Origin of the sequence: Bacillus pinisoli (assembly GCF_023036475.1) — a bacterium.
GTDB lineage: Bacteria > Bacillota > Bacilli > Bacillales > SA4 > Bacillus_BS > Bacillus_BS pinisoli.
The window spans coordinates 1-57,671 of sequence record NZ_JAJQKI010000011.1 but is presented as its reverse complement, the minus strand read 5'-3'; the positions used below and the strand labels follow the sequence as shown (position 1 = coordinate 57,671).

Below are 57,671 nucleotides of genomic sequence, written 5' to 3'. Positions count from 1 at the left end.
ATTGGTAATATCAGAATAAAGGTCAAGCATGTCGTTCGGATAAGCCCCTTTAAAAACGGGATCAGCAAACCAACGATTTAAAAAACCATCCCAAGATTGTGCAGCTATCATACTTGCTGCAGTTTCATCAGCAGGATATGCTGTTGCCATATTTAAGGTAATTCCAATCTTACCATCTGTTGGGCCTACTTCTCTAAAAAGAGAAACAGTTTCTCCATGAGAAAGTAAAATGTGATGGGATGCTGAAAGAAACGATTGTAAATCTTGGTGTCCAGGAGCATGTACTCCATTACCATAACCCAAATAAGAAACAACCCATGGTTCGTTGTGAGTAATCCAATATTTAACGGTATCACCTAGCTCTCGAAACATTGTTTCGGCAAATTGTTTAAAATATTGAACTATCTCTCGGTTTGTCCAACCACCTTTGTCTTGTAACCACTGAGGTAGGTCCCAGTGATATAAAGTGGCCATTGGTGTAATTCCTTGTTCTAAGAGAGTGTTGACTAACTTTTTGTAAAAATTAAGTCCTTGTTGGTTAGGTGTCATTGTCTCTGTTGGGAAGATCCTTGGCCAGCTAATAGAGAAACGGTAAGAGTCAACGTTTAAATCCTTTAACAGTTGAACATCTTCTTGATAGAGGTGATAGTGATTACATGCAACATCACCAGTGTCTCCATTTGCTACTTTGCCAGGGGTTCTGCAGAAACGGTCCCAGATTGACTCGCCTCTACCGTCTTCTTTGGCAGCACCTTCAATTTGAAAAGCAGCAGTAGCTGCTCCCCAAACAAAATCTTTAGGGAAAGTACGCATCATCTACCTCCTATATTTATTTACCTTTACTACTTATAAAAACCGGTTTCGTAATTTTAATATAATAGATTGCGAAATATTCGTCAATATATAGAAATTACAAGCTCGACCCTTAATTTTAATGGTTTTAATATAAATATAATTAGAAAGTACTAATTATGAATAAAAATTCATGTCAACCTTTTATTATTTTTACTAAAACGGTTTCGTTATGTTTAATGGGGGTTGTTATTAGAAGAAACGCATCATAAGTCATGGCACTAATATGATATCTATACCCCCTATAGAAAAGACTTTTTCTTTCGCATAGTTTAATTTCCTCCAGCTAACTGTTACTATTATGTCACTTTTTATCTCGATGAATACATTAATAGTACTGTATGTTTTAGCTTTGGAGGGATAAAGTATGAACAGCCAGAAAAGAACGGATCAAGAAAAATACAGAGGATTATGTGCGAGTGAGTCGACGATACCTATCTTTGCAAAGGATTGGTGGCTAGACGCATTAGTTGGAGAAGATAATTGGAATGTTGCTTTAGTCGAAAAAGGTGAAGAGATACTTGCAAGTTTACCGTACGTTAAGAAAAACCGTGGTATATATACCATACTAACGATGCCTAAACTCACACCATTTCTAGGTATTTGGGCTAGACCAGCAGAAGGAAAATATGTAACAAGGTTATCTCATGAGATGGAGTTATATGAAAAATTAATAGAAAGGCTTCCGACATACGATCATTTTCAAACTTCTTTACATCATACGATTACAAATTGGTTACCTTTTTATTGGAAGGAATTCAGACAAAAAACGAACTATACGTATGTAATTGAGGATCTACATGATCTGGATGAAGTATTTGATAATTTTAAATCGCGTTGCAGAAGAAATATTAAGAAGGCAGAGCAAATTGTCCATGTATATAGTGAGGATGATATAGAAAAGTTCTTCCATGTAAATAAAAAAACCTTTGATAGACAAGGTTTAGAGATGAGTTATGACTTATCGTATCTTAAGAAGTTAGATGCTGCTTGTGAACAACATCATTGCAGAAAGATATTCTTTGCTGAAGATGACCAACGGAGAATTCATTCGGTTTTATATCTTGTCTGGGACCAGCAAAGTGCCTATTATCTCATGTCAGGAAGCGATCCGGAACTCAGAAATAGTCAAGCTAATAGTTTATTAGCTTGGGAGGCAATTAAGTATTCTTCTAATGTGACAAAAAGCTTTGATTTTGAAGGCAGTATGATCCCTGGAGTGGAAAATTTCTTTCGTGGTTTTGGTGCTATTCAGAAACCCTATTTAACAATATCTAAAACTAATTCATTCCTTATCAAAGTACGAAATTTCATAGTAGATGAGCTGAAACGATGAAACGGTTACCTATGTTTTTTCAGAAATGGAAAGGGGATGGGTTTCTAAGTAAAGTATTAGTGTTGGCCGGTGGTACTGTAGTAGCACAAGGGCTACATGTTCTTCTATCCCCGTTGTTAACCCGGTTGTACACTCCAAGTGATTTTGGCGTACTTATGGTTTTTATCTCAATCGTCGGAATCTGTTCTAAAGTGGTGGATCTTCGATATCCTCTAGCTATACCTCTTCCAAGTGAAAGAGATAAGGCATTACACCTTCTTGTTTTGTCTTTACTATTAACCCTCATAACGACAACCATTATGACTAGTACATTGTTTCTAATAGGGGAAGACTTATTATCTCTATTTAGTGCTGGAGAGTTGCAACGTTACTATTGGCTGGTCGGGCTAAGCATGATGGGAATTGGTTTTTATCAGTCGTTGAACCATTGGGCTATCCGCAACAGAGATTATGTGTTAATAACCATAACAAAAATGAATCAAAGTATTGTGCAATTATCCGTACAATTAATTTTTGGTTTTTTGAAGTTGGGTAATATTGGATTATTGATTGGGGACAGCTTGGGCCGTATGGGAGGTAGTGGATTGCTTGCCTCATTAGTATGGAAAAAGCACAAAAAGGATCTTCAAGTTATATCCGTTAGGAAAATGTTAGAAGTGGCTAAATTATACCGACGTTTTCCGCTTTACTCCTCTTGGTCATCACTCCTAAATGGTATAGCATTACACATTACTCCATTATTAATCGCAATGAATTATGGTACAGGAGTGGCTGGATTATGGGCACTTAGTGAACGGGTAGTAGGGGCACCGATGGGGTTAATAGGAACAGCGGTAGCGCAAGTTTACTTTGGTGAAGGTGCTAAATATGCTAGAGAAGAACCCAAAAAGTTTCAGGAAATGTTTGATACAACAGCTAAGCATTTATTCATGTGGGGGCTCATTCCTACCATACTTTTCATGGTCATTAGTCCATGGCTATTTCCGTTTATATTTGGAGAAGAGTGGAAGGATGCTGGGGTGTTTGTACAAATCTTAGCCATTATGTATCTTGCTCAGTTTACTATGTCCCCTTTATCAACCACACTCGACATTTTGCAAAAACAAAACTGGGAGTTAGTTTGGGATTTGTCACGTGTCTTACTAGTCGTTGTCGGTATAAGTCTTGCCTCTTATTTTCATTTATCAGCGAGTTTAGCGGTTTTTATTTATTCAACCGTGATGTGTAGTTCTTATATAGCACTATACATTTTATGCAAAGTTGCAATCCGCCAACTTGTAAAGAGTTCCTCACTTTCCTCAAACACATGACCTTTATTATTACCGACATAGGCTCCCGCCGTTACAAAGACAAGCTGAGTAAGAATAGGTTGGTTGTAACGAATTGCAAGTGTAAGCTCGCTGGAATCCTAATAACGAGGGAGCTTGGTACTAATGAAAATTTTACTTCCTGGGAAATTTTTAGATGAACGGACTTATATTGTCAATGTACTGTTAAAAGATTTTTTAGGATTACAATTTGAAATAGAGGTTCATAACATACTAGATTATGTCATTTTGTTACCGAATGGAAAAGAGTTATGGATAAAGGATCACTTCTTTTCGCATGTACCTCCTACTGAGGGATATCTTCATCATTCATTCCTACCAACTAAGGTGAGTTTTGCAAAGAATAGGTTTATTCCTGAGCAAGATATACCTATTATTTATGGAACAGAAGATGTAGACGTCATCAGGGACGAAAGGATCATTTGCAACATAGATCTATTCGCTTCTTCGTTCTTTATGTTAACAAGATGGGAAGAATACGTGAACAAGAATCGCGATTCATTTGATCGTTTCCCAGCTAAAGAAAGTCTTGCTAATAAACATCTGTTTTTAGATCGACCAGTTGTGAATGAATACACGGAGATGTTATGGAGTATGCTTTTGTTTCTTGGGATTGAGCAAGATAGGCTAGAGCGAAGATTTTCTATTATACCTACCCATGACGTGGATCATATTCGTTTATGGGATTCTCCAATAGATGTACTCAGAACAATGGTAGGGGACCTAACCATTAGGAGAAATGTAAATCTTGCTCTTAGCCGGCCTAAGCAGTATTTAAATATAAAAAACAACCATGAGAAAGATCCTTTTGATACGTTTGATGACATTATGGACCAATCTGAAGCCCTTGGTATTCAATCGAGATTCTTCTTTATGAACGGAGGCGTGACAAAGTTTGACCGAAAATACAAACTAAAAGATCGACACGTGCAAAATGTAATCCAACGAATTAAAAGGCGCAATCATATCATTGGGTTTCACCCAAGTTTTAATACCTATACAAACCCAGAACTGTGGAAACAGGAGAAGGAAGGATTAGAGGAAGTATTAGGTCTTCCAGTCAAGGAAGGTCGTCAACATTATTTACGATTTCAAGTTCCGTTGACATGGGAGATATGGGAGAAAAACAATATGACCGTGGATATGACAATGGGTTATGCCGAAAAAGAAGGCTTTCGAGCGGGAACATGCTACGAATACCGAGTGTTTGACATCCTAAAAAGAAGAACATTGGATGTAACAGAGTTTCCGTTAATAGTTATGGAATCTACTTTCTTCTACCAGGATGATGTAAGACCAGAAGAGATGATAAAACGTATAAATTACCTCAAACAAAAGGTGAAGAAATATAATGGCAACTTTGTCATACTGTGGCATAACTCAAATTTTAATCACGGTATTTGGAAGGACATCAAACATGTATATAAAGAGGTTCTAAGGAGGGATGATGATGAACAATAATCCGAATTTCAAACAAATTGATTTCACTTTTCTATTTTACATGTTAAGTAAGTGGAAGTGGACAATTGCGTCAGTCCTTCTAGGCAGTATATTAATTACTGTGATGACTTGTTATGTATTTATTAAACCGATGTACGAAGCAAATGCCAAAATCTTAATTACAGTTGCAGAAGAACAGAGAACGCAAAATATAAACCTAGACACTCAAACCATGAATACCTACAGGGAAATGATTAATACGTCTGTTATCCTTAAGAGTGTACAAACAGATTTACAGGAGTACAAACTTAGTATAAAAGAATTAAAGGAAAATATTGATGTTACGTTTATACAAGAAACTCCACTAATGAAGATCACTGTAAAAGGAGACTCCATTGAAAAATCAGAAGCCATTATGAAGAGTCTGATTGAGGTTGTAAAGGTTGAAATAACGAAACTGTCAGGGTACAGGTATGAACTAGTGGAATTAGAAGTCCCAAATGGGATAGACATGGACCAGAAACCGGTTTCACCTAATTATTCTTTTATCATCATGATTACAGTGATATTAACCTTTGGCCTAACGTTCACCATCATATTGTTTAAAGAGGTGTACGAAGAGAGAGTTGGAGAAGAAGAGGATTTTCGTAAAATGGGGGTACAAACATTTACGCCCATTCCACATATTTGGAAATCAGATCTTGTAAGGTATATATCAAGCCTATTAAAAAGAAATCAGTATCCACTAATTAATCAAACTGATATACCGGTAAAAATCACACAATCTTTCAATGTCTTATATAATCAATTAAAAAATCAGAAGTTTATCATTGTTACATCTTCAAAGGCCGGAGAAGGGAAGACATTTGTTGCATCAAACTTAGCGATTTCATATGCTCTTCAGCAAAAAAAGGTATTACTTGTTGATGCAAATATTGTGTCTCCTAAGCTTCATACGATCTTTCAAACAACTAATGATTCAGATTCACAGAGGCTATACAAAAATATCATCTTATTAACTGCAGATTCTATTAAATCCCATGCACAAAATAACATACTATCTACGAGTACTCTTTTACAGCTATTCAATGTGTTTACAGAAAAAAATGTTGTCGATGTCATTATTATTGACGCACCCTCAGCTGAACATGCTTTTCAATTACAATCAATCTGTTTTCCTGATAGTAAAGTGCTAATGGTAGTGGGACAAAGAAGTGTTACGAAGAAGGAACTAAGGAATTCAATATTACAGATAAAGGGATATAATGTTTCAGTTATTGGGACTGTGTTAAATAAAACAAGGAATCTAGATAAAAAGTTTTTCAGAAGAAAATAGATCTTACAAGGCAAATAGGAGAGAAGGCAAAGAGAAACAAATACTAAAGAAGAGAGGTTTTTACAGAAATTAAACAAAGTAAAAAGGAGAAACTTTATGAAGACTTTAAACTATTCCTTGATGATCCTGATAGATTTAGTCCTTGTTCTATTAAGTGTATTTGTAGGTTACTATTTATTCTTAGAAGGAAACCTACAACGAGAACTGTTTCAATCGTATCTTCCTTATAGTCTAGGGCTATCCACTATCATTATGATATTTATGATCTTTTCAAAGCAATACATCCGCCTTTGGAAGTATGCAGGCATTCGAGAATTCTTATCTCTCATTTTCTATATTTCGGTTAGTGTCGGGATTACATCCCTCCTAATTTACTTATTTAAATGGGATATACCGTTATCCATCCAATTTAGTTCCCTGCAAACAATTATCTTGTTCTTAGGTGGTGTAAGAGTCTTACAAATGCTCTCCCTAGCAGAAATTTTTCAACCTAAAAGATTGAAGAATCGGACACTCATCATAGGCGCTGGTGATTGTGGGACCTTAGTTGTAAAAAAACTTAAAGAAAATCATGATACAAGATTACAGCCATTGGGCTTTGTAGATGATGACTTACAAAAGATTGGTCGAAATATATACGGCTTACCTGTGTTAGGAAATCGTGACAATATACAAAACCTTGTACAGAAGTACCATATAAACCATATTATTGTGGCTTTACCGTCTGTTCAAAAGCAAGAGTTAAAGAAGATCGTAGAACTCTGTAAGAAAACAGATGCTAATATTATTGTAATACCAAGAATTGATGAACTAATCCATGGAAAGTTATCAATAAATTCAATAAAGAATGTTGAAGTAGAAGACCTATTAAAAAGAGAAATCATTAAACTAGATCTTAAAGAAATTAAGAGCTATTTATCTGACCAAATTGTACTCGTCACTGGTGCTGGTGGTTCAATTGGTTCAGAGTTATGTAGACAAATATTAGAATTTAATCCCCACACATTACTCTTGCTAGGACATGGTGAAAACAGCATCTATTCTATAGAACAAGAATTAAGACAAACATTCCCAAATAAACAAATCCTTCCTATTATTGCAGATATCCAAGATCAAAAACGGATGGAGTCTATTTTTATAAGATATCGACCACATGTTGTGTTCCACGCAGCTGCTCATAAGCATGTTCCATTAATGGAAGAAAACCCAAGTGAAGCCATTAAGAATAATGGGATCGGTACGAAGATTGTAGCAGATTGTGCTCATAAATATAAGGCGAACAGGTTTATCTTAGTTTCTACTGACAAATCTGTTAACCCAACGAGTGTAATGGGAGCTTCAAAACGAATTGCTGAAATGTACTTATATGGAATAAGTAAAGAGAGTAGTACAATCTTTTCCTCAGTTCGTTTTGGTAATGTGCTGGGAAGCAGGGGGAGCGTCATCCCGCTCTTCAAAAAACAGATCGCTTCAGGTGGTCCTGTGACAGTTACACATCCAGAAATGACACGGTATTTTATGACGATTCCAGAAGCGGTTCTCCTCGTTATTCAAGCAGGTGCACTTGCTAAAGGAGGAGAAATATTTATTCTCGATATGGGAGAGCCGGTGAAAATAGTAAATTTAGCGGAAGATATGATCAAACTCTCAGGCTTTGAGCCATATAAGGAAATTGACATTCAATTCATAGGGATGAGGCCTGGTGAGAAGCTTTTTGAAGAGTTGATGCTAGATGAAGAGAAAAATGGAAGAACCATTCATGATCGTATTTTTATTGCCAACATGCTTGAAACAAACCGCTCGCAGCTAGAGCGACAACTAAAGCAGTTAAGAGAGGCAATAGAAGAGGATGATCCGGTGTTAATTAGACGAGAAATAAAGAACATAATACCTTCATTCAGAATAGAGTAAATGAAGAGAGGTGGTGATAGATTTGGTATTAAAGTTTGCCATTGTGGGCTGTGGTCATATTGCTAGAAAGCATGCACTTGCAATCTTGGAAAATAGTGATGCACGTTTACTTGGGATATGTGATAAAGACACAAGTAAACTAGAAGAGTTTTATTCTGATTTTCATGCCGAGAAGTATACAAGTTTTCAAGAGATGCTAAATAATAAGGAGATTGACGTCATAAATATTTGTACACCTAGTGGAACTCATGCAGCTTTGGCTATACAGGCAGCTGAAGCGAAAAAGCATATCATATTAGAAAAGCCGATGGCACTAACCTTGGAAGACGCAGATGCTATAATTCATGCATGTAAAAAGCATGATGTAAAACTCTCTGTTGTGCATCCAAACCGATTTCGACCAGCTATCCTTGAGTTGAAAAAAGCAATCGATGAAAACAAATTTGGACTTATTAACCTAGTGAATGCAACGGTTTTATGGAATCGTAGTGAAGAATACTACTCACAAGCTAATTGGCGTGGCACGAAAGATCAAGATGGTGGAGTATTGATGAATCAGGCCATCCATAATCTTGATCTTTTACTATGGTTGGTTGGAGAGGTAGTGGAGGTTCAAGCTTATCTAGATACGAGGCTAAGAAATATCGAGGCCGAGGATCTTGCCACAGCTATCATCAAATTTCGGAATGGGGCACTAGGAGTAATTGAAGCAACCTCAACGATTTTCCCTACCAATTATAAAGAGTCAATTAGTATATTCGGTGAATTTGGTAGTGCGGTTATTAGTGGTCCAACAGCTAATTGGATTGACCATTGGGAATTTAAGGGTGAAACGAAGGAACAGAGTCAGTCTATTATTGAGAAGATAAGTCAAGACCCATACGGTTTATCAGGCCATCATCTTCTTGTTCAAGATATGATTGATTCTATCAAACTAAACAAAACTCCTGCTGTTACAGGAGAGGATGGAAGAAAAGCACTCGAGCTTGTTCTTGCCCTTTATAAAGCGGCAGACCAGAGAAAAACTTATAAACTATAAGGAAATAAGTTAGGAATGATAGGATGAAAAAACCAAAGAATGAAATCCCTTTAGTAGATACGGCTGAGCAATATCTTTCATTAGAGAAAGAGATTAATAAAGAGATAGTTAATGTATTAGCGAGTGGCCAATATATAATGGGTCCAAAAGTAGAGGAGTTTGAGAGGGCAATAGCAGCGTATTGTGAGGTAAAGTATGCTATTGGAGTAGCAAATGGAACAGATGCATTACTGTTAACGTTAGAGGCACTTGGTATCGGTGCAGGGGATGAGGTCATAACGACTCCGTTTACTTTTTTTGCGACGACAGAGGTCATCTCAAGATTAAATGCGATCCCAGTATTTGTGGATATTGATCCCGATACGTACAATATAGACACCTCAAAAATTGAAGCAGCAATTACGCCTAAAACAAAAGCCATTATACCTGTACATTTATTTGGACAACCCGCTAACATGGATGAAATAGTAGACATTGCTGAGCAACGGAGTCTTTATGTTATAGAGGATGCCTGTCAGGCAATTGGTTCCTTATACAAAGGAAGGAAAGTCGGAAGTATGGGAATTGCGGGTTGCTTTTCTTTCTTTCCAACCAAGAATTTAGGTGGGTTTGGTGATGGAGGGATGATTGTAACTAATGATGCTGATTTGACAAGTAAAGTAAAACGACTACGGATCCATGGCAGCAGTCAAAAGTATTATCATACTCATATTGGCTATAATAGTCGATTAGATCCAATACAAGCAGCAGCATTACATGTGAAATTACCTCACTTAGATTCCTATAATCAAATGAGAAGAAAAAAAGCAGCGATCTATAACGACTCCTTTAAAAACCTACCACTTAAACTCCCTACAGAACAAGAGTGTAGTGACTCTGTTTATCATCTATATATTATTCAAACCCCTCTAAGAGAGCAGCTAATGACCTACTTGCAAGAACATGGAATACAAACAGGCATCTATTATCCAGTCCCACTGCATTTGCAAGAAGTGTACCAGCATTTAGGGTATAAAAAGGGTGATTTGCCTGAATCGGAAAAGGCATCCACATGTACACTTGCATTGCCACTGTACCCTGAATTAACAAAAGACAATCAGAGCTATATTATCTCTATAGTAAGGCAGTTTTTTAAATCAATAAGTAAAAAATAGGTCCGACAATCGGATCTATTTTTTTAGGTAATCAAAGGCTCTGTTTACTATCGACAGATTATTACTAAAGACTTATGTCTGTATGTAAATAAATGCAGGGTATACGCCGTTACAACGGGACTATAGGTGGAATAATCTGTTAGAAAGAGGATAAAGAAAATTTCCTAAGGATTGTGTAGAGTGTAAGGGGAAAATCATCTAAAAAGGGAGGGGAAAAATAATGGATCTACCAGCAGATAACGACTCAACTATTGCTCAACAGTTAATAGACAAGTTTACATCTAAAAAAGCAGTTATTGGAGTAGTAGGACTTGGTTATGTAGGACTTCCACTAGCTGTTGAAAAGGCAAAAGCTGGTTTTCAGGTTATTGGTTTTGATATCCAGCAGCAGAAGGTGGATATGGTTAATAGAGGTGAAAACTATATATTAGACGTGGCAGATGAAGAATTAAAACAGGTGGTTGATCAGGGTAAAATAATGGCAACTTCAGAGTATTCATTTATTCAAAAGGTTGACGCAGTAGCCATATGTGTACCGACTCCCTTAGATATTTATAAGCAACCTGATTTAAGTTATGTGAGAAGTTCTACTGAACAAATTGCCAAACATCTAAAACCCGGAATGTTAATTGTGTTAGAGAGTACAACATACCCAGGCACCACAGAGGAAGTGCTAAAGCCAATTTTAGAAGCATCTGGATTGAAATGTGGTACTGACTTCTTTCTAGCGTACTCACCAGAACGTATAGATCCCGGTAATGCACATTTTAAAACGAAGAATACACCGAAAGTAGTAGGAGGAGCAACACTCCTATGTACAAAAATGGCGGCAACGATGTATCGGTCGGTGTTAGAGGGTGATGTACATGAAGTTTCCAGTGCAGCAGTGGCAGAAATGGAAAAAGTCTATGAAAACACATTCAGAAATATAAATATTGCCCTGGCCAATGAAATGGCCATTCTCTGTGACAAGATGGGATTGAATATTTGGGAGGTCATTCAAGCAGCTGCCACAAAGCCTTATGGGTTTATGCCCTTTTATCCTGGTCCTGGAATTGGCGGACATTGTATTCCAATTGACCCGTTTTATTTAACATGGAAGGCTCGGGAGTATAATTATCACACTAGACTCATAGAACTTGCCGGAGAAATTAATACTAGTATGCCAGAATTTGTAGTAGAAAAGATTAGCAAGATTCTAAATGAGGAAGGAAAGCCAATTAAGGGTTCCATTATTTACTTGTTAGGCATTACCTATAAGAAAGATATCAGCGATGTGAGAGAATCACCTGTTTTATTAATTGCGCAAATTCTACAAAATAGAGGCGCAACCATTATAAGCAGTGATCCCTATATTGATACATGGAGTGATGGGAAACAGCTATATCAAACGGTTCCTGTTACGAAAGATCAACTACAGAAAGCTGATATCGTTGTGATTACGACAGATCATAGCAAGTTTGACTATAAAGAAATTGCCACTACCTCACAAGTTATCTTAGATACTAGAAATGCGCTAAACAACCAGGACACAGTGAGTAAGTATTATCGATTATAAGAGGTATTGTGTGCTTAATCAATGATTAGGTCAAAGGGTGGAGAGAAAATGAAACAAACCAGCTTATTAGGGTATTTAACTCGTCTCTTTTCGTTTGAAGCCGTGTTTATTCTGTTTTTATTTGCCGGTTTGTATAAAGGAGACCCTATAATCAGTTCCATCATTCCTCTTGACCTGACTTTGTTCTTTTTCGGACTAAGTAGCATTTACTGTTTATATATACTCGGCCTAGAAAGAAGATGGTTAATAGATGTTCACGCAGCGGGTACTAATGGTATCTACATTCTCTTTGTAGGCTATATATTAACTAGCTTACTGTGGTCACCTAGTCAATGGTATGCCTCCGAGAAGGTACTTTATATGTCTAGTACTGTATTACTTTCACTATTTGCTACAAGCGTCATCATTTCTTCTTCTCAAGTAAGAGTTAAACAATTTCTTCAGCTAACTTTTTTACTGTCACTATGGTTCTCCGTTCAAGTAGTTATTCAGTACCTTCAATCAGATCGAGAAGGTTTCGTAAACGTTATGGGAAGTAGCTATTTGGGTACAGGGCAATTAATTGGTTTAGGGGCGGTCATTTGCTCAGGGTATATGCTCTTTTATACACGAAGTATCGTTTCAAAATTTCTAAGCTTTTTCATGTATATCTATATGCTCTCTTCCTTATTAGTTCTTGGCGGACGTGGACCATTAATTGGAACCATTTTAACTTTACTCGTCCCACTGTTTTATTCAATATCCATTAAAAGACACCATATTAAATTAAGAGTCTATGCTCTTACGTCCCTGGTTATTATTACAGTTATTATTAGTACAATTGTTTTTCTTTTGATGACCAACCAAAATTTGCTTACGCTTACTAGATTAATGTCTTTTTTTGAAGGAGAAGATGTAACGTCAGCGGGTGTAAGGTCTAGTTATTATTGGAATTCAATCACCTATTGGATGCAACAACCAATCTTTGGACATGGCATTGGTTCATGGCCCATCCTTCATGATGGAGCTGATATTCGCAATTACCCACATAATATTTTTTTAGAAACAGCGGCTGAATTAGGTCTTATTGGATTAATCCTCCTATTATCGCTACTTATTCACTCGATGAAAAACCTATTTAACATCCGTGTAGTGAATAATAGTAAATTAAATCTCATCATCGTTATGATGTTTATCAGTTCATTTTTTAATGTACTTGTTAGTGGTGATCTTCCGGATAATAGGTTGTTTTTCGCTATATTGGGACTGTTGTGCTTTTTAAATAGAAAGGCTGTGTAACATATGAAAGTTTGTATCTTAACATCCGTTCATTCGATTGATGATACAAGAATTTTTTATAAGGAAGCATTAAGTTTAAAGAAGCATGGGCATGATGTTTACTTTATTGTTCAGCATGAGAAAGATACAGTCATAGACGGTGTAAACATTATTCATATAAAAACACCGTCACATCGAAGAGACCGTTTTTTTAAAACAATTTTTGAGGTATATCAAAGGGCTATTGAAGTTCAAGCAGACATCTATCACTTCCACGATCCTGAGCTGATTTTAGTAGGGTTACTATTAAAATCAAAAGGAAAAAAGGTCATATATGATGTTCATGAGGATGTCCCTCGTCAAATCCTTTCTAAGTACTGGATTAAGCCGGCACTTAGAACAATCATATCAAAAGGTTTTGAAGCGTTCGAGAATATAAGTGTAAGGTATTTTGATGCCATCATCACAGCAACTCCTTATATTTCTAAAAGATTTAAAAAACGTTCGAGTAATGTTGTGACGGTTTGTAATTATCCAATTAAAGAGGAATTTGAGGATGGAGATTTTAGTAAAGAACTAAAAGAAAATGCGGTTTGCTATGTAGGTGGATTGTCAAAAGAACGAGGCATTAAAGAAATGGTTGATTCTATGAAAGAAACAGAAGCTTGTCTTTTGCTTGCTGGGTCATTTGCGGAACAAAAACTTCAAGAACAGATGAAAAAGCTCCCTGGCTGGTCAAAGGTAGAAGAGCTTGGTTACTTAGACCGGGAAGGCGTAAAACAGACACTTAGAAGATCTGTTGCAGGATTATATGTAGGTCATCCAACACCAGCATATGTACATTCACTACCTATTAAGGTATTTGAATATATGGCCTCAGGTATACCCGTTATTACATCTAATTTTCCTATCTTAATGGATATCGTAACAAAAGAAAATTGTGGTTTATGTGTAGATCCACTTGATTCAAATGCATTGGCTAACGCCATACAATGGATGGTTAACCATCCTGAAAAGGCTAGTGAAATGGGGAGGAACGGACGAGAAGCCGTTCTATCGAGATATAACTGGGAAGCAGAGAGTGTGAAACTCATGGAGGTGTATGAACAAATAAGTGAAGAGGACTAAACTCATTGAGGAGAGATACGAATGTTTAAGGTTAAAAGATTGTTAGTTTTAGCACCACATACAGATGATGCAGAATTAGGGGCTGGTGGACTTATTGCAAAGATGATGGAAGAAGGTGTGGAGGTATATGTTATAGCCTTCTCTTCTGCAGAGGAATCACTACCAGAAAACTTGCCTTCAGATACTCTTTATAAAGAGTTTAATAACGCAATGTCCATACTAGGTGTTAAGGAAGAGCATACAAGGGTGTTACCATATAAAGTCCGTAAATTCTCAGAAAAACGACAAGATATTTTAGAGGAAATAGTCAGTTTAAGAAGCGAGATTAACCCCGATTTAGTATGTTTACCATGCTCACAAGATGTTCATCAAGATCATAAGGTTATCCATAATGAGGGAGTAAGAGTGTTTAAGCATATACCTGTACTTGGGTATGAATTACCTTGGAACCAAACATCCTTCTCATCACAAGCATTTGTCCAATTAGAAGAGCGACATATTGATTTGAAGTGGAAAGCTTTACAATCCTATCAATCTCAAATTCAGCTAAATAGGCCGTATTTTTATAAAGAATTTATCTATGGACTTGCAAGACTAAGAGGAGTTCAAATAAAAAAAACATGGGCAGAATCCTATGAGGTATTGAGGGTCGTATTATGATTGTATCCATTCACCAACCTAACTTGTTTCCATGGATGGGCTTTTTTGAGAAAATGGCGGCTTCTGACATCATGATTCTTCTTGATCATGTTCCATATAGTAAAAGAAGTTACCAAAATCGAGTAAAAATTAAAGGACCACATGGTACAAAGTGGCTCACGATCCCTGTTCAATCGAAAGGGAATTTTGCACAGGTCACAAATGAGGTGTTAATAAGCGGCGATAAAGATTGGAAAACAGACCATGTAAATACATTACAGTTTTTTTATCGAAGTACTCCACAATTCAACGATATATTCCCCAAGATACAGCAGCTATATGAACAATTAAATGTAAATAACCTCATTGATTTTACCATTCCGACTATTGAATTAATTAAAGGCGAGCTAGGAATTAATACAAAACTAATAAAAGCTTCCACATTACATCCTAAGGGTAAACGATCGGAGCTGTTAGCTGAGCTTGTAAAAGAAGTAGGGGGAACCACCTACCTTTCTGGACCCACTGGTAAAGATTATCTAGAAGAGAAATATTTTATGGAAGTAGGTGTAGAGATTGACTTTCATTCTTTTCAGCCCTTTGAGTACCCCCAGCCTTTCGGAGAGTTCACGCCAGGTTTAAGTACCTTAGATTTTCTATTTAATGTCAAGGATCTTTCTTTATGGAAGGGATTGAAAAGGCTATGAATATATGGATCTTTAATCATTATAGTAATGGCCCCTTATCTAGCGGTGGAACAAGACATTATGACTTAGCGAAAGAGTTAGTGAAAAAGGGCTATCAAGTTACCATCTTCGCTTCATCATTTGCTCATCAAGCAAGTGAGGATACTAGAATTACTAAAAAAGGTGAAGAAGTAAAGATAGAACAACATGAAGGGATCAAGTTCATTTGGATTAAGACGGAACCTTATGTGAGAAATAACTGGAGAAGAGTGAAAAACATTTTAGATTACTCAATTCGAGCATATAAGTATGCCAAACATTTAAAGGAACATCCTGACATCATTATTGGCTCGTTAATGCACCCACTTGCCCCAGTCATAGCCTATTGGTTGGCAAAAAAGAAAAAAGCCACCTTCTATTTTGAAGAAAGAGACCTTTGGCCACAGACACTAATAGATATTGGAGGTGTTTCAAAGTATCACCCGGTGGTCATCGCACTTGGTTTATTAGAAAAATTTCTTTATAAGCAAGCAACTAAGATCATTGTGTTATTTCATAAAGCACAGGACTACGTGATAGGTAAAGGAATTGAAGCGGATAAAGTACTTTTTTTACCAAATGGAGTAGATTTGTCTAGATTTGATTCAGTACCTTCTGAGCTACCGCTTGAAATAGAAGAATCCTTACGTCACGTAAAAGATAAGTTTATCGCTATTTATACGGGTTCTCATGGAGTTTCTGACTATTTAGATTCCCTACTATGGACAGCAAAAATAGTTAAAGAAAAAAATGATCATATTCATTTCTTATTTGTAGGAAATGGACCTGAAAAAGAAAAGCTTTCTCAATTAAAACAAGAGCTCTGTTTAGGTAATGTTACTTTTTTGCCATCTGTGCTTAAAGAGTATATACCAACTCTCTTAGAGCGGGCGGACGTAGGTCTCATTAGCCTTAAGGATGCGGAGCTGTATAAATGGGGAATCAGTTTTAATAAACAGTACGACTATATGGCTGCAAGTCTCCCAACAATTCTTTTAAGTAATAGAAGTGAGTATCATATTGAACAGTCAGGTGGAGGAGTGATTGTACGTTCTGTTGAAGAAATGGCAGAAGCCATTTTACATCTGTTTCATCACGAAAATCTGAGAAAAGAGTTAGGTGAAAATGCCCGTCGTTTTGTAGAAGATCACCATTCATGGGAAGTGTTATCGACAAAATTAATCAGTACTTTTGATGATGAGAAAAAAACGAGACATGTGGAGGGGAGATAATGAGTCAGGATTACTCAGGTTATAAAGTAGGAAGGAACGTGGTGATTGAAGAAGGTGTTCAACTAGGTAAAAACGTGGTCATCGGTCATAACGTCATCATCTATTCTGGCACAATTATTGGTAACAACGTAGTGATTCAAGATCAGGTCATTATTGGTAAGAAACCAACAAAGGCTAAACATTCTATTTTACAAGTATCTGAAAAATCCTCTCCTACTAAGATTGGGGATGATGTAGTCATTGGATCTTCATCTATTATTTATCATCATTCTGTTATTGAGAATGAGGTATATATTGCCGATTTAGCAACAGTACGGGAAGGTGTACATGTTGGAAAAGGTACGATTGTAGGGCGAGGTGTAGCCATCGAAAATCATTGTAAAATTGGATCATTCTGCAAACTAGAAACAAACAGCTATATTACAGCATACTCGGTGTTAAAAGATCACGTGTTTATTGCTCCTTGTGTTGTCACAACCAATGATCAGTATATGGGGCGAACCGAGGCAAGATTGAAGAGTATTAAAGGTATAACAGTTGAAAAGGGAGGAAGAATTGGTGCAAATGCTATTATTCTTCCAGGAATCGTCATTGAAGAGGAAGGAGTAGTGGCTGCAGGAAGTATTGTGACGAAAGATGTGAAAAAAGGTGAACTAGTAATGGGAATCCCCGCAAAAAAAGTAAGAGATGTACCTCTAGAGCAACGACTACCCGAGAATAACAAGTAAGGTGGAGGTAAATATGTATGTTAAATTTTATAAACAGTTGTTTGATTTCTTCTTTTCTACTTGTCTATTCATTCTACTATTTCCATTAATGCTAGTAGTTGCAATTGTCATTAAGATGACAATTGGCTCCCCGATTATTTATATACAAAAACGACCTGGATTAAATGGTGAACCATTTCAAATTTATAAATTTAGAACCATGACAAATGAGATGGATGAAACAGGAAATTTGCTATCAGATGAGGAGAGAATGACAAAGATAGGGCTATTTATAAGAAAATTTAGTTTAGATGAATTACCTCAGTTACTCAATGTCATGAAAGGAGATATGAGTTTTATAGGTCCAAGACCTTTAAAAATGGAATACCTCCCTTTATATAATTCTTTTCAACAACGTCGTCATGAAGTAAAACCTGGGATCACTGGGTGGGCGCAGGTAAATGGAAGAAATTCTATATCGTGGGAGGAAAAGTTTTCGTTAGATATATGGTATGTAGATCATTGTTCCGTTTGGGTCGATCTAAAAATCATTATACTAACAGTGTTTAAAGTAATGGTAAGAAGAGGTGTTCAATCACCTGGGTATGTAACGATGCCACCCTTTACAGGTAGTCAGCAGGATCAAGAGGAAGAGAGAAGCAATCAAGATTCCCCTATCTTTCTATCACCTCCTCATATGGGAGATATAGAAAGGAAGCTTCTACTAGAAGCCTTTGATTCAAATTGGATTGCACCGTTAGGACCACAAGTGGACCTTTTCGAGAAGGAATTCGCTGAAACAGTTGGTAGCAAAGGAGCCGTTGCTACTAGTTCCGGTACTGCTGCCCTTCATATCGCCTTAAGGTTAATAGATGTAGGGCCTGGAGATTATGTGTTTTGTTCATCTTTAACCTTTATCGCAAGTGCAAATCCCATTTTGTATCAAGGAGCTGAGCCTGTTTTTATTGACTCCGATCGAGATACTTGGAATATGTGTCCTCAAGCATTAGAAAAAGCATTTCAAAGCTGTGTGTATCGTTTTAAAAAACGTCCTAAAGCGGTCATTGTTGTAAATTTATATGGACAATGTGCAAAGTTTGACAAGATTAAAGAGATTTGCGACCGGTATTGTGTACCGATTATTGAAGATGCAGCTGAATCATTAGGGGCCACCTATAAAAATAAGTCTAGTGGCACATTCGGTGAGTTCGGAGTTTTTTCTTTTAACGGTAATAAAATTATCACTACATCAGGTGGAGGTATGCTGGTATCAGATAACTTGAAAGCACTAGAGAGGGCAAGGTACTTAGCTTCTCAAGCTCGCCAACCTGTTATGCATTATCAACATGAAGAGGTGGGTTATAATTATCGGTTAAGTAATTTGCTTGCTGCAGTGGGAAGAGGGCAATTAGCTCAACTTGATCAAAAGGTCCAAATAAAAAGATCTATTTATAACAACTACTTTAATGAACTTTCAAAGATTAAAGGAATTCATTTCATGCCTGAAATATCTGATGGATACTCAACTAGATGGCTGACATGTATCACTGTTGATCAAAAGAATACCAAACTAGATCGAAATAAGATCATAAAGACAATGCAACAACAAAATATTGAGGCAAGACCAGTTTGGAAACCATTGCATTTACAGCCTGTTTATAAAAACAATCTATTCTTTACTACTCAGGAGGTTGGTAGTGTATCAAGTCATTTATTTGAAAACGGAATCTGCTTACCATCAGGAGCTAGCTTAACCAGTAAGGAACAACAACGAGTTATTCACTGTTTAATGTCAGTCATAGAGCAAGAAATGAAAGATGAGGTGAATTAAATGTATTATTCACTTTCCGGCAGCAACAAAGAGGAATGGCAGCGAGAACTAGAGGGATGTGGATTAACAGATATTTATTTTCAACTAGAATATTGCCAATTATATACGTCACTTGGCGATGGAGAGCCATATCTGTTTGTATATGAACACAACGGAGACAAGATTATATATCCTTTTTTAAAAAGAGAATTGGCTACTCTTCCATTTGTTAATGACAAGGAAAAGTATTTTGATAGTATCACTCCATATGGATACGGTGGTCCTATTGGAACCCTATCAGAGACAATGGTCAAAGGTTTTAGGCAGGCATTTGAAGAATACTGTCAAAAAGAGAACATCATAACAGAATTCATACGTTTTCACCCCCTAGTAAAAAACGAATTGTATCATGAGGAATATATGGATGTATTAAACATAAGAGATACGGTTTATATAAATTTAGAGCAGGATGAAGAAAGTTTACTAAGAAATTTTCACAAAAATCACCGAAGAAATACAAGAAAAGCAATCATGCAAGGTTTGACAACCAGAATAATACAAGGTTCTGACGCAGTCGATGAAATTCCCACCTTTCTAAATCTCTACTATCAAACAATGGACAAAAATAAAGCCTCAGATTATTATTACTTTCCTTCTGCCTACTTTCACCGAATTTTTACAGACCTTCCAAACAACTCCTTAATGGTAGTAGTATACAATCATGAAGTGCCCATTGCGGCTGCAATTTTCTTATATCAAGAAGGCTTTTTACACTACCATTTAGGAGGTTCTGATAAAAAGTTCCTGCATCTTGGAGCAAACCATCTGTTATATTATCAGGCAGCTCTTTGGGGAATCAACCATCAATTTAAGCAGCTTCACTTAGGGGGAGGCTATAAAGGCGATGATTCCTTATTTCAATATAAGAAGAGATTTAATCCAACAGGTTTATTAAATTTTTATATAGGAAAAAAGGTACATCATGAAGAAAAATATTTGGAACTGATTAAGAGTTGGAAAAATTATTATAGGAGAGAGGAGTATAATAAGGAATTTTTCCCTATTTATCGGCAATAGAAGTAACTTGTTAAATGGAGAGCACTTTTTAGAGTGTCTCCTTTTTAGCAGTGAACGTAAAACTTTGTTGTTCTTTATATCTTTGAGTATGTATAAGTGATAAATAAGCAAAAAAAAATCCTTTCATGTTTAGAAGGAAGGATTTTAAGATTCAGTTTCTTTATAAATAACTTTTTTTAAAACTCTTTTGCTTATTAATCTACTTATCTAAATAAAACATACTTAAACGAAAAGTTTTTTTCTTTAAAGATATGTTTTATCCTGTAGGATTACAATACCCCTTTAGAAGGGAATATCTTCACTTCATCGATACGAACATGAAGAGGTCGACGTACAATATCTAAAATGGATTCAGCTACATCCTCTGGATTAAGCATATCTTCACTTCTAAGTCCCTCTATATTAGCTGTCATCTCCGTTAATACTGCACCTGGACTTACTATTGAGACACGAATGTTTTCATGTTTGCCTTCTTCGTTTAAGATCTGAGAAAGTCCATTTATCGCATGTTTAGATGCTCCATATACTCCGTTATTAGCTAAAGGAATATATCCTGATATAGAGGATATATTGATGATGCGCCCACCACCTTGATGCTTCATTAAGGCGAAGGCCTCTCGACAGCATAAAAAGACTCCTGTTAGATTCGTATTGATTACATTTTGCCACTCATAAAGTGTTGTTTCCTCAACAGGTTTAAATATACCAATACCTGCATTATTTATTAACGCATCCACCTTACCAAAAGTAGATAACGCTTTTTCAAATAGTGTTACAACACTTTTTTCATCAGTTACATCTAGAAACACTTCTTGCACTTCACCAGGCTGAGCAACTGGATACTCATGAGGGGATTGCACTTGCCGTGATGTGATCCATACACAAGCGCCTTCACTTGCTAAAAGTGTAGCAGTAGCTTTCCCTATTCCCCGTTTTGCTCCTGTAATAATCACAACTTTTCCTTCTAAACTTCTATTCACAGAACGTATTCACTCCAAATTCTAATTGTTTAATTTCTCACAAAACTAGTACGAAAGATTTCTAATCCATAAATGTAGTTTTGTCCATCGTGCTTTTTCCAAACGATTTTACCACTCATCATTTCATGCTCGTCTAAGGTAGGAATGATAAAGGATAGTTCTTCTACATTCAAGTCACATACTGATTTAAAACGTAAGCCTTTATAGCTAATTTCGTCAATTCTAATGGGAATGTTTTTTAGTTCAGGTTCTTTAATGCACATATCAAGTGTTTCATCTAGGTTAATCCTAGGGGAAGTTCTACGATTAAACATTCTCAATCGTCCTTTCTTGTTACTATTACTGAATCATTGATTGGGTTTCGTCAGACGAATAGATATGATATTGGTTTTTTCCATTCTTTTTGGCATGATACATAGCAATATCTGCATGTCGGAACATTGTAACATCATCTTTCCCTGACTGAGGGGAAAGGGATATACCTATACTGGCAGTAACCTTAAACGTATTGACTAGATCAACTCCATCAATTACTAAAGAAGTTCTCATAGTATTTAAGATTCTTTCACCAATTTCTTTACTTAGTTCTTCGGCAGTAGGACCTGGTTCAGACTTACTTGAATGGGCTGGAACTAAAATGATGAATTCGTCTCCTCCCATACGACCGACTACACGACTAACTTTATCTACACTTCTAGTACAGGATAATAAGATGTCCGCCACTTTCATTAATAGTTTATCTCCTGCTTCATGACCAAGAGTGTCATTCACTGACTTGAAATTATCGAGGTCGAGGATCATCATTGCAAATTCAAAATTAGGATTATCCTTTGCCCTCTGAATATTTTGTTGTAACTCTAGGCTTATCTTTAAACGATTTAATAATCCGGTTAATGCATCGTGATAAGCTAGGTGTAATGCTTTACCTTCATTTTCTTCTGCTTTTAAGCGGAACTTTTCACTCAATACTGCCTGAGAGATGAGCGAAATAGTAAGCACTAACATACCAAAATTGATAAATATGGGGCTAATGCTATTAAGGTTTGTCATAACTTCAGGGAAACTTTCATTAAAATACATCACATAATTTAAGTTGAAAAATGAAAGAAACGATCCTAGCAAAGTTACCTTCCAATCTTGATAAATATTAATTAATACTAATATAGCCATTAATGAGGTAATGTTAGATAAGAAAATCTCACCTGTATTACTAATAAATAAAACCACAAAAACGGATAGAGTATTAATATACATGATTTGTAAGATGAATTTTTTCATAAAAGCCAAAACTAAACAAACAATGGCTACAGCGATTAAAACAATGCTACCGATGTAGTACTCAATTGGTTGAGAAGTGGTGATATGTGATAGTACGTTCAATATTCCCAATATGATGATTAAATAAATGATAACCTTATTTCTAGTATTCACAATTAACAGTTTGTTTTTCAACGAGTCACTCCCCCAAATAACGGTATATGATTGTGCTATGATTTTAAATTTGCTATTTAACTAGTAAACCACTGAATAGATCTTTTACGAATCTCATTTAGTTTGAAATTGCAGCAATGTCCTTCATGTTCAAATTCTATCAATTCTTTTTTATTTTCCGGAAGCTTGTTATAAAAATTATACATATCAGAAGATGGAACCATTAAGTCTTTTTGCCCATGAAACAACATGATAGGAGAAGAAAAGTTTACACCATTAAAATCAGGCATAGATCTTTCTTCCGGACTTAATGCATTACAGAAATCCATTCTTTGTAAAAAGTAACTCGGCAAATTTAAATGATCAAATTCTATTGCTGGACTCACTGCAACCGTCTTCGAGACTAAAGGGTGACTACTACCATACAAGGCCCATGTAGCACCAAGGCTAGTACCAAAAAGGTATATGGGAGTTCCTGCAAATCGTTCGTAGGTATGTGAAATTACATTATCTATAAAATCTTGCCACATAATCCTGTTTCCCTTCTGACCACTATGAATATAGGATTCTCCCTGGCCAGGACCATCAAAACTTACAGTGACGAATCCAGATTGATTGAAATCAGACTCATAAGAAAAAAGTTCTTCCTTAGAGGAATCAATAGGATTCACTATAATGATACATCCTCTAGGATTTGTTGGAACACGAATGCGACCTTTACAGTTGCTGTTTCCGACAGAAATTGTTGGATATTCTGTTTTGATAGATGAAGTTGAATCAGCAAGTTTAGTTGTCATTAAACATTCTTGATACCACTTGTATTTTTGTTCATTGAGAGCAGGGAAGATCCAATAAATTAAATTGTAATAAAGACTAGCTAACCGATACATTTCCTCTGCTTCTACTAGAAGTCCTTGATTAAGCAGTTGATCAGCAGCGGTTCTTTTTTGTTGAGCTAATCTATTCCAATTAGATTCCCAATCATTTATTGAAGTTGTTGTTTGACGCACCGTATCTATATCTTCTAGACTAACACCATGTACATGCCAACGTTCCCAAAACACGTCAAAAAGTAACGCAGTTTGAAGTGTTCTTTTTAACGTTATCTTTGGATTACTAAGGGTTTTAAGATTCATATTTTTCCCCTCTCATCTCTAGGTTAATTTCCTAGATACTCAAAATAATTCTTATCTGTTTCCCATAACCCAATCTTATAGAGATTAGGGATTTTAGAAGCTAGCATGTTAAAAATCACCATTGCCATCACTTCACCAGTAGGATTTAGGTCTCTAAATTCATCCGTATCTAAGTTCAAATGCTTGTGATCGAATTTATCAATTACAGTGGTATTTACAATGTGATCCATTTCACCTAAGTCTATAATCATACCGGTGGTCGGATCGGGCTCACCATGGACTGTGACATCAACAAAATAGTTATGACCATGACCATGAGGGTTATTACATTTACCAAACAAACGAATGTTTTCCTCATCGGATAAATGATCACTATGTAAGCGATGTGCAGCACAAAAATGGTATTGTCTTGTAAGGCGAGTCATTGAATTATCCTCCTTTTCTGCAAATAAGTAATGGTTCTCATGTAAACGAATTCGATGTAGGGTACAATCATCAAACATGTTTTCAACTGCATTCCATAAATAATTTACTATATTTTCTGTAGTTGGTATGTGATCTTTAAAATAGTCATTTTCCTTGTTTAAAAATTTACCATCAAGTTCACTTTTTAAAAATTGATTTACTTTCTGTTTAATATCAACGGTATTCATGACAATCCCTGTTTCTCCAATTAAGGGACCCTTAACAACAACCTCTAGTTTGTAGTCATGTCCATGTCCATTTTGGTTACTACATGGTCCGAAAACCTGTTTGTTTTTATTTGTTGTCCATGCAGGGATCGTATAAGAATGTGTTGCTGAAAAATCTAATATTCTAGTTAAATATAACAAAATGAGAACACCACCTGATTCTTTACGTATCTTATAACACAAAGTCTAAGAGCAACTGACCATATTCGTATGAATTACTTTTTTTATTTACATAAAAATTCACGTACTTCTGTAAACGGTAAGGGAACACTTATAAAATAACCCTGCACAATGTCACAATCTAATGATCGTAATATTTCCAACTGTTCTTGAGTCTCAACACCTTCAGCAACCACCTTAATGCCTAAAGCATGAGCCAATTGGATGATGGCTTTCACAATTACTTTATTTTCAACACTTGAACAAATCTCTTTAACGAATGAGCGATCAATCTTCAATGTATCAGTGTTTAATTGCTTTAAATAACTTAATGAAGAGTACCCCGTTCCAAAATCATCAATGGCAATTTTTATATTTTTTCCTTTTAATTGATTAAATAACTCAATGAATTTATTGGAATGTTCCATCGCGCTTGACTCTGTAATTTCTAGGGTTAAACAATTAGGGTTCAATTTGTTTTCATTTAGAATAGCAACTAATCTATTTTGAAAATCTTTATTTTTAAATTGAGGTGCTGCAATGTTAATAGACATCGATACAAAAGTATGCCCTAAGTCGTGTAGTTCTTTTAACCTTTTACATGCTTCCTTCATTACCCAATAACCTATTCTATCTATTAAACCAATCTCCTCAGCTAAAGGGATAAATTCAAAAGGTGATACCATACCTTTTGAAGGATGATTCCAACGGATTAGAGCTTCCATGCTAACGATTCTATCAGTTTTAATATCTACTAGTGGTTGAAAATATAAGATGAATTCATTTCTAGCTATTGCTTTTCGTAAATCATTCTCTAATACTAGTTTCTCATATGTATTAGACTTCATATCAGTATTGTAAATATGATAGGTGTTTCCACCGTTTTCCTTTGCTTTATACATGGCTTTTTCAGCATTATTAACTAGTGTTTCAACATCAACTCCATCATATGGATAAATAGCCATACCGATGCTCGGTGTAATGAAGAGTTCATGTTCGTTTATTTGGAAAGGTTTTGAAAAAGAATGAAGTATTCTCTCTGTAATTCGTGAAGCTACTGAGATGGAAGGAATACTAGGGAAAATAAAAAGAAATTCATCTCCTTCAAAATGGGAAATCGTATCATTTTCTCTTACGAAAACTCGAAGTCGATCTTCGATTAGCTTTAGGAATGCATCTCCTAACTTTTTACCAAAAGAGTGGTTAATATTTTTAAATCGATCTAGATCAAGAAGTAGAATGCATACCATACTATTTTGATGCATAGCTAGATGAATTGCATTTTCTAAACGTTCATAAAATAAGGATCTACCTGTATTATTTAATAGAAAGTTAGAATTAGGCACAAAGATATCTTTTTCAACATTTGTATTCTCTGCTAGACTATCGGTAATGATTGCGAAGCAAAGGGGGTGCTCATTTCCTTGAATCAGCTGAAGTGCAACTTTTACAGGTTTATTGTGGGTAAAGTTACTTTCTTTTAAATAGGCTGAGAAAGAAGTGTCTTTTATTTGACCAGTCCTTAATTGTGTTGCAAATGATTGGAAGTACTTATTGGATTGGTCTCCAAATAAATCTAAAAAAGTGTAATTGGAAAGTTCCTCTGATGTACAACCTAACTGCATTCTAGCTAAGGCATTTGCCATAATTAATTCGAAGGTTATTAATGAAAATACATACATTCTTTGATCGGTAAGGGTGAGAGAATCAGAGAATGGTTTAGAATTTAGTGTGGATATTGTCTCATTTTTAACCTTTAATACTTTCTCCAAAACATTTCCCTCCTTATTTCTTTCACTGATCTTTAACGAATGTAAACTTATTTTTAAATGGTTCTTTGATTTAGCTGTAAGTTCTAGTGCAATAGTCTTACTAAAATTGTATATTTTTGTAGGTGTATTTACAATAGGGTGAAATCGACTAAATTCTACATAATCTACTTTCTAATATAAAAATAGGACAAAAAAAGTAGATTTTTACATTAGATAATATCTAGTAACAAGATTGAGAAATGAAAATATTTTAAACTTTATGTAGAATTTCCTCGAATATGGTCACTTGGATGACACTTAGGATTTGACCTCTTATGAGTTATAAATATAAAATATCTATTAAAATGTTATATAAATCTTAAAATAAATTGGTAGTTAATAGAGGAGCGATAGTCATGTCAATTGTGTCTAGTACATTCCTTCATCAAAAGTTCCCTGACATACTAGAGGGAGATTCTGATGAGAGTAAAAGAAAGATTAACCAATCGATAAATGTTATGAATGCTATTAAGGACTTGATAGAAGTATGCGGTGATGATCCTAATCGAGATGGTCTTCAAGAAACTCCATACCGAGTATTAAAGGCATTTTTTGAATATACAGAAGGATATAGAGAAAATCCTAAATCTCATCTAGAAAAAGTATTTGATGTGAAGCATCAAGAATTAATTCTAGTAAAGGATATTGAATTCTATTCAATGTGTGAACATCATTTTGCACCATTTTTTGGCGTCGCTCATGTTGGTTACATACCAAATAAAAAAATAACGGGATTATCTAAAATAGGTCGAATGGTTGAAGGATACGCAAAGCGGTTCCAAGTACAAGAAAGATTGACAAACGAAATCGTTGAAGCAATTGAGGAAGTTCTTGAACCTCAAGGAACAATGGTGGTCATTGAAGCTAAACATATGTGTATGTGCGGTAGAGGAATTAAGAAATCTAAGGCTTCAACGACTACGACAGCTGTTAGTGGGGCATTCGCCAACAGACCTGATGCACGTTTGGAATTTTTAACGCTTCTAGATAGAAGTTCTAAATAAACTCTTTTGCTAACAAACTCATAAGGAGATCGCTCAATTATTTTGACGGTCTCCTTTTTAATTTGAAATAGAGTTTAGCTAGATTTAAAATTAGCTTTACTATCTAGAAGCTGATTTTATGATTGTGATGTATTTCTTTGAGCTTTGTTAATTAATGTATCTAAAATCATACTATATTCTAATACAAGAGAATGATTAAAACCTTTTGTTTCTTTTACTTTTTGTATTAAAAGTAATCTTACATTTTCTATCTCATAATGTAGTAAACCAATTTCCTCCTTCATACAAAAACCTCCTTTAATAAATGAAAATAAACCTATACTCCTAGAAGGAGTATAGGTTTATTTAATAATAACCATATCCTTCGGCAGCTGGCTGGCATGTTTACTAAATGTAAACGAAGCCCCTAAAGCTTTGCGTCACTGCGTTTCCGTAGCTTTGCCTTTATCGTCTTTTGATAGTTTGTTACTATTGAGTCAGAACTAATTATGATAAAATTAAAACTCTACTATATAATATAATAATAGGACTATTTTCCTCTCTTTTAAAGAGGTGAAAATTGATAGATTTATAGAACTTTTGTCGAAATTTATTATGTTTACATTTATTGTTATCATGCATCTATTGCTAGATTGGAAAGCTGTACTTACAATAGATACTATAAACTAAAGTGCTTAGATGCCATTCTCTTTAAAAAGCAAGTAGCTCAATTTTATAAATAGATGGATCTATGTATATAAAATTTATCCCGAACCAGTAAAGAATTGAATATGTTATGGGGCTAGCCCATATATAGGTGGGGAATTAACTTGTATAAAAAATTAATTTATATGGTTTTAATTAGTTTACTGTTGCTATCAGGATGCAGTTTATCGGGATTAAGTACACAATCTCAATATGAAATTAAACAAGGAAGGCTTAGCCTTCATAATTGGGATTATGATACAGGCGAAATTATTCGTTTAAATGGTGAGTGGGAATTTTATTGGAAAGACTCCCTAACTCAAAATAAAGAGGCAAAACAGTATATAACAGTACCCTCAACTTGGCATAGAAATATAGATCAACCACCATTGGGATATGGTAGTTATCGACTTGTCATTGAAAATGTATCAAATGATCAACAGCTGGGGTTATCTCTTCCTACTGTGTCCACTGCATATGTTCTCTGGATTAATGGAGAGAAAGTGGCTTCAAGTGGGGAAATAGGCGTAACTGAACAAGAGACTGTGCCCTATTTTAAGCCTCAAGATGTATTCTTTTATGCGGAAAATTCACAGGTAGAAGTGGTAATGGAAGTGGCAAATTTTCATTATCGAGATGGAGGTATATGGGAAAGCATAAACTTCGGAAATGCTAACGATATAAAGGACCGTTCCTTTACGATCATTGCTTTTGAACTGATTATTTTTGGTGCTCTATTACTATCTGGTTTATACCATGTTGTACTCTTCATACTAAGAAAACAGAATCTTTCAATGTTACTCTTTAGTTTAGTCTGTTTTATTGTTTCAATACGGATACTAGTTACTAAAAAGATGTTAATTACACAATTTTTCCCATTCATTCAATGGGAATATATTATTAAAATGGAATACTTAACTTTCTATTGCTCGGTCCCCCTGTTTTGTTGGGTGTTGCATATGTTATACCCGAGGCAATTTTCAAAATTATTTTGTAAAATATTAACGATTATTAGTTTGGTTTCCTCTTTATTTGTCATTGTTACTGTACCTAAAGTATTTACTCAAAGCATTATAATTTATCAAATAGTTACCTTGTTAGGGATTATTTATGTTTCATTTGCCTTAATAAGGGCCTTGAAGGAAAAGGAAGAAGGCGCACTCTTTGTCAACTTATGTGCAGGTTTCTTATCTATCACAGTCATCAATGACATCTTGTCGGTAAATAGTATAATTCATACGTATAACTTATCATCATTAGGTCTATTTGTTTTTATATTCTCACAATCTTCTATTATTGCACATCGGTCAGAAAAGGCGTTTAGCGAAATGGAAAGAGTATCTAATGAGTTGGCTATTCTCAATAAAACACTTGAGGAAAAGGTCCATGAGAGGACAATCTCACTTCAAAATTCAAGGGATGAATTAGAGAAGGCTAATAAACAGTTAAGAAATCTATCTTATGAAGACCAATTAACGAAAATTCCTAATAGACGTTATTTTGATAGTACGTTTGAACATAACTGGTTAAATGCATTAAAAGTAGAGCAAATGATTTCTGTTGCCTATATCGATATCGATTACTTCAAACTGTATAACGATACGTATGGACATGAAGCTGGTGATGAGTGTTTAAAGAAGGTCGCCTCCACATTAAAAACAACCTTAAGGGATTATGAGGGACATATCGCGAGAATAGGTGGAGAGGAATTTATCGCTATTTTCACACATCTGGATAACGATGAGTTACACCAAGTATGTGAGAATTGTCGCCTAGCTATTTCACAATTAGATATTCCTCACGAAGGTTCACTCATTAGTAATAGGGTGACAGTTAGTATTGGAGCGGCACAAGTCATTCCTACTAAAAATATAAAAAGAAATGAACTAATCAAAGCGGCGGATGAATCTCTATACAAAGCAAAGGAAAAAGGCAGAAATCAAATCGTAATAGCAACTTTATAGTGCAATATAGATATCACAATAACTATTTACCTGAAGACAGTAGGAAATTCCTACTGTCTTTAGTTTTTTTTGATTAAATTTTCTTCATAACCGAATTAATTATTCATTTTAGTGAAGAATAATCATATTGATTTAGCTGACTAGAAAAGGTTGGAGGAATGTTACATGTCAATGCCCCCGTCTATTTCTTCCTCAGAGATAGGAATATTATGGATCACTTATCAACAAAAAACCATGCTGTTAAGGATGTTAGATTACTTTATAGAAAAAGCAGAAGATAATGAAGCAAGAGAGATTATGGTGAGTCTCTGCCATGAAATTGATCCTTATGCTGAAAAGATAAAGAAGATCTTTCAAGAAGAGGGAGTGGCTGTACCAGTTGGATTTACGACAGAAGATGTGAATAAAGAAGTTCCTAAGTTATATGACAATGGTTTTGATATCATGTTTCTTCGACTAATAAAGGAAATTAGTATGGGAATGCATACACTGAACCTAACTATGGCCTATCGAGCAGATATAACGGCATTATTTAGAGAGCTGACAATCATTACCCAAAAGTGTTATGACGAGTGTACACAATATTTATTGAAGAAGGGGTTGCTAACAAGATCTCCTTATGTCTCAACTATGCCTTCGGTAGAATTTGTTAAGAGTGGTAGTTATCTCGGAGGATTTAATCCCCTAAATGAGAAAAGATCGTTAAATACAGTAGAAATTGCACATTTATATCATGCGATTGAATCTAATGTTATAGGAATGAATATGATTTTTGGCTTTGCTCAATGTGCTACTGAAAAGGAGGCAAGTAAGTTCTTTACAAAAGGGGGAGAACTTGCAAAAAGTATTGTCAAAGAATTAATGGAGATTTTCTTAAAGGATCATATTCAGATTCCTACTACTGCAGGAGGAAATATTACGACGTCTAAACAATCTCCATTTTCTGACAAAATTATGATGTACTGCGTCAGTCTTTTCTGTAGTTTTTCCTTAGGAGGTAATTCTTTAGGTACTTCATTTAGCTTAAGAAATGACTTACCTGCTAAATTATCAATAATGATGAAGGATATATTTGAATATGCGCATGAGGGAGCAAAAATTATGATTAAGCATGGGTGGATGGAAGAACCGCCACAGACAAATGAAAGAAAGAAATAATGTTAGAAAAAAGTAACTGTTTATATTTTTAGCAGTTACTTTTTTTAGTTTTTGAAGAATATTCTCCAATTTTAGTAATTTGTAGAATATTGTAGAAAGAATTATCTTGAAATTAATAGAATAATTTACTATATTTGTAATAGGTAAATTATCCTAATTTAGAACATTCGGATAAGTTATATAGTCCTGTTAAAAACTTAATAAACTGATAAAGGTAAACCTATTGAAAGATAGGGGCACAAAGCCATGGGTCTAAGGTATTCACTATGATCGCCAGGTTGCCGGTTAGCATACTATATTAACAATGCTATTCCAGCCCTGGGATAGCATTTTTTATTTGGACATCTACTAGAGAAAACATAGAAAAATAAGATAGGTAGAGGAGGAGAAAAGGATGATTGCTAACTTAACCATGTTTGCAATTAAGATAAGATACGGTAACCAAAATAGTAAGACTAATAACAAGGATAAATAAAAGATTGGGGGACGAAGCAGTGTTAAAAAGAATTATTATACCTTTTCTATTCGTTTTTTGTTTATTACCAATAGGGGTTCAAGCAGAAGGAACGACTGATCATGGAATGGTCACTGATCACGATATAAGTCACGACTCTAATGTTAGTCTGTCAGGTATACAAACTACAAAAAGTATTACAGTAAAAAAAATGAAGGTTGCTGCTGGTGATCAAGGTATTTCAGTAAAGCAACTTGAATTTGTAGGGAAACTATTAAAAAATGTAGCATTACCGACTATCAAAAATAATATTAATTTTGATGGATTATTTACTGATAAGATTAACGTAGATCTATCTAAAGTACATATCCTACTTTTTTCTAACTCGGAGTCATATCAAAATGCTTTAATTCAAGCAGGTGTTCCACATGATTCTATTGAAAATATCGTAGAAAACAGTGGAGGTATTACAGATGGTACTCACATATGGATTCCTCTTTATACTTATAAGGACCGCTCAGAATTAACAAATATTTTAACGCATGAACTTACTCATGTTGTGTTTCACCAAGCGAATATTGAAGAAAAACTACCAAACTGGCTTGATGAAGGTATTGCAATGTATAACGGATTGCAGGCACAAAAGAATATAAATCACATTAAGACAGGAAGAATTCTAAAAAATATAAAGTATAAACTCACAACTAGCATTAAAAATGGAGAATCCGTATCGTTTAATAGTACAAATCTATTAAATGAAAATTATACTTCGGAAGCCTTCTATCTAGCAGCTACCTATTTTTTAGTAGAAAGAATGGGTGTTTCAAAGTTAAATGAATTTACTCGATCAGTAATAGACTCAAATGTAGAAGAGGCTTTTAAATCTACTTTTACCATTACACTAAAAGAATATGAAAATAAAATACTTCAAGCAGTTGGTCAGTCGCAGCAAGACAGCTATTCAAGTAACGACGATGATGATGACGATGATGCAGAATTTCTACCTGGATACAGAGTACGGTGGTAAGTCTTATATCATTAGAGTAGAGAGAGGATAGATTAGCAGTGAAATATTTAAAGTCCAATCTATTAAATATATATATATATTGCTGTATGATTTTATTCCTCTACCTTTTTCTAACGTATGTTAGGATGTTAACTACTGAAGAATGGATTGCAGTTGTACTAGTAGCAATCATAGCTGCTGTCTTTGAATTGCGTCCCATTCTTCTTCCTAATGGTGAAGACTTAACTTTTATTTCTCCACTATTACTTATTGTAGGTATACAATATGGGTTTTTTCCAATATTAGTAACAATTCTATTCTTTTGTATTGTTATTGTGAGCAGAAACTTCCAGGCTTGGAAACCAATTAGTTTCAATGGTATCCAATACGCGTTATCAGCAATCGTGGCTTTACATACTTATGTTTTTGTTGGTGGAAAGATCGGATCCATTGATTTAAGTCATGTTCTTTCCTACAGTCTATTTATCATTATCTATCACTTTACCAATTTATTTCTGGTCAATATCTATATCTATACAAGAGAACGAGTCACCATTTCTCTTGATATCAGATCAATAGGAGTTTATTTTACGTTAATGACTTTTGCAATCCTAATTACCAAGATTATCGAGGTTGAAGGAGCAGTTGGTATAATCCTTTTTAGTGTCGTATTAATGGGATTAAGTATCGTGTATCGAACGTATTACAAAATGTATGATGACTTTAAAACATTATCCATTAAAGATGGATTAACGGGATTATATAATCATCGCTTCTTTCAGCAAAAATTAGAAGAAGTGATAGTGGAGCAGCAAGACGTGGCACTCTTACTATTAGATATAGACTACTTTAAAATATATAATGATAAATTTGGACATCCAAAAGGAGATATTCTATTAAAAGATGTCTCAGATTTATTATTACGAATGACTCCAGCTGATGGATTTGCCTGTCGCTATGGAGGGGAAGAATTTTCTATTATTCTTCCAACTTGTAAGACTGAAGATGCCCTGATCCTTGCGGAAAAAATAAGAGAATCTATCTCAACTGAATCTTTTCATGGTGTTGAAGAGCTACCTAATCAAAAAGTAACTGTATCTATTGGGGTTTCAGCATTTCCATACTTAGCCCAAACGAAAGAAAACCTAATAAAGGGAGCAGATACAGCATTATACCATGTGAAAAACACTGTTAAAAATAGAGTAGAATTGTTTAACCCTTATGAAAATGAAGGAATATCTTAAACTACTAATTTTACCTAGGAGGAATCAGTAATGAAAAAGTTTATGTTATCCGTGCTTTCAGCCTTATTACTTTTCAGTGTAGCTACACCAGCATTTGCAAATGAAGATAAAGATATTGAAGAAGCTCTAGAGATGATTGGGAAAACGAATATAGATATTGATAAAAAGATTGCAGATGGAGTAGAAAAAGCAGACAAACTTCATGTAGAGTATATAGAAGATTTCCGCGTGCTTGAAGAACAAAAAGAAGTGGTAAAGCTTAAAGAAGAGAAAGAAAAGCTCTCGCGTGAAGCAAGAAAAGCAAGGAATGATCAAAGAAAAATAGATAGACTGCAAGCACAATCAACAGAGCTAGATACACTAATTGAAGAAAGACAATTAGAAATTGAAAGAAAAATAGCAGAAATTCAACAAAATATCTATGCACTAACTGAGTTGCTATCGACTGCTGATGGAAGAGTTAACGATAATATGAAAACCGAAGCAGAAAAGTTGTTAAATAGAATTAATGAAGTAGCTGCGCATAATGCAGCCATCGATGAAGAAATATATGAAGTAACGCTTAAGTTTACAGAGGAGCTAGATAAGGTAATCACTGACGTTTATAATGAGACAATTAAAATGTCCAATGAAGTCATCAAAAAGGCAGCTGAAAAAGGTGTAATCGCAGAATGTAGCTGGAAGCTCGTAAGATTTGCAGATAGATGGGTATGGATTGACCCAGTACGTGTTATAAAAATTACAAGAAGAAATTGATAAAAACTAGTTCTTACTATATGATGAGGAAAAGAGAGCGGGTCTGACATCAAGTCTAGGCTCGTTTTTATGCATAAATAATGGTACTTTTCTAAAACTTTGTTGCTTTTCAATCTTATATTTCAGCATTTTTCCATATTTAATACGATTAAATTAACTTTTTAAGGTTAGGAAAGAGCAACTCTCTAAATTCAAAGCAGAAACTTTGCACTACCAAGTGAAAATCTGGCTTTTGGGATTTTTACGAAAGCAACAATCTATACCAAAACAGCGTAAATACTATAACAGAGGTGTTCAAAATGTCTTTTACTATAGGAAAAAATGGATCATTCATCGAGCATGTAAAGTTAGATGCATATGATATAAGTTTACTTGCTCGTGGAGATGGGACAGAAATTATGATCCAAACTATAGCTAAAGACAATTATTTCTATATATATCCTAGTGAAAATCCAGATGTAATGGAGTTTTTCTACATCCTCCAGGGAGAGCTAGAGTGTGAACATGAAGGTGAAAAGATAAAGTTTGGACCTAATGATTATTATTATGCAAAAAACATTACAGAAAATATTCACTTTAAGACATTATCAGATGTTGTTTATCTATGGGTCATTACAGAACCAACATTTTATCAACTGAGCGAGAGCATTTCGGAATTCACAAGTATAGTAGAAAAAGTTGAACAAAAAGACAGGTATACGATGGATCATAGTGAACGAGTAGCAACGTATGCGATGAAAATTGCTAAAAAAATGAGACTTTCAAAAGAAAGGCTCGAAAATTTATATATTGCTTCATTCTTACATGATATAGGAAAGATCAACACCCCTGAAGAAATATTAAATAAGCCTGGAAAGTTAACAGACGAAGAATATGACATTATAAAGCGTCATCCTTCAGACGGAGCGGAAATGGTCAAGGGTTCATACTATGATGGAATTGTTACAATTATTGAACAGCACCACGAGAGACTAAACGGTACCGGCTATCCGAATAGATTACAAGGAGAGCAGATTGTCTTAGAAGCTAGAATAATAGCTGTTAGCGATACCTTTGATGCCATGACGGAGGATCGAGCTTATCGCAAAGGATTTACTGTTCAATATTGCTTAGATGAGTTAAAAAGACTAGTAAATACACATTATGACGAAAACGTAGTGAGAGCCTTTGAAGAAGTATTGAGAGAAGAAGGAAGAATTTAAATAAACAAAACACTGCACTTAAAATGACTAATGCAGTGTTTTGTTTATATCTCATATACAATGACTGTTCTTCTTATTTTATATAACTTTATTTAATACATGCTTTTCTTTTATAGCTAGCTTTACTTCCGGTCTTAATTCAGATATGACTTCTATGAAAGGATCAATAAGATCAGGGTCAAACTGACTACCGGAACAACGGATAATTTCTTCAATTGCTTCAGGTATAGATTTAGCCTTTTGATAGGGACGATTTGTTGTCATAGCATCAAAGCAATCAGCGATGGTCAGAATTCTTGCTTCAAGTGGAATATCATGACCAGACAATTGATTTGGATATCCTCTACCATCAAATCGCTCATGATGATGACGGATCATTGGTAGGCAGTGGTGAAGTTCTTCAATTGGCTCAACCATTTGTTCCCCCCATATGACATGCATTTTAATAGTTTCCCACTCATCTTGGTCCAGTTTTGTGGTTTTATTTAAAACCTCTGTTGGTACCTCAACTTTTCCAATATCATGTAAAAGTGCACCATATCTAACATTCTTTACTTCTGAAGGTGATAGACCAATCTTCTTTGCAAGGTTCTCTGCATATTCCATTATTCTCTCTGTGTGTCCGTAAGTGTAGCGATCTTTGGAGTGGATAATCATTAGAAAAGTTCTTAATGATTGAAGAACTTCTTCTTCGTCCCTTGAAGAGAAGACATAATTTCCTTTCAGTTCATCAATAACAGATGTATAAAGCTGTACTTTGTTTCTACTACTATACTTAGTTTTATAAAGGGCTTGGTCAGCTAACATAATTAATTGTTCTCGTTTCGTTCCCATCTCAGGAGAGGTAGAGACACCAATTGAAACGGTAATACGCTTTTGTGGCATATGTTCAACACCATAGAAGGAAGTATTAGCTACTTTGAGACGTATGGATTCTGCTATAGCGATGGCTTCATTTGTATTTGTATTAGGTAGAATAATGGCAAATTCCTCTCCACCATATCTGCAGGCCAATCCGTTCGTAGGAATTGTATCCATAAAGATTTGTGCAAGTTCTCTTAGCAATTGGTCACCTTGAGGGTGCCCAAATGTATCATTATAATTTTTAAAGTGATCAATATCTATTAATAGAAGAGCAGTTCTCTCATTTTGTTTTAATGACAAACCAAGTTGTTCTTGGAAATATCGATGATTGTATAGCTTTGTTAACTCATCTTTTTCACTAAGATTTCTGAAGTGTTCAAACATGTTGTAATAACTTCGATAGGATATTCCTAGCGTCCACATAATCGTACAAAATACAATCATACCTAGCATGCCTTCATGTTGTACAACTACTGCTAATATAAGCCCTAGCGCCTTCATAGTAAAAAAGATCAGAACAGCTTTTCTTTCAAAAAATACTTTAAAAAATGTTTTCAATGGCTTTTTACTTCTAAATGAAAGATAAGTAGAGAGTAGTAATACGTTTGATATATAAAAGCAAATAGAAAATGCAATAAATGCTGGGATATTCACAATATATGAGTCAATTGATGTGTTTGTAAAAAAATTATAAAAAATAAAACCAACATACCCTGAAATACTAAACTGAATGCTATTGAAAGCATTAGAAACCCACTTTTTAGGGTTAATAAAAGATAAGATAATAAACATTAGAATACAAATGAGAAAAATTGTATATACACCATACAGTAAACCAGCTGTGAAAAGTAGAGGTGTAACCATTGAAAGGTTATCCCCTGAAGGTAAGACAATAGGTCGTAACTCAAAAAGTACAGCAGCAGCTGCAAAAGTTACAACAACAATCCATATATCTAGACTAATAGGCTGAAAAAGGGTAGTAAATAATGAAGAAAAGATAATAAGACAGAAAATTTGATAGATTAATAAACTTTTATTACGCTCCAACCCTAACCACTTCCTTGGGTTTTTTCTTTCCTTTAACCATCACGTGATGTAAGAATAGGATAACCCCTAGTGAAAAGATAATATCACCTAAGCTGATGACGATCTGGCGAGGATACGGATATTGTAAAAAGAAAATATCTCCAAGAAAATTCAGATGCGTGTTTTCTGATAATGCAACATGTTTGCCATACTCACCTGCAAGAAGTGCTGGTACATCGCTAGGAGAAATAACTTTAGCTGCTTCAACATCAACAGGCATTCTTCCACCATTTACGACCATTACAAGTAAATTTAGTAAAATTCCAATGATCATATACTTGAAACCAGCAAATTTGATATTAAAGATTGAAAATGCAATAAGCACTGTATTACTTACAATGATTGCTAATAAGAGTTGATTGGGAAATATATATATGGATAGGAATTGTAGAACAAAGGCAACAACAATTAGCCAAGGGTGTTTAAGAGAAATATTAACCAATCCTTGAAAGCTTCCACCCATAATCAAAGCTATAATAATGCCAATAATAATACTATCGATGAACATATAAGTGCCCCCTAAATGACCTTTAATGATAAATAGAGAGCTGGTTTATATATCTATCCAGCTCTCTCACCTAAAGAAGAGTATAAATCTACTAATTATTCAATACTTCTATGATGTATAGCTTCGTTTTAATTGAGTTTAAACCGGAAACAGCAACTAAAAACACATCATGCATAAATCTCTCCAAGCTTTTACTCTTCTATAAGGATATGTTCTTAATCTAGTCTCCATCCAAGAACTGGGCTGTACAAAAGTTTTTCTAATAGATTTTTAATGATTGTCATAAAAAATCCTCCCCTATAATATTATTAGTCAAGTCTAAATCCAGAAACAGCAGCTAATACGAACATTGTTGCATAAAATAAAGTCATTGTAATTTTAAATTTCATTGTAATAATCCTCCCGATAATTGTTTTTTTTTGATAGTCACGAAACGAGTTCAAACTATAATAGATTGTTCTTAAATACTTTTAACTAATATTAGTCAAGTCTAAATCCAGAAACAGCAGCTAAAACAAACATTGTTGCATAAAGTAGAGTCATTGTGATTTTGAATTTCATCGTTTCATCCCCCTTTAGTAGTAGTGAGACAAGCAGAAGGATTGTATGTAATAAGAAAAGCCCATTTATATCAATATAAATGGGCAATTATGTCGAGTATTAATCCTCGCTTGCAGCTGGCTGGCTTGTATGATCTACTTAAGCCCCTATAGCTTTGCGTCTTACCATTTCTGGTAATTTGCCCTTACGAAAATATTTAATTTTTAGTAGGTATTTAAGCATGAGCTATATTACCTACTTTTATAATAGACTAAATAGAAGAAAAAAAACAGTCTGAATTTTCGACAAAATAAATCTTAATGAAAAATAAGTTCTATCTATCGGCATTTTTATATAAGGAATTTATTGAAAAGAATAGGAAATTTATTTTTCGATATATCTTTTTTAACAAGCAATTTGTCTGTAAGTGTATTATTTACTTAGTTAATAATTCATATGATATTTTTCTAAAATAGAATAATAATTGAATAATATAACTATTATGTTTATTTTAATTTTGTAGAAAAATGTCGAAAACTTCTATAAAAATTTTCTGTATTAAGACATAATCTTTACAAACATAATAGAAAATAAGCTTATTTAGTAGTATTCGTGATGAAAATTGCTTAGATGCATTACATATATTAATATATTACATGTAAATATATACCTATTAAAAAAACAGGCAATCGTCAGGATTGCCTGTTTTTTTAATAGATTACTACGGGCTGATAGACACTTACATTTTGATAGACGTTCTTCATGACATTAGGAGGAATATTAACACAGCCGTTAGAGCCTGCGGTGTGGTATGCATTGCCTCTCCAGTTGCTTCGCCAACTAGCATCATGGAATCCCTGACCACTGTTGGTAAAAGGAGCCCAATAATTAACTTTAATAGAGTAGGGATTTTCTGGAGAGGTACCGGTCAGTGTGTATGGTGTTCTTTTGTAAAGAATATACCAAACGCCTTTAGAAGTATGTTGACCAGTTCTCTCGTTACCAGTCACTACATGAGTCGTAAATACTACTTTTCCTTCTTTATATAACCAGAGACGCTGATCTTTTAATGACACTTCTGCATACGTACCGCCAATGCCCCCATTAGCTAGCGTTTCATAGCCATACCCCTCATTGCTCCAACCATTTCCATAAATGTTAGAGGCAGCAAGGGAACCCACTCCATTTTCAAATGCATCAAGAATGAGAGCAGTTTCTTTCTCTATATCAAGTGCCCATCCATACCCTTGGCCTTTCACCTGAATAACTGATCCTGAGTGAGTATTAAAAGTGAAATCTTTACCTAAAGTAGATTGAGAAGCATTAATTTCTGCAACTCTTGTTCTGATATGTATAGGGTCTATTACCACCTTTTTATCTTTCGACACAAATGCATCTTGAATTAGTTCGTTTGCCTTTAGGGAAAATACTTGATCTTGAACCTGATAATTAACCGTGTGTTGAAGAAACTCTTTTAATATCTTTTCTTCATTTTTTACAGTCAGACTATCTTCCCTAATTGGTTGACTGAAAAATGGATCTAGATAGATATCACTTGTATATTGTTGCATAAGATAATTACTTAGTAGACTTTTAATATCATATTTCGTACCATCCACACTTTTAGTGATGGAAATTTTACCTTGTTTAAGAATAGCATGGGAATCAACGGGAGCTATTAATGGCTTATTTATAGAAAGAAGTTTCTGCTCTAAATCGTATTTCAATATGATGCTTCTATACTGGTCGTCTCGAGTTGGAAATAAGGAATAATTCTTTTTCTTAAAGGAAGGAAAAAAGGTCCACTGTTTTTCTAATAGCTCTTCGAACCTGGGTAGATCCTCTTCTGAAAATCTCATCTTCGTATCTGTTCCATCTATTATTTCTAGCTCACCAATATAGACTTTATTTGTTAAGCTTGTAGTTTGAAGCTTTCCAAGAGCCTGCTCCGGTGTTAGACCACCAACATTTATTCTGTTCACCGTAATATTAGTATTAAAATAATTTCCCTGATAGTAGTAAAGAATGGATAGTAAAATTAGCATAATCATGATGACAATACCAGGTAAAATAAACTTCCAACTTTTCATCCAACTAGATTTTTTCTGTGAATGGTTTTGTTCTTCAACAGAGTGTTTTACAGCTAATCCCACTAAAGTCCCTCCTACCTTTGACATCAATAGACAGCAAACTCTAGCATAAGTTAAAGTCTACTGTAATCTGGTACATTACTATTAGTCTAATAGAAAGTATAACAGATATTTTGTCATTTATTGGTATTTTAGTAAAATATTTTAATTTGTGAGCGGCACTATCTGTAAAATGAAGTCCTATATAAATAAAATGAAACCAGCTCCAATAAAAGAACTGGTTTCCATAACAAAATAATTTATTAAAACTATTACTTATTCATCATCTTCCTCACCAGACCGATTTCTTTGTACTGGGAGGGTTTCCCAAAAACTAGTATCAGCTGCCTCAATACTACCGTCTGCAATGGCTCTTACTGCTGCATCTAGTGTAGTGACTGTTTGCTTAATTAAATAGCCATTACTTTTTTGCCCAAGCGCATAGGACTCAATATAGTGATCTGACATGCCACGCATTTCAAAAAGAAGTGTGGAAATATCATAACGTAAAGCTGCTCCGTTACGACCAATGTTTGCGCCAGTTCCACCATTATATCTTCCAATATGACCCCATCCAGTAGGTTCAAGCGCGTGATACACAATAGAGCCTAGCTTTTTAGAGCGTTCACGGACTTCTGGTTTTACATCAGTATTAGTTGGATAAAGAATGGATCCAGAAACGAGCTCACCTTCCGTTTCACTTAGCGTACCTTGGTGATGAAGGTCAATCATATAGTCAATTTTGTATTTTTCAAATACATTCTCATGAAGAGCTCTAGCTTCAGGTTGCATTTCATTGGTCTCTTTATTATGTTCACGGTTAAGGTCTACATTATTTGCGTTATAGCGAGTCAAATGACGGTCACCATCGGCTAGATAGTTGTCGAGTGAGAAGTTAACATCTCCCATTGCTCCATCTGCATTCAGCATAGGAATAATTAAGATGTTTACATTTTCTAAAACACCCTTTGTTTTTTGTGTACCTAAATGTTTAATGAAGGTAAGTGCACCTTCTGTTGTTAATTGCTCATTGCCGTGCTGCTGAGTTAAGAATAATATGGTGGGATTAGAAGGATTAGAAATATATTTTGCCATATAGATATCACGGCCTTTTACTGTCTCCCCGATAATCTCTAATTCTAATGCTTCTTGTTTAGTATCTTGTGTCTTTAGGAAGTCCACTAAACTGTCATATGTATGCAGAATAGAAGTTTGAATGGAACCATTCCCAGCATTAGGACCGTTACCAACTGCTTCTGCTGGAACGGATACGAAGTTAAATGCACCAAAGGCAACTAGACTGGATAAAGAAACTGTTAGCACTCTCTTTTTCAAGCTCATCTTTATACCTCCAATTATAAATTTATGTTACCTTTTAACCTTAAAATAGATTTACATTTTTTAACAATGAGGTAAAGGGCTTATATTACCGACAAACTTCGTAACTCGAAATATATGATAAATGAACGATACTTTGTTCTAGATTAGATTAACTGGGTTATAAAAATAGGAGAAAAGCTCTAATTTGTTAGAGGCTTAACAACAAAGGTTTTCCCTGAGGGGACTCTTCAGAGGAAAAAAAGAAGGTATCATAAAAGAATAGCTCTGCAGACAACAAGCGGAGAGGTGTTTTCTGAGCTTAACAGAGAGTAAAAGAATAGATTGTTTCTAGTATTTCATAAGCATAGACCGTTAATATAGACGGTCTTTTTTCTGTTGATAGTACATTTGTAATGTTGTAAAAAACTGGTGTCGAAATTTGTAAAAGAATGTAATATTTTTGTGCTTTTCTTTCTGATATATTGCTATAATGATAAATATACATTGAAGATTGGATAAGGGGGAGGTTTTATCTATAAAAAAGTAAAATCAATAAAGGACATGAATACATTTAACCAAATATGGATGGAATGTTGGCTTGAAAAAGGGTATATGCTAGATCCTTCTTTAGAAGAAGCGGACCGTTTTATCATTATTGACTCAAGCGATAGAAGCATTGGAACGATTGAGTTTAAGCCCTACACAACTTCCGAAATGAATGAAATTAATAAGGTTTTTCCTTTTCATAAGATAGATTCTATTTATAACAATCAAGACAAAGTGATTGAAATAGATAAGGTGGCTATTTTAAAGGAGTTTCGCGGCAGGAATCTGGAGAGATTGTTATCCTTATTTATTTACTATAATGAACTGTACCAAATTGAGTATAATGTGGTGCTGCTAGAAAGAGTATTTTATAGAGCGCTAAAAAACGTCTATAAACTACCTTTAGAAACAGTAGGGGAACAATTTTATTATAAAGGGGATCACGTCATACCTACAGTTGTGTATCCAGGTTTTGTATATATGAACAAAGAAAAATTTCCGTGGCTGTTGCCTGATTTAGAAAAAACAATAATTAACACGTAAACAAGGAGAAATTAATGCCGACATCAAGAATTAGAACATTTGCCTACTTATTTATAATAGGCTTAATCATATTTAACGTATCCTGGTATATCATTTTTAGTCAAAATCAGAAAATGCTAGATTGGGGAGCTGTCATCTTACAAGTGACAGCCATTATTACAGCCTTAAGTTGGCTAAACCACACCTTTAGAAATGATAATGGAGAATCAAAGAGATTTTGGTTCTTTTTAGGATTGGGACTCTTAGCTTATCTAGTAGGAATCTTAATCTGGAGTTACTATCAATTTATTCTCCTGTCAGCTGCTGAGTTGGCTATTCTTCCTAAGATATTTTTTATCTGTCAAAATGGATTCTATACATTAGCGCTATTGTGCATGATGAATGTGATGAAGAAGAGTAATCTACTAACCATTAGGTTTATGTTTGATATCTTAATAGTAATGACGGTTGCTGCGACATTTATATGGTTTTTCATTATGAAGCCGTTAATTCATAATATAGATCATGTATTTTCATTCATTGATTTACTCTATCCAATCTTAGACTTAGGTGTGTTAACCGGTGTTATAAGTATTATTATGGCTTCTAATACTATATTTACAAAAACTACATCATATTTACTTGTTGCAGGATTTCTGATTCAAATCATAGCAGATTTCAACTTCTCCTATTTAACGATTAAAAATATGTATTCTGTAGGAAGTTTATCTGATCCTTTATGGCTTTTATCAATCCTTATCATTGGTTTGGCTAGTCTACATCATAAATCAATATCAATGGAAGAAAGCAGGATAAATAGAACGGCGGTTTCTAATAAAAAGGTGATCTTCAAGCATATTTTTCCGTACTTGGGAGTTATTCTCCTCTTTATCTATATTGTGTTGAAAATACAAAGTACGACGCCGATTATTATAGGTTTGTTTATTAGTATACTTCTTGTTATTTTGAGGCAGGTATTTACACTGTTGGATAATGACAGATTAGTTACCGATTTAAATAATTTGAATGAGGCATTAGAGGTTAAAGTAAAAGAGAGAACCGATCGTTTAGTGGAAACCATAAATCAAATGGAGCACTTCGCTTTTCATGATGTCGTCACGGAGCTCCCAAACAGACGCTATATTGAAAAAAGATTAAAACAAGCAATTCGGAATACCACTAAAACAAGTGGAAAAAAGATTGCGTTTCTCTTGCTTGATTTAGACCGGTTCAAGCAGATTAATGATAGCCTTGGACATTCCTATGGAGATGAATTATTAAAAGAAGTTGGCAAACGGTTAAGCCAAATCATGAATCCTAACGAGCTAGTTTGTCGCATCGGCGGAGATGAATATGCTGTATTGCTTGAAAACGTCAGTCTTTCTAAAGTGGAGAAGAAGGCTGCAGAAATTGTAGACGTCCTTCGAGAAGTCTATGAAGTTAAAGGATTAGAACTACATGTGACGCCTAGTGTTGGTATATCCATGTATCCAGATCACGGCAGAGATTTTGAGTCACTTCTGATGAAAGCCGATACAGCTATGTACAAAGTAAAGGACAATGGAAAAAACCATTTTATGATTTATGATGAAACGATGGATAACGAATCTCAACTTACTTTGGAAAACTCCCTAAGAAGAGCCATAGAACGGAATGAGTTTCTTTTACACTATCAGCCTCAAGTTCTCATAGATACTGGTCAGGTCATTGGTTTTGAAGCATTACTTAGATGGGCTTCACCGACTCAGGGTAATGTGCCACCATCCGATTTCATTCCTATTGCTGAAGAAACAGGGCTCATCCTTCCAATAGGTGAGTGGGTCTTAAAAGAGGCGTGTAAACAGACTGTCGAATGGGAAACACAAGGATTCAAGTCAGTTAGAATAGCCGTTAATATTTCTTCCCTACAATTTCAACAACCCAACTTTGTTGAGACGGTAACGAGAATATTGAAAGAAACAAAGGCAAACCCAAATAACATTGAACTTGAAATTACAGAAAGTATGGCAATGGGTTCAATTGAAAATGTTATTACGAAACTAAGTAAATTAAAGGAAATGGGCTTCCTTATTGCAATGGATGACTTTGGAACAGGTTATTCCTCCTTACAATATATGAACCGTTTCCCAATCGATCGCTTAAAAATTGATCGTTCCTTTATTTCTCTTTTAAGTACAAGTGAAAAAAATGATGCTATTGTAAAATTAATTATTATGATGGCCAAAGAGTTAAACTTTAAAGTGATTGCAGAAGGTGTGGAAACAGAGAAGCAAACCTCCTTCCTTAAGAGCATGTTCTGTGATGAAATACAAGGTTACTTGATTAGTCCTCCATTAAAAATAGAGGATTGCGGTAAATTCTTGGATCAGGAGCTTAATTAATTAAAACGTAAGATATCTTTAATTCCCGAAGTGAATGTTTATAGCTTCGGGGTTTTTCTATATAACACGAAAGTACAAAGAACAACCAAAAAATACTATTAATAACCAGCTAGTTGAAATGGCTAAAATTATATATAATAGTACTATTGTACTAATTTAATAAATTGATCTGAGGGATATAGATATGATCAAACTGACAGATTACGATGTCGTTAACTCTCATAAACGATGTCTTGAACTATATAAGATGAATCCTGATGCTCCGGTAATTCCAAAGCTATGTATAACTAAAAGTAGAATTCAAGATAAAATTAAGAGCTTAGATGACTTCGTGTACTTTTCTAGAAAATTCATGAAAAAACTAATTTCCGACCTAGAGGCAATCCCTGTACTAATAGTAATTTCTGATCATGAAGGATACATTCTCGACAAGTACGGAGATCCAACGATTAAAGGACAAGTCGAATCTTTAGGGATTTCAATTGGTATTAGATTTAGGGAAGAAGAGCTTGGAACAAATTCTATCTCATTAGCACTAGATTTAAAGAGGCCCATCCGAATGATAGGCACAGAGCATTTCCAGCGAGTACTTCATCAAAGTGCTTGTTTTTCTGTCCCTTTTTACCATGAAGGTAGAGTTGGAGGGACGATCTCTGTCATGATGGCAGCAAAAGATGCAAGTTCCTTTCATTTAGGGCTATTACTGTCAGCTGTGGACTCTATCGAAAGAGAAGTAAAAGTTAACAAGCAAAACAAAAAGCTACTAGTACTTAATCAAGTATTAATTAACAGTAGTCGAAATGGAATTATTATTACAAATGAAGAAGGCCATATCATTGAAATGAACCCATTTGCTGAAAATGTTTTGTTATCTAAGAAAGAAGAATTACTAAATCAATCCATCGTTAATCTAGGTGAGATGGGCTCCTATATGATGGAGGTTCTGGATAAACACACTAGATTTGAAGATGTAGAGATCAATATATCTGGGAAAATATTATTGTTCGATTCATTTCCTATTTTTGATGAATCCCAGCAAGTAATAGGAGTATTTGGTCAATTTAGAGATATAACAGAAAGATTGTCATTAGAGAAACAAGTAATGGCTAGTGAAAAACTTTCTGCTATTGGAAAAATAAGTGCAGGATTAGCACATGAAATTAGAAATCCTTTAACAGCTATCATGGGGTTACTTCAGTTGTTTAAAAAGCAGGCGATCTCAAATGACCAAACACTAGAAAAGTATTTTCAGATTATTACTAGTGAGCTAGAAAGAATAAAAAATCTTGTCAATCAATTTGTATTAATGGCCAAGCCAGAACAAAAGAAAATCTCAAAATCTAAAACCGAAATGAATGAATTAATAAGAGATATTATTTTATTAATGGATAGTCAATTGACAAACAAACAAGTACAAATAAACTTTGATAGTAAAACGCAGACAGAAGCATATATTGATTCTGATAAAATTAAACAAGTACTTATTAATATTATTCAAAACTCGATTGATGCTATAGATCATAAGGGAGTAATTTCAATTATTCTTGACACTAGTCCTAAAGATAATGGAATAGTCATAGAAATTAAAGATAATGGCTGTGGCATGGACCCTTATACGTTAGACACTATATCCACACCTTTTTTCTCAACAAAGAAATATGGTTTAGGTTTAGGACTTTCCATGAGCTATAATATTATTGAATCGCATCAAGGGAAAATAACGGTAAGTAGTGAACAAGGAGCTGGAACAATTTTTACTGTTTGGTTACCATTAAGATCAGATGTCTAACATTCAAAACTAACTTAAACTTTACGAGAGAAAGCTTTTACAGGGTCACCATTAAAACGGTGATCCCTTTTTGTTGGAAGTTGTCGAAATATTTCCCGGGGGATAGGTAAAGAAATGCTTTTTCCACCTAAATTAAGGGTCAATCATGATAAATAAGTTACACAATTAAAACGGGAGATACCCGTTTTTTTCTTTTTATACCTAGTGACGACGAATCTAAATCAAGCTTACATCTTAAAATTAGAGAATAACTCTTATTGTAAATTGCTTAATTGTTGACAGCTTATAATTAAACATTGTATAAGTATTGTATAACTTATGTGTAGCTTTCCGGATTAATGTGTACATAATCTATACATGAGCTATAAAAAAGTATTACAAAGGAGAGAGGAAAGATGAAGAAACTAGTAACATCTGTGATTTTGACTCTAATTTTCACCATGTTTGCAAGTAGTGTGTTAGCTGATGATCATGATCAAGCTAAGGTTCGTATCGTTCATGGCTCACCTGACGCACCGGCTGTAGATATCACTGTAAATGGAGATACAGTTGTAGAAAATGCTTCATTTAAAGCGGTAACAGATTATTTAATGGTTCCAGCTGGAGAGCATGAAGTAGCCATATTTGCTGCTGGTACCGTTTCAGAAGGAAAACCAGTATTAACAACTTCTCTGACAGTTGAAGCTGGAAAGGCCTATACGGTTATTGCAAGCAACACATTAGAAAATCTAGAAGTAGCGGTATTAACTGATGATATGACAGTAACAACAGGTAAGACTAAAGTACGAGTAGGTCACTTTTCTCCAGATGCACCAGCAGTTGATGTAGCGATTACTGGAGGAGATGTACTGTTTGCTAATGCTCCATTTAAAGCAGTAACAGACTATGCCGAAGTGGATCCTGCAACATTAGATTTAGAAGTACGTGTAGCAGGCACAGAAGATGTTGTGCTCTCGTTACCTGGAACAGAGCTCAAAGCAGATATGATCTATACAGTTCTTGCAGTAGGGCTAGCATCTGGAGAACCAGCGTTAGATGTATTAGTATTAGCGGATCCATCAACATCATCTATGCCTACAGAACTTCCTAAGACAGGAACAGGTGGATTAACAGGGTTGTTAATGAATAGCTTACCAGTTTTATTGATTGCTGGAGTTTTCTTTATGATCTATAAAAGAAAAAGCCTCTTTCAATCCTAATCTACTATTTATTATTCTGTTGGTCGGATGCGAACCATATCAAGCTGTTACAAGTGAGGTTCCAAACTCACCTGTTAAAGTTGAAAACATAAAGAAGGATGTAAAATTGAGTGTGCTATCCAATGAAGTACGAACTGTGAGAACTGATAAAGGAATCACACCGACTGGCTTATCGATTCCGTCTATTAACCTAACGACAAATGTTATTTCAGTCGGACTTTTATCAGATGGCTCAATGGAGGTTCCAAAGAATGTAATGGAAGTTGGGTGGTATAAGCTAGGTGCAAAGCCTGGTCAGGCAGGAAATGTAGTGTTAGCAGGACATGTTGATGACTATCTAGGACCCGGTATCTTTATAAACTTGCATGAAGTCTCTATTTCAGATGAGATTATCATCACTGGAGAGGACCAAACGGTTACGTATCGAGTAGTTAAAATAGAGAAATATCCTTATAATGACGGGCCAATAGAGGAAGTCTTCGGGTTCACTTCTGAGAAACGACTACATTTAATTACATGCACTGGAGTATACAATCCTTTTAAACGTACTCATGAAGAAAGATTGGTTGTAACGGCCATTGCACAATAAAAGCAGCTGACTTTGCTCAGCTGCTTTTCTATGTCTAGCGGAATGTTAGTAAGTGATTATTGTTTTATTATTTAACATGTAGGTTAAACCAGTCATTCCATTCAACCCTTTGTAGGTTTGACACTGAAGGTGACTGAAATAATTCAGACTCTTTAATTGCTTTGCCTCCCAGCACAAACTTTAAGTGAGGGAGCTGTTGAGTTGTTTCTTTTACCCATTTTTCAAGAGATCTGTAGGGCTCTGGGTTTGTAAGTGAAATAGCAATAATAGATACTTCCTTCATTTTTATAAGATCATTTAATCCATCAAGAGGAGTATTAGGACCAAGATAAATGACATCTACACCCTTTTTTCTAAGAAACAAGCTAAAAAGAAGCAACCCAATATGATGATGCTCGTTTTCTGGGCAGAAGGCTAATGCTCTTGGGAGACTGGGGTCTGTCGGTAAAATCCTAAGAAACTGTGTGCATCTTTGTATAATTAATTGTGATGCAAAGTGCTCTTGGGCCGTTGTAATATGTCCTTTCTCCCACTCATCCCCTACTTTATATAGGACATGAACGAATATGTGTTGAAATACATCTTCAAAGTCATATAGGGTAAACGCAAGATCTGTCACTCTATTCGCTTGATCTGCATTTACATCTATCAATGCCTGATATAGTTGATCAATGACCCCATCATACCCATTTATGGATTCAGGTATAGACGGAGCGGTTTTTTTTGTTTCGTGAAGCAACCGTATTGCTTCTCCGATTTTAACATGATCTTGTTCCATTTTTTTCTTTAACCACTGCAGTGTTTCAATATCTTTATTACTATATAAACGATGTCCACCATCGGTACGAGTTGGAGTAATAACTTGATATCTAGTTTCCCATGCACGTATGGTAACCGTTGGGATATCTAGTATTTCAGACACTTTCTTAATGTTGTACATACATGATTTCACCTCTATATAATTATACATAATTTATACAAAAAAAGCTGTAATAACAAGGACTTGTAAAAGAAAATTAAACTCAAGGGAAATATTATTGCTACAAATGTATAATATATGTATAATTTAATCAAGTGAGTTATATATAAACTATACAGAGAGATGGCTGGATAAGATTGTGTAATTGTAGTAGGTTTAGCAGCTATTATAACTTTTATCTCCTATATTATGTGAGAAAGGGGCTTATCGCCCTTTTTTAGTTTGTAGATTGTACTCATACTATACAAGGACGTCTAGTTTCGTTAAATCCCAAATCCATTTAGGAAAGGAAGAATCTAGAGTGACTAAGTCGGTCTGTATTATTGGGGCAGGAATTGGTGGTCTAACAGCTGGAGCCTATCTTGCCCAATCTGGATATAAAGTAACGATTTATGAGAAGGCCACAACAGTTGGTGGGTCAGCAGGAGCGTACACTAGGCATAAACGGACCTTTCCAACTGGTGCAACCGTTGGATTTGGATTAGAGGAAAGTGGTGTACTTAGTGATATTCTCAAAGATTTACAAATAACCATTCCGCTTCAAAAGCTAGATCATCCGATGGATGTGATTCTCCCATCAGGTAAAGTGTCTATTTACCAAGATTCTTCTTTGTGGGAAAAAGAGCTTCGTCTTGTTCAACCAGTCTCACAAGAGAACATCCTTAAGTTTTGGAATATGCTTGAACAAATTAGTTCAGATGTGGAGGAGATTGTTAAACAGAGAATTTCACTTCCAATTCAAAGTTGGAGTGACGTTCAGAGGTTAGCAAAACTTGGAGTCATATCACCAATTATATTGTTTAGACTTGCTCGTTTTGCACTGTGGAGTGTAGAAGATTTAATGAAAAAATGTAAAGTTAAAGACATTGAACCACTTCGCCAGTTCATAGATGCACAGCTTATGGATGCTGTTCAAACGGATTCTTCAAAAGCAGCATTATTACCCTCAAGCCTTGCTTTATCAATATATCGTAGAGGTAGCTTCTCAATAGACGGTGGGTTTAGTACCTTGTGTAAGGCACTTGCAAAGCGGATCGAGGAACTTGGCGGAACCATAAAGCTTGCAACTTCAGTAAAAGAAATACAGTACATCAAAGAAACCGAGAAGTGGGATGTGAGAGGTAAACGATTACAAGAGTTGTTTGATATCGTCATAAATAATTCAGGTGTTTCTTTTGGTGAAGGCACCAGTTATATGAAAGAAGAGGCTTTTTCTTGGGGTGCTTTTCGGATTGATGCGATCTTAGAACGCCAAGTAATTAGTAAGCTTAATTCATCAATGTTACCGTTTGCCTATCAAATTGTTCTTCCAGAAAATCGAACTAAAAACTCAAGTAAGATCCACGGTCCACTATATGTGACCTTTCATGAATCCAGAGATTCATTAGGAAACATCGTGAAGGATGAGGTAATGATGACAGCATCTATTCATACAGATGCAAGACTGTGGAAAAGTTATTCTAAGGAACAATATGTTCTTGAAAAAGATAAGATTTATAGTGAAATGCTAGAGGTTATTAATCGTGTAATACCTATAAACCCCTTTTTAAAGTATGCAGAAGCAGGAACTCCGCTTACCTATCTGAAATATATGGGAAAAACAGAGGTAGGGGGATTCCCCTTAGATGTAATGACAGCCGTAATAAGACCCAAAAGTTTCCGTACAAAGAATAATCATTTTTATATTGTAGGTGAACAAGTATTTCCAGGACCTGGTACATTGTCTTCTGCATTAAGTGGTTATTATGCTGCAAGAGCGATTATGAAACACAGTAAGATAGTGTAAACTTTTAGAACTTATGTATAGCTATTGAATATCCTTACAAATTGTTATAGTATTATCTGTGGATATAGAGAATTAATGCTCTGATCATTGATAGAATAATTGACTGAAAATTTTAATAAAAGGTAAAGATTTTCTAGAGAGATGCTAGAATTTATAGCCGAAATAAAAGTAGAGAGATACTACTTTTATTTCGGCTTTTTTTATTTTACTAAAAAAATAAACTGGCTGGAGAATTGTATACCGATGGATATTGTAAAAGATTTTATACTTAACTTTTTTCTCATATTTACATGCTTTTTTATATTAATCGTACTGAAGTTCAGACTTGGACAAGTTAGTAAATTGGCATTATTTTTAGTCGCTTCTCTTGCTGTCTTATTTTGTATCACCTTTCCAGTTCGATTAGATGAAGATTTTATCGTGGATCTTCGAATGATTCCAATTGTGGCAGTAGGATTATACGGAGGGTGGCCAATATTAGCTTCTCTAATGCTAGTTAAAGTAGGTTACCGTTTTTGGTGGGGGGGATTAGGTGCTTATGCTTCTCTAGTTATTGCTATTGTCATGATTCTTTTGATTAGCTATATATCTTATAAGTTTCAATCTCTTTCTCCTCGTAATCGAATATGGTTAAGTGCTTTGATCGGAATACCTGTGACTATACTTGAATTACTCATCGTCATGTTCGTATTTCAGCATTCAATACCTCTAACGATTTTCATAAGTAAATTGGTACTTCAAACCATAGGCATCTTCTTTTTTGTCCTAACATGGGAGATGGTCATTACTTATAAAGGACTTCACGAAAGGGTTTTGAGAACGGAAAAAATGGAGATCGTTAGTCATCTGGCATCAAGTTTTTCCCACGAGGTAAGAAATCCAATGACCACTGTTAAAGGTTTTCTTCAGCTAATGACAGACCCTAAAATAGACCGTGAAAAGATGAATAGATATGTATCCATTGCTATTAACGAAATTGACCGAGCTGAATCAATCATAAAAGAATACTTGACCTTCACGAAGCCTGATTCTAGTGAGAATAAAACGATCGATGGTCGTGACTTACTAGAAACTTCCGTTGAAGTGATACGCCCGTTAGCAAATGCGAGCTCAATCTCCATTATCTTAAAGAATAATCATTTCATCTTTGAGGGTAATAAACAGCGAATGCAGCAGGTGTTAATCAATCTGTTTAAGAACGCTATTGAAGCTATGCAGAGTGGTGGAACATTAACGGTAGTGGCTGTAACCCAAACGAAGTGGGTAAAAATCATAATTGAAGATACCGGAATTGGAATGACAAGGGAACAAATAAATCGACTAGGGGAGCCTTTCTTCTCAACGAAAGGCGATCTAGGAACTGGACTTGGTATGATGGTGGTCTATCATATAATAGAATCTATGGGTGGAAAAATAGAAGTGGACAGTCAAGTTGGAAAAGGAACGAAATTTACTCTGATCATCCCATCAGTTGGTTCTACTCACCAAACTGACGTTGACACAACAATTATCTCTATCTAGCTTACCTAAATATTTATTGCTACATTGTAATTAAAGTGCTAATATATAAAATGACTAATGTCTTGCAGTCATTGGTTTTCGAGTTCATATAGAGTAAAATCACTAATGAAATTAATAAAAGCTAGTAAATAGAAATTTGTGGTAAATGGAAGAAACTGAAATTATAGAATGTCTATCCATGGCCTAACTTCTTTTATAGGAGTTAGGCCTTTTTATGTTTATATGGTAAAATTTACAAGCTTATAGATGAGTGGAGATATATGGGGAGGATAGCATGAACAAAGTATACAGTAAAAATCAAGAGGACCTCCTGCAACTGGGTAGTTCATTAAGCAGAATGCTAAAGCAGAGATTTGGTAAAGGTCCAGAAACTTGCTTTGTCACACTACATTCAGAACGGTTAACCATTTTCGTTCGAAACTTTATAACACCTGCAGAGGAAGTACTGATTGAACGGAATCAGATTAACTTAGCTTATAAATTTCGTAACACAGTTATGGAAAAAGTATATCAGCAGTTTATAGAAGTGGCAGAGAAGAAGTTAAGTTTAACATTTGATGTCTGTATAAGTGATTGGGACTACGAGTTAAATACAGGAATGATCTTAGTAGAAAGAAAATCACAACCTAGTGATTGGAGTGACGCTAAGCCATTAGTAGGCAGGCTATTAAACTTAATCCAAGATATATCAACAGAAAACCATAAAGTACCGAAGTCTACCAGAGTAATGAAGATTAATCAAAATATCGTGGGTATTCAATTTGAGGGAATTATGCTTCAAACAGAGAAGGTTTTATTTCATAAAGGATATCATGATCTATTACTAGAACATTCTCTTCAAATTAAAAATAGCTATAAAGAGAATAAAAATTATTTTGAACCAGTATTTGGAAGGAATGTGGAAGGCATATATATGACTTGGAATTATCACTCTGACCAATGTTACATTTTCTTTTATTTACAATAAACTATTTACACTGTTTTTAAATTTTTATATGATTAGAATGTAGAAGAGATTTGAAGCTCTTCTTTTATACTACTATAACAACTTATGATATATTAAGCATAGAACAAGTAAATAAGTATTGGTGGAAATGATTTAGATATGTTAGCTAAACGTAAGCCAAATTAGCAAAAAGAGTAGAAAATCTTTTTGTTAATTTGGCTTATTTTTTTGTTCTCAAAAACTCTCACCTAAAATTTTCACCTTTACCACGCATCCAATTTGTCTTCCTTTATTTAGCGGAAACGGTATAATTTATTTATAGAGTTACAAGAGGATGAGAGGGTGCTAGTTGCTACTTATGATGTTCGTGTGGATGCTTTATGGGAGGTTCGTTCAACATGGTTCAGCAAACAAAAGGATTTAAGGAAGTAGAATATTCCAAATCAGTAACATTACTTAATATGCTTTCTTCTCAAACAAATAATATTAATAATATGATAGAAGTAATAGATGAATTGTTAAAAAGTTATGATGTGTGGGAAAAGGAGTCTAATTATAAGGAGAATTTTTTAGATATCCTTAATCTTAAGGAGTTTTGTGCGGCTCAGTTAGCAAGTCAGCTAGTTGATAAGCAACTGATTATTGACTTAATGTCTTCTATAGAAGACTTATTAAAAGAGCTCTACGACAATGTGTGTAAAGTAGATCAATACATTGAGGGATTAGACCTATCTATAGAATGTAAAAGTAAAGTACAAGTAGAATTATTTCAATTAAAAAATATAATAAAGCTGATACAAGCTTAAACAATAAATAGTGATAGCAGATACTGGACTCTTGCCAGTGTCTGCTTTTTTCATGCCTTTTTCGTGTCATTATACGGATTTAGGAAGAAGTTATCGTCTATACTAATACGAGCAGAGAATAGGAGAGGAGTATAACTAGTGGATGAGCAAATCATGGATTTTCAAAAAGAAATAAGTGGATATGTTGGTAAACTAGTCAGAGATATTTTCGGCAAGGGACCTCAATCTGTTAACACCACCATTGGCTACACATTTGTAACAATTTATTTAAGGAATTTTATTACTCCATCTGAGCGAGTCCTTTTGGAGCAAGATCAAGTCATGACAATCTGGCAACTAAGAGATAAATTAATGGAGAATATTATCCCTGAATTACGCGCATATATTGAACTTATGACTGGAAAGAAGATTATTGAGATTTATTATGATTGGAACCTTCATAATAAATCAGCGATGATTACATGTATCAGTGATGAACCTTTTACTGATAAGGATGTAATTGATGAGAACTATAAAGGTAAGGAATCTGTGAATAAAGAAGTGGTGGGGATTAGTGAACAAGCTCAGAAGATACCTGAAGAAATCTACTCGTGTCAGTTAAACGAACGGACGATTGTGGTTATTCGAAATGGAATCCTTGTTAGAATTGAGAAGGAGTTAATTCGTCTTGGACACGGTGACCTTTTAAAAAGAGTAAAAAGGAATTTAGAGAAGACGTATTTACATAACACTAGTCAATTTGAAAACGTCTTAAACAGTAAGGTAGTCGATGTTTTTGTTGATTGGGATTTTGATCTTGATAAGAGTACGATCTTACTGTTTATCAATCCAACTGTACCTAAAATTACGAAGTACTCTCAAGTTGATAATGAGTAGTAGGAAAGGAGGAAAGCATGGATCAGGAGCTATTAAATTCAATAAGTGGATATACGAGTAAATTGTTACGCAAAAACTTTGGAAAAGGACCGCAGTCTTGTCAATCATCTATTAGTGGAAATCTATTAGTTATCTATATAAGAGGTTTTATTTCACCGATGGAAGAGGTTCTTATCAATCAAGGTCAGAGAATTGAAGTAGAAAGAGCAAGGACCTTCGTCATCAACCACTTGTTAGAAGAGTTAAAAGGGATGATTGAAGTTTCATTAGATCGAGAAATTGAAGGCTTCTATCATGATTGGAATTTCCCCAATAACTCAGGGGCGGTTATTTTTATTCTGAATGAAATGGAACGTGACATTAGTTATGTGGATCCTACTGTAGATATCCCTCAATTAGAGAAGGAAATAGCTAGAATCAGTTATCTGGTTCAAAAAGTTCCTGACCAAGTAAAGGTATTCCCTATATCTTCCACAATTTACCTGGTTGAGCGAATAGGAATTCTTGTCAGAATTGAGCAGTCCTTAATACAAAAAGGATTTGAAGAGGAACTAAGAATTGCAAAAGATGAGTTAGAGAAAAGCTATCTTCACAGATATGGGAAATTTCATGAAATTTTTAATAAACAAGTGAGAGATATCTTTGTTGCTTGGAATCTAAAGGACGATAAATCCATGATCGCGTTCATTTTACACTAATAGAAGGAGGATGGGACATAAGTATTTGTGTCTTCCTCAAACGCTAATAATATCTAAATTATACAATTGTTCATAAATACTCTTTTACTTATTAATCTGCTTACCTTGGAAAACAAGTGCGTTCCATTGCGCTTCAGACACTCGCTTTCCGCGGGGAGATAAGAAGGGTATTTTCACTAGCGTGAAAAACCCCACTCCTCGGCTTCGCCTGTGGGGTCTCGACCTTTTCTCTTTTTCCCGCAGGAGTCGAGTGTCTTTTGCTCCATTTCACTATTATTAAATATAGTATGCATTAACAAATAAGGAGTTGAACTATAAGGAATCCGTTAAATAATTCGGGTGTTAAGTTGACTGGAATACTTATGTCCCAGCCTCT

Annotated in this window: 47 protein-coding genes and 3 riboswitches (1 of these 50 running past the window's edge); of the genes, 34 read left to right on the top strand and 13 right to left on the bottom strand. The window is 34.8% G+C overall.

Translation table 11 applies throughout. The features are described 5' to 3' along the window. Positions 1-813 carry the 5' portion of a GH1 family beta-glucosidase gene (locus LT143_RS15390; protein WP_246944233.1) on the bottom strand. 549 nt of this gene lie to the left of the window's left edge, so only the first 813 of its 1,362 coding nucleotides appear in the window; the start codon lies at positions 811-813; the stop codon falls past the left edge of the window. Positions 814-1,219: 406 nt separating this feature from the next. On the opposite strand from LT143_RS15390, the gene LT143_RS15385 reads away from it, so the two are divergent. From LT143_RS15385 to LT143_RS15305, 16 genes are all read left to right on the top strand, one after another. Beyond that, on the top strand, positions 1,220-2,188 hold the full coding sequence (locus LT143_RS15385) for a GNAT family N-acetyltransferase (protein WP_246944230.1): 969 nt from the start codon (positions 1,220-1,222) through the stop codon (positions 2,186-2,188). Beyond that, on the top strand, positions 2,185-3,498 hold the full coding sequence (locus LT143_RS15380; RefSeq protein WP_246944227.1) for a lipopolysaccharide biosynthesis protein: 1,314 nt from the start codon (positions 2,185-2,187) through the stop codon (positions 3,496-3,498). The genes LT143_RS15385 and LT143_RS15380 overlap by 4 nt, the downstream gene beginning before the upstream one ends. Positions 3,499-3,621: 123 nt before the next feature. Further along, positions 3,622-4,977 (top strand): polysaccharide deacetylase family protein, encoded by a 1,356-nt coding sequence (locus LT143_RS15375; protein ID WP_246944224.1) that lies wholly within the window; start codon positions 3,622-3,624, stop codon positions 4,975-4,977. After that, positions 4,967-6,292 (top strand): P-loop NTPase, encoded by a 1,326-nt coding sequence (locus LT143_RS15370; protein WP_246944222.1) that lies wholly within the window; start codon positions 4,967-4,969, stop codon positions 6,290-6,292. Before LT143_RS15375 ends, LT143_RS15370 begins: the two co-directional genes overlap by 11 nt. A gap of 96 nt (positions 6,293-6,388) precedes the next feature. Next, positions 6,389-8,203 (top strand): polysaccharide biosynthesis protein, encoded by a 1,815-nt coding sequence (locus LT143_RS15365; protein WP_246944218.1) that lies wholly within the window; start codon positions 6,389-6,391, stop codon positions 8,201-8,203. A gap of 22 nt (positions 8,204-8,225) precedes the next feature. Then, the gene (locus tag LT143_RS15360) at positions 8,226-9,242 is read left to right on the top strand and encodes a Gfo/Idh/MocA family protein (RefSeq protein WP_246944216.1); all 1,017 of its coding nucleotides are present in this window, start codon (positions 8,226-8,228) and stop codon (positions 9,240-9,242) included. 23 nt (positions 9,243-9,265) lie between these two features. Next, on the top strand, positions 9,266-10,396 hold the full coding sequence (locus LT143_RS15355; protein WP_246944214.1) for a DegT/DnrJ/EryC1/StrS family aminotransferase: 1,131 nt from the start codon (positions 9,266-9,268) through the stop codon (positions 10,394-10,396). Positions 10,397-10,616: 220 nt separating this feature from the next. Continuing rightward, a complete protein-coding gene (locus LT143_RS15350) occupies positions 10,617-11,954 on the top strand; it encodes a nucleotide sugar dehydrogenase (protein ID WP_246944212.1) in 1,338 nt (445 codons plus the stop codon). A gap of 48 nt (positions 11,955-12,002) precedes the next feature. Then, positions 12,003-13,232, top strand: a complete 1,230-nt coding sequence (locus LT143_RS15345; protein WP_246944210.1) for an O-antigen ligase family protein — start codon at positions 12,003-12,005, stop codon at positions 13,230-13,232. Positions 13,233-13,235: 3 nt separating this feature from the next. After that, positions 13,236-14,339: a glycosyltransferase family 4 protein gene (locus tag LT143_RS15340; RefSeq protein WP_246944208.1), complete on the top strand. Its 1,104-nt coding sequence runs from the start codon at positions 13,236-13,238 to the stop codon at positions 14,337-14,339. Between the two features lie 21 nt (positions 14,340-14,360). Continuing rightward, complete coding sequence (locus LT143_RS15335) at positions 14,361-14,999, top strand: PIG-L deacetylase family protein (protein WP_246944206.1); 639 nt, start codon at positions 14,361-14,363, stop codon at positions 14,997-14,999. Then, entirely contained in the window at positions 14,996-15,685 is a 690-nt protein-coding gene (locus LT143_RS15330) for a WbqC family protein (protein WP_246944204.1), read from the top strand. Before LT143_RS15335 ends, LT143_RS15330 begins: the two co-directional genes overlap by 4 nt. Beyond that, entirely contained in the window at positions 15,682-16,935 is a 1,254-nt protein-coding gene (locus tag LT143_RS15325; protein WP_246944201.1) for a glycosyltransferase family 4 protein, read from the top strand. The genes LT143_RS15330 and LT143_RS15325 overlap by 4 nt, the downstream gene beginning before the upstream one ends. Then, positions 16,935-17,663 (top strand): acyltransferase, encoded by a 729-nt coding sequence (locus LT143_RS15320; RefSeq protein ID WP_246944198.1) that lies wholly within the window; start codon positions 16,935-16,937, stop codon positions 17,661-17,663. The genes LT143_RS15325 and LT143_RS15320 overlap by 1 nt, the downstream gene beginning before the upstream one ends. Before the next feature lie 13 nt (positions 17,664-17,676). Further along, positions 17,677-19,473, top strand: a complete 1,797-nt coding sequence (locus LT143_RS20645; protein WP_336296623.1) for an aminotransferase class I/II-fold pyridoxal phosphate-dependent enzyme — start codon at positions 17,677-17,679, stop codon at positions 19,471-19,473. Beyond that, positions 19,474-20,529: a lipid II:glycine glycyltransferase FemX gene (locus LT143_RS15305; RefSeq protein WP_246944196.1), complete on the top strand. Its 1,056-nt coding sequence runs from the start codon at positions 19,474-19,476 to the stop codon at positions 20,527-20,529. A gap of 269 nt (positions 20,530-20,798) precedes the next feature. Here the strand turns inward: LT143_RS15305 and LT143_RS15300 are convergent, their stop codons facing one another. From LT143_RS15300 to LT143_RS15275, 6 genes are all read right to left on the bottom strand, one after another. Further along, positions 20,799-21,509, bottom strand: a complete 711-nt coding sequence (locus LT143_RS15300; protein ID WP_246944194.1) for an SDR family oxidoreductase — start codon at positions 21,507-21,509, stop codon at positions 20,799-20,801. 29 nt (positions 21,510-21,538) lie between these two features. After that, entirely contained in the window at positions 21,539-21,823 is a 285-nt protein-coding gene (locus tag LT143_RS15295) for a hypothetical protein (protein ID WP_246944192.1), read from the bottom strand. A gap of 25 nt (positions 21,824-21,848) precedes the next feature. Next, on the bottom strand, positions 21,849-22,940 hold the full coding sequence (locus LT143_RS20640; RefSeq protein WP_246944191.1) for a diguanylate cyclase domain-containing protein: 1,092 nt from the start codon (positions 22,938-22,940) through the stop codon (positions 21,849-21,851). A gap of 77 nt (positions 22,941-23,017) precedes the next feature. Further along, positions 23,018-24,076 (bottom strand): alpha/beta hydrolase, encoded by a 1,059-nt coding sequence (locus tag LT143_RS15285; RefSeq protein WP_246944190.1) that lies wholly within the window; start codon positions 24,074-24,076, stop codon positions 23,018-23,020. Positions 24,077-24,099: 23 nt separating this feature from the next. Next, complete coding sequence (locus LT143_RS15280) at positions 24,100-24,909, bottom strand: 6-carboxytetrahydropterin synthase (protein WP_246944189.1); 810 nt, start codon at positions 24,907-24,909, stop codon at positions 24,100-24,102. Between the two features lie 83 nt (positions 24,910-24,992). Then, a complete protein-coding gene (locus LT143_RS15275; RefSeq protein WP_246944188.1) occupies positions 24,993-26,699 on the bottom strand; it encodes a putative bifunctional diguanylate cyclase/phosphodiesterase in 1,707 nt (568 codons plus the stop codon). 395 nt (positions 26,700-27,094) lie between these two features. Here LT143_RS15275 and folE point away from each other — a divergent pair, with 395 nt between their 5' ends. After that, complete coding sequence (folE, locus tag LT143_RS15270; RefSeq protein WP_246944187.1) at positions 27,095-27,742, top strand: GTP cyclohydrolase I FolE; 648 nt, start codon at positions 27,095-27,097, stop codon at positions 27,740-27,742. 116 nt (positions 27,743-27,858) lie between these two features. On the opposite strand, the gene LT143_RS15265 is transcribed toward folE, so the two are convergent. Then, positions 27,859-28,026 carry an aspartyl-phosphate phosphatase Spo0E family protein gene (locus LT143_RS15265; RefSeq protein WP_246944186.1) on the bottom strand — a complete coding sequence of 56 codons (168 nt, stop codon included), beginning with the start codon at positions 28,024-28,026 and terminating at the stop codon, positions 27,859-27,861. Between the two features lie 79 nt (positions 28,027-28,105). After that, a riboswitch (cyclic di-GMP riboswitch) is annotated at positions 28,106-28,195 on the bottom strand. A gap of 356 nt (positions 28,196-28,551) precedes the next feature. Here LT143_RS15265 and LT143_RS15260 point away from each other — a divergent pair. From LT143_RS15260 to LT143_RS15235, 6 genes are all read left to right on the top strand, one after another. Beyond that, a complete protein-coding gene (locus tag LT143_RS15260; protein WP_246944184.1) occupies positions 28,552-30,390 on the top strand; it encodes a sensor domain-containing diguanylate cyclase in 1,839 nt (612 codons plus the stop codon). A gap of 165 nt (positions 30,391-30,555) precedes the next feature. Beyond that, on the top strand, positions 30,556-31,548 hold the full coding sequence (locus LT143_RS15255; protein WP_246944180.1) for a DUF3231 family protein: 993 nt from the start codon (positions 30,556-30,558) through the stop codon (positions 31,546-31,548). Positions 31,549-31,751: 203 nt separating this feature from the next. Then, positions 31,752-31,834: riboswitch (cyclic di-GMP riboswitch) on the top strand. A gap of 208 nt (positions 31,835-32,042) precedes the next feature. Then, complete coding sequence (locus tag LT143_RS15250) at positions 32,043-33,029, top strand: peptidase MA family metallohydrolase (protein ID WP_246944177.1); 987 nt, start codon at positions 32,043-32,045, stop codon at positions 33,027-33,029. Positions 33,030-33,154: 125 nt separating this feature from the next. After that, positions 33,155-34,252 (top strand): GGDEF domain-containing protein, encoded by a 1,098-nt coding sequence (locus LT143_RS15245; protein ID WP_246944175.1) that lies wholly within the window; start codon positions 33,155-33,157, stop codon positions 34,250-34,252. A gap of 30 nt (positions 34,253-34,282) precedes the next feature. Then, positions 34,283-35,008, top strand: coding sequence for a hypothetical protein (locus LT143_RS15240; RefSeq protein WP_246944173.1), 726 nt, complete (start codon positions 34,283-34,285; stop codon positions 35,006-35,008). A 299-nt stretch (positions 35,009-35,307) separates the two neighbouring features. Beyond that, entirely contained in the window at positions 35,308-36,210 is a 903-nt protein-coding gene (locus LT143_RS15235; protein ID WP_246944171.1) for an HD-GYP domain-containing protein, read from the top strand. 78 nt (positions 36,211-36,288) lie between these two features. On the opposite strand, the gene LT143_RS15230 is transcribed toward LT143_RS15235, so the two are convergent. The 4 genes from LT143_RS15230 to LT143_RS15215 all read right to left on the bottom strand — a co-directional run bounded on the left by LT143_RS15230 (position 36,289) and on the right by LT143_RS15215 (position 42,678). Continuing rightward, positions 36,289-38,121 (bottom strand): bifunctional diguanylate cyclase/phosphohydrolase, encoded by a 1,833-nt coding sequence (locus LT143_RS15230; RefSeq protein ID WP_246944169.1) that lies wholly within the window; start codon positions 38,119-38,121, stop codon positions 36,289-36,291. Next, positions 38,111-38,668 carry a DUF5317 domain-containing protein gene (locus LT143_RS15225; protein WP_246944168.1) on the bottom strand — a complete coding sequence of 186 codons (558 nt, stop codon included), beginning with the start codon at positions 38,666-38,668 and terminating at the stop codon, positions 38,111-38,113. Before LT143_RS15225 ends, LT143_RS15230 begins: the two co-directional genes overlap by 11 nt. Before the next feature lie 669 nt (positions 38,669-39,337). Next, positions 39,338-39,422: riboswitch (cyclic di-GMP riboswitch) on the bottom strand. 496 nt (positions 39,423-39,918) lie between these two features. After that, the gene (locus tag LT143_RS15220) at positions 39,919-41,298 is read right to left on the bottom strand and encodes a L,D-transpeptidase family protein (protein WP_418909841.1); all 1,380 of its coding nucleotides are present in this window, start codon (positions 41,296-41,298) and stop codon (positions 39,919-39,921) included. Between the two features lie 315 nt (positions 41,299-41,613). Then, positions 41,614-42,678 carry a M14 family zinc carboxypeptidase gene (locus LT143_RS15215; protein WP_246944164.1) on the bottom strand — a complete coding sequence of 355 codons (1,065 nt, stop codon included), beginning with the start codon at positions 42,676-42,678 and terminating at the stop codon, positions 41,614-41,616. 540 nt (positions 42,679-43,218) lie between these two features. Here LT143_RS15215 and LT143_RS15210 point away from each other — a divergent pair. The 5 genes from LT143_RS15210 to LT143_RS15190 all read left to right on the top strand — a co-directional run bounded on the left by LT143_RS15210 (position 43,219) and on the right by LT143_RS15190 (position 49,683). After that, positions 43,219-43,746 carry a hypothetical protein gene (locus tag LT143_RS15210; RefSeq protein WP_246944162.1) on the top strand — a complete coding sequence of 176 codons (528 nt, stop codon included), beginning with the start codon at positions 43,219-43,221 and terminating at the stop codon, positions 43,744-43,746. A 14-nt stretch (positions 43,747-43,760) separates the two neighbouring features. Next, the gene (locus LT143_RS15205; protein WP_246944160.1) at positions 43,761-46,106 is read left to right on the top strand and encodes an EAL domain-containing protein; all 2,346 of its coding nucleotides are present in this window, start codon (positions 43,761-43,763) and stop codon (positions 46,104-46,106) included. A gap of 184 nt (positions 46,107-46,290) precedes the next feature. Beyond that, positions 46,291-47,895: an ATP-binding protein gene (locus tag LT143_RS15200; RefSeq protein WP_246944158.1), complete on the top strand. Its 1,605-nt coding sequence runs from the start codon at positions 46,291-46,293 to the stop codon at positions 47,893-47,895. Positions 47,896-48,290: 395 nt separating this feature from the next. Further along, the gene (locus tag LT143_RS15195) at positions 48,291-49,094 is read left to right on the top strand and encodes a DUF4397 domain-containing protein (RefSeq protein ID WP_246944156.1); all 804 of its coding nucleotides are present in this window, start codon (positions 48,291-48,293) and stop codon (positions 49,092-49,094) included. A gap of 112 nt (positions 49,095-49,206) precedes the next feature. After that, complete coding sequence (locus LT143_RS15190; RefSeq protein WP_246944334.1) at positions 49,207-49,683, top strand: class F sortase; 477 nt, start codon at positions 49,207-49,209, stop codon at positions 49,681-49,683. 67 nt (positions 49,684-49,750) lie between these two features. On the opposite strand, the gene LT143_RS15185 is transcribed toward LT143_RS15190, so the two are convergent. Then, a complete protein-coding gene (locus LT143_RS15185) occupies positions 49,751-50,623 on the bottom strand; it encodes a MerR family transcriptional regulator (protein ID WP_246944151.1) in 873 nt (290 codons plus the stop codon). 340 nt (positions 50,624-50,963) lie between these two features. Here LT143_RS15185 and LT143_RS15180 point away from each other — a divergent pair, with 340 nt between their 5' ends. From LT143_RS15180 to LT143_RS15155, 6 genes are all read left to right on the top strand, one after another. Then, positions 50,964-52,448 carry a phytoene desaturase family protein gene (locus tag LT143_RS15180; RefSeq protein WP_246944148.1) on the top strand — a complete coding sequence of 495 codons (1,485 nt, stop codon included), beginning with the start codon at positions 50,964-50,966 and terminating at the stop codon, positions 52,446-52,448. Positions 52,449-52,589: 141 nt separating this feature from the next. Beyond that, positions 52,590-53,969: an ATP-binding protein gene (locus LT143_RS15175; protein WP_336296622.1), complete on the top strand. Its 1,380-nt coding sequence runs from the start codon at positions 52,590-52,592 to the stop codon at positions 53,967-53,969. Between the two features lie 274 nt (positions 53,970-54,243). Then, a complete protein-coding gene (locus tag LT143_RS15170; RefSeq protein WP_246944144.1) occupies positions 54,244-54,936 on the top strand; it encodes a Na-translocating system protein MpsC family protein in 693 nt (230 codons plus the stop codon). Positions 54,937-55,313: 377 nt separating this feature from the next. Beyond that, positions 55,314-55,721: a hypothetical protein gene (locus LT143_RS15165; RefSeq protein ID WP_246944142.1), complete on the top strand. Its 408-nt coding sequence runs from the start codon at positions 55,314-55,316 to the stop codon at positions 55,719-55,721. A gap of 138 nt (positions 55,722-55,859) precedes the next feature. Next, positions 55,860-56,597, top strand: coding sequence for a Na-translocating system protein MpsC family protein (locus LT143_RS15160; RefSeq protein WP_246944139.1), 738 nt, complete (start codon positions 55,860-55,862; stop codon positions 56,595-56,597). A 17-nt stretch (positions 56,598-56,614) separates the two neighbouring features. Continuing rightward, entirely contained in the window at positions 56,615-57,295 is a 681-nt protein-coding gene (locus LT143_RS15155) for a Na-translocating system protein MpsC family protein (protein WP_246944136.1), read from the top strand. Positions 57,296-57,671: the final 376 nt, after the last annotated feature.

Bases quoted from the DNA above. Each gene is read 5' to 3' on its own strand.
- LT143_RS15350 (WP_246944212.1), top strand. From the start codon at position 10,617: ATGGATCTACCAGCAGATAACGACTCAACTATTGCTCAACAGTTAATA.
- LT143_RS15380 (WP_246944227.1), top strand. From the start codon at position 2,185: ATGAAACGGTTACCTATGTTTTTTCAGAAATGGAAAGGGGATGGGTTT.
- LT143_RS15340 (WP_246944208.1), top strand. From the start codon at position 13,236: ATGAAAGTTTGTATCTTAACATCCGTTCATTCGATTGATGATACAAGA.
- LT143_RS15365 (WP_246944218.1), top strand. From the start codon at position 6,389: ATGAAGACTTTAAACTATTCCTTGATGATCCTGATAGATTTAGTCCTT.
- LT143_RS15285 (WP_246944190.1), bottom strand. From the start codon at position 24,076: ATGAATCTTAAAACCCTTAGTAATCCAAAGATAACGTTAAAAAGAACA.
- LT143_RS15215 (WP_246944164.1), bottom strand. From the start codon at position 42,678: ATGAGCTTGAAAAAGAGAGTGCTAACAGTTTCTTTATCCAGTCTAGTT.
- LT143_RS15240 (WP_246944173.1), top strand. From the start codon at position 34,283: ATGAAAAAGTTTATGTTATCCGTGCTTTCAGCCTTATTACTTTTCAGT.
- LT143_RS15200 (WP_246944158.1), top strand. From the start codon at position 46,291: ATGATCAAACTGACAGATTACGATGTCGTTAACTCTCATAAACGATGT.
- LT143_RS15335 (WP_246944206.1), top strand. From the start codon at position 14,361: ATGTTTAAGGTTAAAAGATTGTTAGTTTTAGCACCACATACAGATGAT.
- LT143_RS15205 (WP_246944160.1), top strand. From the start codon at position 43,761: ATGCCGACATCAAGAATTAGAACATTTGCCTACTTATTTATAATAGGC.
- LT143_RS15170 (WP_246944144.1), top strand. From the start codon at position 54,244: ATGAACAAAGTATACAGTAAAAATCAAGAGGACCTCCTGCAACTGGGT.
- LT143_RS15345 (WP_246944210.1), top strand. From the start codon at position 12,003: ATGAAACAAACCAGCTTATTAGGGTATTTAACTCGTCTCTTTTCGTTT.
- LT143_RS15195 (WP_246944156.1), top strand. From the start codon at position 48,291: ATGAAGAAACTAGTAACATCTGTGATTTTGACTCTAATTTTCACCATG.
- LT143_RS15385 (WP_246944230.1), top strand. From the start codon at position 1,220: ATGAACAGCCAGAAAAGAACGGATCAAGAAAAATACAGAGGATTATGT.
- LT143_RS15235 (WP_246944171.1), top strand. From the start codon at position 35,308: ATGTCTTTTACTATAGGAAAAAATGGATCATTCATCGAGCATGTAAAG.
- LT143_RS20645 (WP_336296623.1), top strand. From the start codon at position 17,677: ATGTATGTTAAATTTTATAAACAGTTGTTTGATTTCTTCTTTTCTACT.
- LT143_RS15325 (WP_246944201.1), top strand. From the start codon at position 15,682: ATGAATATATGGATCTTTAATCATTATAGTAATGGCCCCTTATCTAGC.
- LT143_RS15220 (WP_418909841.1), bottom strand. From the start codon at position 41,298: ATGAAAAGTTGGAAGTTTATTTTACCTGGTATTGTCATCATGATTATG.
- LT143_RS15265 (WP_246944186.1), bottom strand. From the start codon at position 28,026: ATGAAGGAGGAAATTGGTTTACTACATTATGAGATAGAAAATGTAAGA.
- LT143_RS15330 (WP_246944204.1), top strand. From the start codon at position 14,996: ATGATTGTATCCATTCACCAACCTAACTTGTTTCCATGGATGGGCTTT.
- LT143_RS15165 (WP_246944142.1), top strand. From the start codon at position 55,314: ATGGTTCAGCAAACAAAAGGATTTAAGGAAGTAGAATATTCCAAATCA.
- folE (WP_246944187.1), top strand. From the start codon at position 27,095: ATGTCAATTGTGTCTAGTACATTCCTTCATCAAAAGTTCCCTGACATA.
- LT143_RS15355 (WP_246944214.1), top strand. From the start codon at position 9,266: ATGAAAAAACCAAAGAATGAAATCCCTTTAGTAGATACGGCTGAGCAA.
- LT143_RS15210 (WP_246944162.1), top strand. From the start codon at position 43,219: ATGAATACATTTAACCAAATATGGATGGAATGTTGGCTTGAAAAAGGG.
- LT143_RS15375 (WP_246944224.1), top strand. From the start codon at position 3,622: ATGAAAATTTTACTTCCTGGGAAATTTTTAGATGAACGGACTTATATT.
- LT143_RS15295 (WP_246944192.1), bottom strand. From the start codon at position 21,823: ATGTTTAATCGTAGAACTTCCCCTAGGATTAACCTAGATGAAACACTT.
- LT143_RS15320 (WP_246944198.1), top strand. From the start codon at position 16,935: ATGAGTCAGGATTACTCAGGTTATAAAGTAGGAAGGAACGTGGTGATT.
- LT143_RS15225 (WP_246944168.1), bottom strand. From the start codon at position 38,668: ATGTTCATCGATAGTATTATTATTGGCATTATTATAGCTTTGATTATG.
- LT143_RS15245 (WP_246944175.1), top strand. From the start codon at position 33,155: ATGTTAACTACTGAAGAATGGATTGCAGTTGTACTAGTAGCAATCATA.
- LT143_RS15155 (WP_246944136.1), top strand. From the start codon at position 56,615: ATGGATCAGGAGCTATTAAATTCAATAAGTGGATATACGAGTAAATTG.
- LT143_RS15255 (WP_246944180.1), top strand. From the start codon at position 30,556: ATGTCAATGCCCCCGTCTATTTCTTCCTCAGAGATAGGAATATTATGG.
- LT143_RS15305 (WP_246944196.1), top strand. From the start codon at position 19,474: ATGTATTATTCACTTTCCGGCAGCAACAAAGAGGAATGGCAGCGAGAA.
- LT143_RS15185 (WP_246944151.1), bottom strand. From the start codon at position 50,623: ATGTACAACATTAAGAAAGTGTCTGAAATACTAGATATCCCAACGGTT.
- LT143_RS15175 (WP_336296622.1), top strand. From the start codon at position 52,590: ATGCTAGAATTTATAGCCGAAATAAAAGTAGAGAGATACTACTTTTAT.
- LT143_RS15370 (WP_246944222.1), top strand. From the start codon at position 4,967: ATGAACAATAATCCGAATTTCAAACAAATTGATTTCACTTTTCTATTT.